At 68.1% G+C, this 56,067-nt stretch carries 52 protein-coding genes (2 of these 52 only partly in view); 27 read left to right on the top strand and 25 right to left on the bottom strand.

The features are described 5' to 3' along the window. Positions 1 to 420, bottom strand: partial view of an aldehyde dehydrogenase family protein gene (locus tag ACKTT0_RS20745; RefSeq protein ID WP_407851659.1) — the 5' end (the start) only. 1,029 nt of this gene lie to the left of the window's left edge; 420 of the gene's 1,449 nt are visible here — the first part of the coding sequence; its start codon is at positions 418 to 420; its stop codon lies beyond the left edge, outside the window. A gap of 304 nt (positions 421 to 724) precedes the next feature. Between ACKTT0_RS20745 and ACKTT0_RS20750 the strand changes: the two genes are divergently transcribed. Beyond that, positions 725 to 1,264, top strand: a complete 540-nt coding sequence (locus ACKTT0_RS20750) for a 2,4'-dihydroxyacetophenone dioxygenase family protein (protein ID WP_407851660.1) — start codon at positions 725 to 727, stop codon at positions 1,262 to 1,264. On the opposite strand, the gene ACKTT0_RS20755 is transcribed toward ACKTT0_RS20750, so the two are convergent. After that, positions 1,254 to 2,192, bottom strand: coding sequence for a LysR family transcriptional regulator (locus tag ACKTT0_RS20755; protein WP_407851661.1), 939 nt, complete (start codon positions 2,190 to 2,192; stop codon positions 1,254 to 1,256). The two genes, ACKTT0_RS20750 and ACKTT0_RS20755, sit on opposite strands and share 11 nt — an antisense overlap. A 131-nt stretch (positions 2,193 to 2,323) precedes the next feature. Between ACKTT0_RS20755 and ACKTT0_RS20760 the strand changes: the two genes are divergently transcribed. From ACKTT0_RS20760 to ACKTT0_RS20790, 7 genes are all read left to right on the top strand, one after another. After that, positions 2,324 to 3,289 carry a Bug family tripartite tricarboxylate transporter substrate binding protein gene (locus ACKTT0_RS20760; RefSeq protein WP_407851662.1) on the top strand — a complete coding sequence of 322 codons (966 nt, stop codon included), beginning with the start codon at positions 2,324 to 2,326 and terminating at the stop codon, positions 3,287 to 3,289. 35 nt (positions 3,290 to 3,324) lie between these two features. Continuing rightward, positions 3,325 to 4,257: an NAD(P)-dependent oxidoreductase gene (locus ACKTT0_RS20765; RefSeq protein ID WP_407851663.1), complete on the top strand. Its 933-nt coding sequence runs from the start codon at positions 3,325 to 3,327 to the stop codon at positions 4,255 to 4,257. Beyond that, positions 4,248 to 5,054 carry an SDR family NAD(P)-dependent oxidoreductase gene (locus tag ACKTT0_RS20770; protein WP_407851664.1) on the top strand — a complete coding sequence of 269 codons (807 nt, stop codon included), beginning with the start codon at positions 4,248 to 4,250 and terminating at the stop codon, positions 5,052 to 5,054. Before ACKTT0_RS20765 ends, ACKTT0_RS20770 begins: the two co-directional genes overlap by 10 nt. Before the next feature lie 49 nt (positions 5,055 to 5,103). Further along, positions 5,104 to 5,523 (top strand): carboxymuconolactone decarboxylase family protein, encoded by a 420-nt coding sequence (locus ACKTT0_RS20775; protein WP_407851665.1) that lies wholly within the window; start codon positions 5,104 to 5,106, stop codon positions 5,521 to 5,523. A gap of 98 nt (positions 5,524 to 5,621) precedes the next feature. Further along, entirely contained in the window at positions 5,622 to 6,626 is a 1,005-nt protein-coding gene (locus ACKTT0_RS20780) for a Bug family tripartite tricarboxylate transporter substrate binding protein (RefSeq protein ID WP_407851666.1), read from the top strand. A 93-nt stretch (positions 6,627 to 6,719) separates the two neighbouring features. Further along, positions 6,720 to 7,487, top strand: coding sequence for a BON domain-containing protein (locus ACKTT0_RS20785; RefSeq protein WP_407851667.1), 768 nt, complete (start codon positions 6,720 to 6,722; stop codon positions 7,485 to 7,487). 36 nt (positions 7,488 to 7,523) lie between these two features. Next, positions 7,524 to 8,240 (top strand): metallophosphoesterase, encoded by a 717-nt coding sequence (locus ACKTT0_RS20790; RefSeq protein ID WP_407851668.1) that lies wholly within the window; start codon positions 7,524 to 7,526, stop codon positions 8,238 to 8,240. A gap of 1 nt (position 8,241) precedes the next feature. Here the strand turns inward: ACKTT0_RS20790 and ACKTT0_RS20795 are convergent, their stop codons facing one another. From ACKTT0_RS20795 to ACKTT0_RS20805, 3 genes are all read right to left on the bottom strand, one after another. Beyond that, a complete protein-coding gene (locus ACKTT0_RS20795; RefSeq protein ID WP_407851669.1) occupies positions 8,242 to 9,558 on the bottom strand; it encodes a short-chain fatty acid transporter in 1,317 nt (438 codons plus the stop codon). Positions 9,559 to 9,668: 110 nt separating this feature from the next. Continuing rightward, the gene (locus ACKTT0_RS20800; RefSeq protein ID WP_407851670.1) at positions 9,669 to 10,721 is read right to left on the bottom strand and encodes an Ldh family oxidoreductase; all 1,053 of its coding nucleotides are present in this window, start codon (positions 10,719 to 10,721) and stop codon (positions 9,669 to 9,671) included. A gap of 10 nt (positions 10,722 to 10,731) precedes the next feature. Then, positions 10,732 to 12,225: a DASS family sodium-coupled anion symporter gene (locus ACKTT0_RS20805; protein WP_407851671.1), complete on the bottom strand. Its 1,494-nt coding sequence runs from the start codon at positions 12,223 to 12,225 to the stop codon at positions 10,732 to 10,734. Between the two features lie 495 nt (positions 12,226 to 12,720). Here ACKTT0_RS20805 and ACKTT0_RS20810 point away from each other — a divergent pair, with 495 nt between their 5' ends. After that, a complete protein-coding gene (locus tag ACKTT0_RS20810) occupies positions 12,721 to 14,331 on the top strand; it encodes a TerC family protein (RefSeq protein ID WP_407851672.1) in 1,611 nt (536 codons plus the stop codon). Between the two features lie 72 nt (positions 14,332 to 14,403). Here ACKTT0_RS20810 and loiP read toward each other — a convergent pair whose 3' ends face one another. The 3 genes from loiP to ACKTT0_RS20825 all read right to left on the bottom strand — a co-directional run bounded on the left by loiP (position 14,404) and on the right by ACKTT0_RS20825 (position 16,855). After that, positions 14,404 to 15,153, bottom strand: a complete 750-nt coding sequence (loiP, locus tag ACKTT0_RS20815) for a metalloprotease LoiP (protein ID WP_407852472.1) — start codon at positions 15,151 to 15,153, stop codon at positions 14,404 to 14,406. Positions 15,154 to 15,395: 242 nt separating this feature from the next. Further along, on the bottom strand, positions 15,396 to 16,229 hold the full coding sequence (locus ACKTT0_RS20820; RefSeq protein WP_407851673.1) for an IclR family transcriptional regulator: 834 nt from the start codon (positions 16,227 to 16,229) through the stop codon (positions 15,396 to 15,398). Next, positions 16,226 to 16,855 carry a flavin reductase family protein gene (locus tag ACKTT0_RS20825; RefSeq protein ID WP_407851674.1) on the bottom strand — a complete coding sequence of 210 codons (630 nt, stop codon included), beginning with the start codon at positions 16,853 to 16,855 and terminating at the stop codon, positions 16,226 to 16,228. Before ACKTT0_RS20825 ends, ACKTT0_RS20820 begins: the two co-directional genes overlap by 4 nt. Positions 16,856 to 17,209: 354 nt before the next feature. On the opposite strand from ACKTT0_RS20825, the gene ACKTT0_RS20830 reads away from it, so the two are divergent. The 6 genes from ACKTT0_RS20830 to ACKTT0_RS20855 are packed head-to-tail and all read left to right on the top strand — an operon-like array spanning position 17,210 to position 21,928. Beyond that, entirely contained in the window at positions 17,210 to 18,181 is a 972-nt protein-coding gene (locus tag ACKTT0_RS20830; RefSeq protein WP_407851675.1) for a Bug family tripartite tricarboxylate transporter substrate binding protein, read from the top strand. A gap of 14 nt (positions 18,182 to 18,195) precedes the next feature. After that, on the top strand, positions 18,196 to 18,606 hold the full coding sequence (locus ACKTT0_RS20835) for a RidA family protein (protein WP_407851676.1): 411 nt from the start codon (positions 18,196 to 18,198) through the stop codon (positions 18,604 to 18,606). Beyond that, entirely contained in the window at positions 18,603 to 19,475 is an 873-nt protein-coding gene (locus ACKTT0_RS20840; RefSeq protein WP_407851677.1) for an amidohydrolase family protein, read from the top strand. The genes ACKTT0_RS20835 and ACKTT0_RS20840 overlap by 4 nt, the downstream gene beginning before the upstream one ends. Continuing rightward, positions 19,472 to 20,329: a fumarylacetoacetate hydrolase family protein gene (locus ACKTT0_RS20845; protein ID WP_407851678.1), complete on the top strand. Its 858-nt coding sequence runs from the start codon at positions 19,472 to 19,474 to the stop codon at positions 20,327 to 20,329. The genes ACKTT0_RS20840 and ACKTT0_RS20845 overlap by 4 nt, the downstream gene beginning before the upstream one ends. A gap of 43 nt (positions 20,330 to 20,372) precedes the next feature. Continuing rightward, positions 20,373 to 21,155, top strand: coding sequence for a 2-oxo-hept-4-ene-1,7-dioate hydratase (gene hpaH / locus ACKTT0_RS20850; RefSeq protein WP_407851679.1), 783 nt, complete (start codon positions 20,373 to 20,375; stop codon positions 21,153 to 21,155). 11 nt (positions 21,156 to 21,166) lie between these two features. Continuing rightward, positions 21,167 to 21,928 carry an aldolase/citrate lyase family protein gene (locus ACKTT0_RS20855; RefSeq protein ID WP_407851680.1) on the top strand — a complete coding sequence of 254 codons (762 nt, stop codon included), beginning with the start codon at positions 21,167 to 21,169 and terminating at the stop codon, positions 21,926 to 21,928. 151 nt (positions 21,929 to 22,079) lie between these two features. Here the strand turns inward: ACKTT0_RS20855 and ACKTT0_RS20860 are convergent, their stop codons facing one another. Then, a complete protein-coding gene (locus tag ACKTT0_RS20860; RefSeq protein WP_407851681.1) occupies positions 22,080 to 23,054 on the bottom strand; it encodes a Bug family tripartite tricarboxylate transporter substrate binding protein in 975 nt (324 codons plus the stop codon). 126 nt (positions 23,055 to 23,180) lie between these two features. Between ACKTT0_RS20860 and ACKTT0_RS20865 the strand changes: the two genes are divergently transcribed. From ACKTT0_RS20865 to ACKTT0_RS20890, 6 genes are all read left to right on the top strand, one after another. Further along, entirely contained in the window at positions 23,181 to 24,125 is a 945-nt protein-coding gene (locus ACKTT0_RS20865) for a LysR family transcriptional regulator (RefSeq protein WP_094807255.1), read from the top strand. A 127-nt stretch (positions 24,126 to 24,252) separates the two neighbouring features. Beyond that, positions 24,253 to 26,325, top strand: a complete 2,073-nt coding sequence (locus ACKTT0_RS20870) for a hydantoinase/oxoprolinase family protein (RefSeq protein WP_407851682.1) — start codon at positions 24,253 to 24,255, stop codon at positions 26,323 to 26,325. An 11-nt stretch (positions 26,326 to 26,336) separates the two neighbouring features. Next, positions 26,337 to 28,073, top strand: a complete 1,737-nt coding sequence (locus ACKTT0_RS20875) for a hydantoinase B/oxoprolinase family protein (RefSeq protein WP_407851683.1) — start codon at positions 26,337 to 26,339, stop codon at positions 28,071 to 28,073. Further along, the gene (locus ACKTT0_RS20880) at positions 28,070 to 28,411 is read left to right on the top strand and encodes a (2Fe-2S)-binding protein (protein WP_094806794.1); all 342 of its coding nucleotides are present in this window, start codon (positions 28,070 to 28,072) and stop codon (positions 28,409 to 28,411) included. The genes ACKTT0_RS20875 and ACKTT0_RS20880 overlap by 4 nt, the downstream gene beginning before the upstream one ends. After that, a complete protein-coding gene (locus ACKTT0_RS20885; protein ID WP_407851684.1) occupies positions 28,402 to 29,799 on the top strand; it encodes an FAD/NAD(P)-dependent oxidoreductase in 1,398 nt (465 codons plus the stop codon). The genes ACKTT0_RS20880 and ACKTT0_RS20885 overlap by 10 nt, the downstream gene beginning before the upstream one ends. Next, positions 29,796 to 30,920, top strand: coding sequence for an NAD(P)/FAD-dependent oxidoreductase (locus tag ACKTT0_RS20890; protein ID WP_407851685.1), 1,125 nt, complete (start codon positions 29,796 to 29,798; stop codon positions 30,918 to 30,920). Before ACKTT0_RS20885 ends, ACKTT0_RS20890 begins: the two co-directional genes overlap by 4 nt. Before the next feature lie 57 nt (positions 30,921 to 30,977). Here the strand turns inward: ACKTT0_RS20890 and ACKTT0_RS20895 are convergent, their stop codons facing one another. Continuing rightward, on the bottom strand, positions 30,978 to 31,796 hold the full coding sequence (locus ACKTT0_RS20895) for an IclR family transcriptional regulator (RefSeq protein ID WP_407851686.1): 819 nt from the start codon (positions 31,794 to 31,796) through the stop codon (positions 30,978 to 30,980). A 148-nt stretch (positions 31,797 to 31,944) separates the two neighbouring features. Here ACKTT0_RS20895 and ACKTT0_RS20900 point away from each other — a divergent pair, with 148 nt between their 5' ends. The 6 genes from ACKTT0_RS20900 (at position 31,945) to pdxR (ending at position 39,968) form a co-directional block, all read left to right on the top strand. Next, positions 31,945 to 32,922: a Bug family tripartite tricarboxylate transporter substrate binding protein gene (locus ACKTT0_RS20900; protein ID WP_407851687.1), complete on the top strand. Its 978-nt coding sequence runs from the start codon at positions 31,945 to 31,947 to the stop codon at positions 32,920 to 32,922. A gap of 65 nt (positions 32,923 to 32,987) precedes the next feature. After that, complete coding sequence (locus ACKTT0_RS20905) at positions 32,988 to 35,324, top strand: cytochrome P450/oxidoreductase (protein ID WP_407851688.1); 2,337 nt, start codon at positions 32,988 to 32,990, stop codon at positions 35,322 to 35,324. Positions 35,325 to 35,592: 268 nt separating this feature from the next. Further along, a complete protein-coding gene (gene tauA / locus ACKTT0_RS20910) occupies positions 35,593 to 36,624 on the top strand; it encodes a taurine ABC transporter substrate-binding protein (RefSeq protein WP_407851689.1) in 1,032 nt (343 codons plus the stop codon). Between the two features lie 72 nt (positions 36,625 to 36,696). After that, positions 36,697 to 37,530, top strand: coding sequence for a taurine ABC transporter ATP-binding protein (locus ACKTT0_RS20915; protein WP_407851690.1), 834 nt, complete (start codon positions 36,697 to 36,699; stop codon positions 37,528 to 37,530). Beyond that, a complete protein-coding gene (locus ACKTT0_RS20920; RefSeq protein WP_407851691.1) occupies positions 37,523 to 38,356 on the top strand; it encodes an ABC transporter permease subunit in 834 nt (277 codons plus the stop codon). Before ACKTT0_RS20915 ends, ACKTT0_RS20920 begins: the two co-directional genes overlap by 8 nt. 124 nt (positions 38,357 to 38,480) lie before the next feature. Next, positions 38,481 to 39,968 (top strand): MocR-like pyridoxine biosynthesis transcription factor PdxR, encoded by a 1,488-nt coding sequence (pdxR, locus tag ACKTT0_RS20925; RefSeq protein ID WP_407851692.1) that lies wholly within the window; start codon positions 38,481 to 38,483, stop codon positions 39,966 to 39,968. Between the two features lie 10 nt (positions 39,969 to 39,978). Here pdxR and ACKTT0_RS20930 read toward each other — a convergent pair whose 3' ends face one another. The 15 genes from ACKTT0_RS20930 to xsc form a co-directional block, all read right to left on the bottom strand. Beyond that, entirely contained in the window at positions 39,979 to 41,400 is a 1,422-nt protein-coding gene (locus ACKTT0_RS20930; RefSeq protein ID WP_407851693.1) for an NAD(P)/FAD-dependent oxidoreductase, read from the bottom strand. Between the two features lie 30 nt (positions 41,401 to 41,430). Beyond that, positions 41,431 to 41,838 carry a nuclear transport factor 2 family protein gene (locus ACKTT0_RS20935; RefSeq protein ID WP_407851694.1) on the bottom strand — a complete coding sequence of 136 codons (408 nt, stop codon included), beginning with the start codon at positions 41,836 to 41,838 and terminating at the stop codon, positions 41,431 to 41,433. A 59-nt stretch (positions 41,839 to 41,897) separates the two neighbouring features. Further along, positions 41,898 to 42,890, bottom strand: coding sequence for a CobW family GTP-binding protein (locus tag ACKTT0_RS20940; protein ID WP_407851695.1), 993 nt, complete (start codon positions 42,888 to 42,890; stop codon positions 41,898 to 41,900). A 1-nt stretch (position 42,891) separates the two neighbouring features. After that, positions 42,892 to 44,547 carry an amidohydrolase gene (locus ACKTT0_RS20945; RefSeq protein ID WP_407851696.1) on the bottom strand — a complete coding sequence of 552 codons (1,656 nt, stop codon included), beginning with the start codon at positions 44,545 to 44,547 and terminating at the stop codon, positions 42,892 to 42,894. Continuing rightward, positions 44,544 to 45,614: an ABC transporter ATP-binding protein gene (locus ACKTT0_RS20950; RefSeq protein ID WP_407851697.1), complete on the bottom strand. Its 1,071-nt coding sequence runs from the start codon at positions 45,612 to 45,614 to the stop codon at positions 44,544 to 44,546. The genes ACKTT0_RS20945 and ACKTT0_RS20950 overlap by 4 nt, the downstream gene beginning before the upstream one ends. After that, entirely contained in the window at positions 45,611 to 46,606 is a 996-nt protein-coding gene (locus ACKTT0_RS20955) for an ABC transporter ATP-binding protein (RefSeq protein WP_407851698.1), read from the bottom strand. Before ACKTT0_RS20955 ends, ACKTT0_RS20950 begins: the two co-directional genes overlap by 4 nt. Then, positions 46,603 to 47,499 (bottom strand): ABC transporter permease, encoded by an 897-nt coding sequence (locus ACKTT0_RS20960; RefSeq protein WP_407851699.1) that lies wholly within the window; start codon positions 47,497 to 47,499, stop codon positions 46,603 to 46,605. Before ACKTT0_RS20960 ends, ACKTT0_RS20955 begins: the two co-directional genes overlap by 4 nt. After that, a complete protein-coding gene (locus tag ACKTT0_RS20965) occupies positions 47,496 to 48,464 on the bottom strand; it encodes an ABC transporter permease (protein ID WP_407851700.1) in 969 nt (322 codons plus the stop codon). Before ACKTT0_RS20965 ends, ACKTT0_RS20960 begins: the two co-directional genes overlap by 4 nt. A gap of 8 nt (positions 48,465 to 48,472) precedes the next feature. Beyond that, entirely contained in the window at positions 48,473 to 50,059 is a 1,587-nt protein-coding gene (locus ACKTT0_RS20970) for an ABC transporter substrate-binding protein (RefSeq protein WP_407851701.1), read from the bottom strand. A gap of 94 nt (positions 50,060 to 50,153) precedes the next feature. After that, complete coding sequence (locus tag ACKTT0_RS20975) at positions 50,154 to 51,773, bottom strand: GMC family oxidoreductase (protein WP_407851702.1); 1,620 nt, start codon at positions 51,771 to 51,773, stop codon at positions 50,154 to 50,156. Further along, positions 51,770 to 52,702, bottom strand: a complete 933-nt coding sequence (locus tag ACKTT0_RS20980) for a bifunctional enoyl-CoA hydratase/phosphate acetyltransferase (RefSeq protein WP_407851703.1) — start codon at positions 52,700 to 52,702, stop codon at positions 51,770 to 51,772. The genes ACKTT0_RS20975 and ACKTT0_RS20980 overlap by 4 nt, the downstream gene beginning before the upstream one ends. Positions 52,703 to 52,710: 8 nt before the next feature. After that, positions 52,711 to 54,024, bottom strand: a complete 1,314-nt coding sequence (locus tag ACKTT0_RS20985; protein WP_407851704.1) for a TRAP transporter large permease — start codon at positions 54,022 to 54,024, stop codon at positions 52,711 to 52,713. Next, on the bottom strand, positions 54,021 to 54,557 hold the full coding sequence (locus tag ACKTT0_RS20990) for a TRAP transporter small permease subunit (protein WP_407851705.1): 537 nt from the start codon (positions 54,555 to 54,557) through the stop codon (positions 54,021 to 54,023). Before ACKTT0_RS20990 ends, ACKTT0_RS20985 begins: the two co-directional genes overlap by 4 nt. A 60-nt stretch (positions 54,558 to 54,617) precedes the next feature. Next, positions 54,618 to 55,721 (bottom strand): TRAP transporter substrate-binding protein, encoded by a 1,104-nt coding sequence (locus ACKTT0_RS20995; protein ID WP_407851706.1) that lies wholly within the window; start codon positions 55,719 to 55,721, stop codon positions 54,618 to 54,620. Positions 55,722 to 55,932: 211 nt separating this feature from the next. Next, a protein-coding gene (xsc, locus tag ACKTT0_RS21000) for a sulfoacetaldehyde acetyltransferase (protein ID WP_407851707.1) crosses the window boundary here: on the bottom strand, positions 55,933 to 56,067 show its 3' portion. 1,674 nt of this gene lie beyond the right edge of the window; the window shows 135 of its 1,809 coding nt (coding positions 1,675-1,809); its start codon lies off the right edge, out of view; it ends in the stop codon at positions 55,933 to 55,935.

A 56,067-nucleotide genomic window follows, 5' to 3' on the forward strand; every position in this document is an offset into this window, starting at 1 on the left:
GTGGGCGCCGGGACTGGCCGCGAACGGGATCATGTCGCCGGTCAGGCGCACGCCTTCCTCGGCGGACAGCTCGAGCGTGATGCTGGCGCGGTCGATCTCGCCGTTCGCATCGGCCAGCGTGAAGCCGGCTTCCGCGACCATGGTGTCCACCAGGCGCTGCCGATGGCTGTCCAGCAACTGCGCGGCGCGGCGCAGCGTCCGCGCCCGGTCATAAGGTGGGGGCGCGCCGGCGTCGACGGCTGCGCGCGCCGCGCGGACCGCTTCGGCGACTTGGGCGGCGCTTGCCTGCGCGACTTCGGCGCAGGGCAGGCCGGTGTATTTGTCATGGACGGTGAAGCTCAGTTCGCTTTGGCGCCAGGCGCCGTCGATCAGGTTGCCGGTGTTGGGCGGGGCCGCGGCGGGCCGGTTGGAATGGGGCATGTCTGGAGATGATTAAAAAAACGTTTTTTCATATTCCGGACCATTTGAAGGTTTGTCAAGGCGTTGGCGAGAAGGAGCGCCGGGGATGGTCTGTAGCGTGAATAAATTTCATAGCAGGCAAATACAGGGCGCCACGGCCGGCAATCACGGGCTGCTGGCCGCGTTACCACATGGCGCTGTGAAATGCATTCATAGCTCGATGCCGCCGCATGGGGTTATGGCAATGCCACGTGCCGGATAAGCTGCCGTCCTTTGACACCCAGGATGCGGCCGCGGTCGCGTCGCGCACTTTCAAGGAACCCGCATGACTCACCCTCTGAATCGCCCCGACCTGCAAGCCGTCCCGTACGCCTTGCCGCAACCCCCGTACATGTCGGAAGACCTGGTGCTCCAGAATGTGCTGGGCGCGGCGCTGGAGGATGACGACTATTGGGTGCCGGCGACGGAGTCGGTGTCGTTCAAGCCGTTGTTGCTGTCGGTCAGCAGCGGCTATTACATCAATCTGCTGCGGGTGCGGCGCAGCGGCGTCCTGTCGCGCCATCGGCACAACGGGGCGGTGCATGCGCTGGTGCTCAAGGGCCGCTGGTATTACCTGGAGCACGACTGGGTCGCCGAGGCCGGGGCGTTCGCCTATGAGCCGCCGGGGGAGACGCATACGCTATTCGTCCCGCAGGACGTGGACGAAATGATCACCTGGTTCCATGTCCAGGGCGGTTATACCTACGTGGATCCGCAAGGCCGCGCGCTGGGGTACGAAGATGTCCATTCCAAGCTGGAGGCGGCGGCTCGCCATTACCGCCGGCTCGGCTTGCCGGACAGTTATCTCGAGCAGTTCATCCGCTAGGGCCCGCAGGCTCCGCGGGACAGGCGGCGGCCCGGCTGAGGATCGGTCCGTCGGAGAACTTGTCGTCGAGAAAATCCAGGAAGGCGCGCACCTTGGGGCTGAGGTACTTGCGGCTTTTGTACAGCACGAACAGCGGCTCCTGCCGCTGGGGCTGGAACCGCTGCAAGATGGGCACCAGGCGGCCCGCAGCCAGCGCGGCATGGATATGGAATTCGGCCAGGCGCACGACGCCCGCACCCTGCAGGGCCAGCTGCAGCAGCATGTCGCCCTGGTCGGCGCCCAGCGAGCCCGCCGCCTTGACGCCGCGCGGGACGGTCGTGAACGGCCAGTTGTTCCAGTGGGTGCGGTGCGTGAAGTTCAGGCAATTGTGGCGGACGAGATCATCCGGCGTGGCCGGCGTGCCATGCCGCCGCAGGTATTCCGGCGACGCGCAGACGATCCAGCGGCTGGCCAGCAGTCGCCGAGCGATCAGCGAGGAATCGGGCAGCGTGCCGCTGTGGATCGCCACGTCGATATTGTGCTCGACCATGTCCATGGGGTCGTTGTTGAGCAGGAATTCGACGCGCACGGCCGGGTTCGCCTCGAGGAACTCGGGAATGACAGGCGCCAGCTGGTACTTGGCGAAGGTGAATATGCAGTGCACCCGGATGGTGCCGCGGGTGCCTTCGACGTGATGCTGCAGGGCACCCTCGGCCTCGGCCAGCGCTTCCATGACGCGCAGTCCTTCGCGGTGCAGCGCGTGGCCGGCTTCTGTCAGGCGGACTTCACGCGCGGTCCGTTCGAACAGCAGGGTGCGCAGGCGCTCTTCCATGCGCGCGATCAACTTGCTGACGGCCGAAGGCGTCTTGGCCAGCCGCCGTGCTGCCGCCGAAAAGCTGCCTGTCTCGACGACGGCGATGAAGACTTCAAGATCGGCAAGCTGGTTCAAGAAACTGTCTCCTGTGAATATTTTTCATACCCCTGTGCCTCGCGTCCGCTATCCAAACCCCTGGCGCTACGTCATTATCTGGCCTCGCTACCGTACTTTGAAAAAACGTTTCGATCAATACAGGAGACATCATGAGCAAGCGCATGTTCGGCGCGCTGGCCCTTGGGCTGGCGCTGCTGGCCCCGGCCGCGCAGGCCTTTCCCGACAATCCGATCCGGATCGTGGTGCCGTTCAGCCCGGGCGGCGGCACGGACATCCTGGCGCGCCAGGTTGCCGAGGCGCTTGCCACATCCGAGCAGTGGAACGTCGTCGTCGAGAACCGTCCCGGCGGCAACGGGGCGGTTGCGCTGGGCGCGATTTCCCGGGCGCCGGCCGACGGCCACCAGATCATCCTGGCCCTGCGCGAGAACATCGTGATCGCGCCGCTGCTGAACAAGAGCGGCGGCGTGTTCGACCCGCTCAAGGATTTCACCCCGATCGTGCACGTCGCGGATGCCCCCATGGTGGTGGCGGCGGCGCCGAATTCGGCCTACAGCGGCATGAAACAGGCGCTCGAGGCGGCCAAGGCCAAGCCCGACACGCTGCGGTTCGGCACGTCCGGACAGGGCAGCATGTCGCACCTGCTGCTGGCCATGCTGGGCAAGCGCGCCGACGTGCGGATGATCCATGTGCCGTACAAGGGCTCGAACCCGGCCCTGACGGACCTGGTGGGCGGACATGTGGAACTCGTCGGGGGGTCGATCGCATCGGCCAAGTCGTTCATCGACGGGGGCCGTGTCAAGCCGCTCGCGGTGTCGTCGCTCGCGCGCGTCGCGGCGCTGCCGGATGTGCCGACGATTGCCGAGCTCGGCTACGACGGCTTCGATGTCGTCACGTGGTATGGCTTCTTCGGGCCTGCGGGCATGCCCGGGGACGTAGTGCGCAAGCTCAATGAAGCCACCAACAAGGTCTTGCGGAAGCCGGAAATGCAGCGAGTGCTGGCGGAGCAGGGCATGCAGACCAAGATCGGCTCGCCGGAGGATTTCGACCGCACTTTCCGCGCTGACTACATCCAGCTCTCTGAACAGATGCAAAGCCTGAACATGGCGGCGGAATGACGCCGGTACCGCAAGCTTCACGACGAGGAAACAGCATGTCGAACCAGGATAGCGCCGGATTCATCGGCCTGGGCGCCATGGGCTCGGCCGTCGCGCGCCGCCTGCTGCGCGCGGGCATCGAGCTGCATGTGTACGACCCGGATGACGCCCGCATGGCGGCCATGTGCAAGGAAGGAGCGGTCCCGCACGGCAGTCCGCGCGAGGTGGCCGATGCCGCGCCGGTGGTCTATGCCTGCCTGCCCAGCGCGCAGGTCAGCCGCGAGGCGGCGCTGGGCCCGGCCGGCGTCTGCGGCGGTGCCGCTTTGCGGGTGTACGCGGAGATGTCGACGATCGGCCGCGCGCCAGTGCGCGACATTGCGGCGGGGCTGGCCGGCAGCGGCGTGCAAGTGGTGGACGCGCCGGTCAGCGGCGGCCCGCGCGGGGCCAACGCCGGTTCCTTGTCCATCATGCTGGCGGGCGCGCCGCCAGCCCTGGCACGAGTGCGGCCGCATGCGCAGGCGATGGGCAAGAGCGTTTTCGAAGTCGGCGCCGAGCCCGGCCAGGCGCAGATGATGAAGCTGGTCAACAACCTGATCTCCGCCGCCAACATGGTTGCCGCGTACGAGGCCCTGGTGCTGGGCGCCAAGGCCGGGCTGGACCCGGACCTGATGGTGGAGATCATCAATGTGAGCACGGGGCGCAACAGCGCCACGCTGGACAAGGTGCCGCGCGCCATCCTGACCGGCACGTTCGACTATGGCGCGACGATCCGCACCATTCACAAGGATGTCTCGCTGGGATTGGCCGAGGCCGAGGCACTGCGCGTGCCAATGTGGCTGGGCCAGAGCGTGCGGCAGGCGTGGGAGTTCGCCATGACCCAGGGCGGGGAGGACCAGGATTTCACTGCTTTGATCCGCTACATGGAGGACTGGGCCGGCGCCCGGGTGCGCGGCCGGGCCGCCGATCACGGAGAAACGCAATGCGATTGAAGAACAAGGTGGCCGTGGTGATCGGCGCCGGCCAGAGCATGGGCGAGACGCTGGGCAACGGGCGGGCCACGGTGCTGAGGTTCGCGCAGGAAGGCGCCGCCGTGCTGGCGGTGGACCGGGACCTCGCCTCGGCCGAGGAAACCTGCGGGCAGGCCCGCGCCGCGGGTGGCGACGCCTGCGCGGCGTGGCAGGCCGACGTCACCCAGGAGGCGCAGATCGCCGCCGCGCTGGCCGAGGCCCGCCGGCGCTGGGGCCGCATCGACATCATGCACTACAACGTGGGTATCAGCGTCGCGGGTGGCGATGCCAGCCCGACCGAGATCACGGAAGCCGTCTTCGACCGCATTTGCGCGGTCAATTTGCGCGGCTGCGTGATGGCCGGCAAGCATGTGTTGCCCATCATGCGCGAGCAGGGCGGCGGCGCCATCATCAATATCGCCTCGGTATCGGCCTGGCAGCGCTACCCCTGGGTGGCGTACAAGGCCACCAAGGCCGGCATGATCGCCTACACCCAGCAGTTGGCGATCGAGAATGCCGCCCATGGCATTCGCGCCAACGTCATCTTGCCGGGGCTGCTGGATACGCCGATGGCGGTCGATACGCGCGCCGCGGCGTTCGGACGCGCGCGCGCGGACGTGGTCGCCGAGCGTAATGCCCGGGTGCCGCTGCGCGGCCGCATGGGCACCGCCTGGGACGTCGCCAACGCGGCGGTGTTCCTGGCTTCCGACGAAGCGGGTTTCATTACTGGCGTCGAACTGCCGGTCGACGGCGGGGCCCTGGTCAATATCGTGCGCTAGCGCGCGACGGCCGTCCCGCTGATTTCATCTTCAGGAGATCTATCAAAACATGGAAGCAGCACCATCTTTCGACCCAGTCAAGCCCGAGACCGTTGAGCTGGGGCATCGCAATCGCCGCGCCACACTGGGCGACGCCTATGTCGACCGTTCCATTGCGCGCGCTCGCGATGACGATTTCTTCGCGCCGCTGCAGGACGCCGTGACCGGCCTGGCCTGGGGCGCCATCTGGGGCCGGCCGGGCCTGAGCTTGAAAGAGCGCAGCCTCGTCACCGTCAGCGTGCTGATCGCCACCGGGCGGCGCCATGAACTGGCGCTACACATCAACGGGGCGCTCAACAACGGCTGGACCCGCGAGCAACTGCAGGAAATCCTGTTGCACGCCGCCTGCTATTGCGGCATGCCGGCGGCGGTGGATGGCTTCCGCATCGCCAAGGAAGTGCTCGACGAACGGGCGCAGGCGGCCGCCTAGCCCCCGCGCAGCGCCTCATCGAACCCTACACCAGATACGCGCGCCCCGGGCGCCGCGCGGCGGGGCCGCTCGTCCCGCGATAACAAAGGAGACAACTCATGAACCATCGCTTGCTCACCCGCCGGCACCTGGCCCGCGCCGGCCTGTCGGCCCTGGCCCTGTTCATGGCCGGGCCGGCCGGTGCCCAGGGCTTCCCCGTGCGCCCCTTGACCCTGCTGGTGCCATTCACCGCGGGGGGCGCAACCGACGTGCTGGCCCGCGCCGTGGCGGAGGAACTGGGCAAGGATCTCGGGCAGACCGTGGTGGTCGAGAACGTGCCGGGCGCCGGCGGTTCGGTGGGCCAGGCGAAAGCCGCCCGCGCGACCCCGGACGGCTACACCATGCTGCTCGGCAACGTCGGCACGCTGGCGGCCAACGCCTCGCTGTACCCAAACCTGCCATATGACGTGCTGCAGGACTTCACCGCGCTGGCCTCGGTGGGCGATGCTCCCCAGGTGCTGTCGGTGCGGGCCGGCCTTCCCGCCGACGACCTCGACAGTTTCGCCCAGTACGCCCGGGACCATGGCGCGCAGATGAACTTCGGCACTGCGGGCGTGGGCTCGGGGTCGTTTCTCGGCGGGGTGCTCCTGAATGCCGCGCTGGGTATCGAGGTTCCCGCCGTGCATTACCGCGGCGCCGCCCAGGCGACTGCCGACGTCATGGCCGGCCATATCGACTACACCGTGGAAAGCAGCAGCACGGCTGTCAGCTCGATTGCCTCCGGGAAGATCAAGGGCCTGGTGGTGATGCGCCCCGATCGCGTGGATGTGCTGCCCGGGGTGCCCGCCGCCCGCGAAACCGCCTATCCCGCCCTGCGCTACGACATCTGGAACATGATGCTGGTGCCGCGCGGCGTGCCGGCGCCGGTGGTGCGGCAACTGAACGAGGCAATCAATCGTGCGCTGGCGACGCCCGCGATCCAGCAGCGCTATGCCCGCATGGGCGTGGCGCTGCCCAGCGCCGCGCATCGTTCCACCGCGGGCGCCGCCGCGCTCCTGGCCGACGAGGTGGCGCGCTGGCGCGATTTGCTGGCCAAGGCTGGCGTCAAGCCTCAGGACTCGTAGCGGGGCGGCCAGGGCTGGCGACGGCACGGCATTTGCTGGCTGTTCCCTGAGTATGTCCGCACCAACACGCGGACCACCCGACAGGAGGCCAACATGCGCAATGATCCACCGCGGCACGGTCTGCGCCCGCCGTCCGCCGATCGCCGCGATACCGACCGCCAGTACGAATCCCCCCTGTCGGAAGGGGCACAGGTGCCGCACAGCAGTTGGGATAGCAGCGGCCACGAGGGCGAGGCGGGCAACGAGCCCGCGGGGGCTGGCGGCCATGGCATCGCCGGCGACCGCTGGCGCGGGCGTGCTGCCTATGGCCGGGGAGGCAGCCACGATGTCCCGCAGCCCGGCGGCGCGGGGCAGGGCGGCTATCATGGCCACGACGGGCCCGACAGCGGCGGCGCGCATGCGTTCCATCCCCAGCCGGCCGACAACAGCGGCGGCTATGAGGGCACCGGCTTCAACCGCGGCTATGGCATCGAGGCGCGCGGTTATCAGCGCAGCGAACATCATGAAGACATCGGCACCCAGTTCGGCGATATCGGCGATTTCGACGACCTGTATGGGGAAGGGCGCCATGGCGGCCTGGGGCACGGCAGGCGGCACAGCCTGCCGCGCGGCTACCGGCGCGCCGACGAGCGCGTGCTCGACGATGTCTGCGAACGGCTCAGCCGCAGCGGGCTGGACGTATCGGAAGTCTCCGTGCGGGTGGTCGGCGGCGAGGTGGTCCTGGAAGGCAGCGTCCCGGAGCGCGGCACCAAGTACGCCATCGAGAACATCGCGGACAGCTGCCTGGGCGTCACGGACGTCGACAATCGCCTGCGCGTGGCGCAGGACGGTCCCGCGCGGCCGCGCCCGCCGGGACGTTGAGCGCGGTTCCGTCGCCACGTCGCCGCGCCGCAGGCCATGAGCACGCCATTCGTCCGCATGCCGCCCAATAGCGCGGGCCGGGATCTTGCGGTGGGCGACATCCACGGGCATTTTGGCCGCTTGCAACGGGCCTTGGACCAGTTCGGCTTCGATCCGCGGCGCGACCGGCTGTTCTCGGTGGGCGACCTGATCGACCGTGGCGCAGAGTGCGAGGCGTGCCTCGATTGGCTGGCGCGACCCTGGTTCCACGCCGTACAGGGCAACCACGAGGATTACGCGATCCGGCATGTGCGCACTGGCAAGGTCGACACCGTGAATTGGCGGCACTACGGCGGCGGCTGGTTTCTCGACCTGCCGCCCGCCCGGCAGCAGATGTACGCGCAGACGCTGGCCGGACTGCCCGTGGCGATCGAGGTGCCCACTGCGGCAGGTCCGGTGGGCCTGGTGCACGCCGATTGCCCGGTGCGCGACTGGCGGCGGCTGGAGGCGGCGCTGCGCGAGCGCTACAAGCGCACCCGCTCGCATTGCCAATGGTCGCGCGAGCGGCTGGCGCGACAGGATGCGTCCGGCGTGGCCGGGGTGCGGGCGGTGGTGGCCGGGCATACGCCGGTGACGCGCCCCGTGGCGCTGGGCAATGTGCTCCACATCGATACCGGGGGCTGGGAGGCAGCGGGCTACTTCACGCTGCTGGACCTGGCCACGCTGCAGGCATGGCCGGAGCCGGTGAGCCGGCCGGTGCCGGCTCACCGCTGATTCAGGCCAGGCTGAGCCCGACTGCTATGACAATGCCCGACACGAACAGCTGGATCAGGCAGAACCCCATGATGTCCTTGGCTTTCAGGCCGGCAATGGCCAGCACCGGCAGGGCCCAGAACGGCTGCAGCATGTTGGTCCAGGCGTCGCCCCAGGCCACGGCCATGGCCACTCGGGGGATGTCGGCGCCCAGCGCCTGCGCCGAGGCGATGACGATCGGGCTCTGCACCGCCCATTGGCCGCCGCCGGAGGGAATGAAGATGTTGACGATGCCGGCGCTGATGAACGTCCACAGCGGCAGGGTGGCCGCGGTCGAGATCGATACGAACCACTCCGACAGGGACGCCGCCAGGCCGGAATCCATCATGATGGCCATGATGCCCGCGTAGAACGGGAACTGGATGACGATGCCGGCGCCGCCGCGGATCGCCTCGTCCAGGCTGGCCAGCAGGCGCCGCGGCGTACGGTGCAGCACGATGGCCAGGAACAGGAACGTGAAGTTGATGACGTTCAGGTTCAGGCCGGCGCCGCGGATCACGTAATAGTCGAACAGGTAGGCCAGGCCGGCGAAGCCGATCAGCATGGCCAGCACCGTGCTGTTCTCCAGGCGCGCGGCTGGGCGGCGATCGTCGCTGTCGGCGTGGTCGGGCTCGGCCGTGGCCAGTTTGGCGGGATCGACGTAGATGCTGTCTTTCTCGTCGGGCAGCATCAGGCGGTTGACCAGCGGCACCAGGATGAACAGGGCAACCACGATGGCCAGGTTGAAGGCCGCGAATATGGTGTCCGATGTCGGCACGATGCCGATCTGGCCGGCCGAGAAATGGCCTTCCGTGGCGATGGTCAGCGGAATCGAGCCGGCCAGGCCGCCGTGCCAGATGATGAAGCCCGAGTAGGCGCTGGCCACCAGCAGCCGGTAGTCGACGCGGATCTGGCGCGCGATCTCCTTGGCGAACAGGGCGCCCACCACCAGGCCGAAGCCCCAGTTGATCCAGCTGGCCGCCAGCGACACCACCGATACCAGCACAATGGCGCCGCCGGCGCTGCCGGACAGCCCGGCCAGGCGGGACAGCAGCTTCTTGACGAGGGGCGTGCTGGCCAGCATGTAGCCGGTCAACAGGACCAGCAGCATCTGCATGGCGAAGGTGAGCAGGCCCCAGAAGCCGTTGCCCCACCAGCGGATCACTTCCATGGGCGCGCGGCCCTCGAACACGATGGCCGCGGCCGCGGCGACCAGGGTCAGCAAGACGACAAAGATATAGGGATCGGGCAAGTAGCGCTCGACGAGCTTCACCGATCCGCGCGACAGTAGTTTGAACACACATCCTCCTCTGACTGTAGGCGCGCCGGGCATGGCCGGCGGACGGCGCGAATGCTAGCACGGCCGCATGTCGCGCCCCGGCGGGACGGGCCCGCCAGGGGGGGCCGGGGTCAGGCGGGCAGGGCGTCGGGCACGCCCAGCTCGCGCGCCAGCCTGGCCATGCCGTCCCAGATGGCGTCGTCGAACTGCAGGGAGTCGGCATTGCGCTGGCGGTTGCGCGCTTCGTACTCGCCCGGATACTCGACTCGCTCGACATCCGGCTGCGGCGGGCAGGCGTGCAAGTAGTCGATGAAGGCGCCCACTTCCTGGGTCCGCCAGTCGGTGTTGAAGTCGACCTGGGGATCCAGCAGGATGGCGAACATGTTGTTGGTGGCCACGCCATGGCGCGGGTGCTCGGGCTGGATGGTGCCGCCGCCCGACAGGACGCCGGCCAGCAGTTCCGCCACCAGGCCCATGGCGTAGCCCTTGTGCCCGCCGAAAGGCAGCAGGGCCCCGGGCGGGTCGGTAAACAGGGCGCCCGGGTCGGTGGTGGGCCGGCCAGCGGCATCGATCAGTGCGCCCGGCGGCGCCGGCTCGCCCCGGGCCGCCAGCACCCGCGCCTTGTTCACGGCGATCGAGCTGGTCGCCATGTCCACCAGCAGCGGCGGGCGGCCGCCCGGCAGCGGGCCGGCGAAACACAGCGGGTTGGTGGTGAGGCAGGCGCGCGCGCCGCCGAAGGGCGCCACGGTCGGCGCGCGGTTGATCACGTTGGTAAAGGCCAGCAGGATCAGCCCGCGGGCCGCCACCATTTCGCCGTAGTGTCCCATGCGCCCGAGGTGGTGGCTGTGGCGCAGGGTGACGATGCACTGCCCATGCGCGCGGGTGCGGTCGATGGCCTCTTCGATAACCTGCTTGCCGACATACTGGCCAAGCCCATGATGGCCGTCGAATGCCACCATGGCGCCACGGTCGCTGACCAGTTCGGGCCGGCCGTCGGCGCGCGCCAGGCCGTCGGCCAGCACGCGCCGGTAATTGGCCAGGATGGACAGGCCATGGCTGGTATAGCCGACCCGGTCGGATTCGACCAGATGCTGGGCCACGGCCTCGGCGATATCGTCGGGTACATCCATGGCGGTGAGGACGCGCTGGCCATACGCCAGCGCCTGCGCAAGCGATATCTTCATGTCCCGCTCCCTACAGCCAGCCCAGCCAGCGCCAGTAAGTCAGGCCCAGGCCCAGCATCAGCACGTAGCCGACCAGCGTAATCACGATGCCGACCTTGGCGAACTGCTTGGCCGTGAAGGTCTCGGTGCCCAGGCACACCATGTTCTGCGGCGCGTTGATCGGCAGGATGAAGCCGTAGCTGACTACGAAGCCCAGCAGCATGGTCATGCCCAGCCGGTTGAAATCGCCGGGCAGGGTGGCCAGCACGGAAATCAGGATGGGCAGCATGGCCGAAGTCAGCGCCGTGGCGCTGGCGAATCCCAGGTGGATCAGGATCAGGAACGCCGACAGCACCGCGAAGATCGCCAGCGGGCCCAGATGGTCGAGCCCGGTGCGGGCCACGACCTGGGTCCCCAGCCATTGGCCCGCCTGGGTCGTCAGCAGCGCCGTGCCCAGGCTGATGCCCACTCCGAACACGATGACCGTGCCCCAGGGGATGCGCGATTGCACGTCTTTCCATGTCATGACGCCGATGCGGGGCAGCATCAGCAGCACCAGCCCGAAATACGTGGTCGAGGTGGTGTCGAAGCGGTGCAGCTTGCCCTCGGTGGCCCAGCACAAGAGCAGCAGCAGGGAGACCGCCATCAGGCGTTTTTGCGGCGCGGTCATGGGGCCGAGTTCGCGCAGCGATTTTTCCACTGCTTCTTTGCCGCCCGCGATGTTGTCGCTTTCCGGGGGCAACATTTTCAGCACCAGGAAAACCAGCACGGCCGACATGATCAGGGCCCACGGTGTGCCCGCGACCAGCCAGTCCGCCCAGGTGACCCGTTGGCCCAGCATTTTTTCCATGAAGCCGACCGTCAGCAGGTTCTGCGCGGCCGCGGTCTGGATGCCGACGTTCCAGATGCTGGTGGCCTGCGCCACGATGATCATGATGCCGGCCGCGATATTGGAGCGCTTGTCGACCCCGAATGCCGCGATGACGCCCATCATGATGGGCACCACGGCGGCGCTGCGCGCGGTGGCGCTGGGCACGACCAGGCTGAGCACGATGGTGACGGCGATGCACCCGACCAGGATGCGGCGCGTGCTGGTGCCGATGCGCGCCAGCGTCACCAGGGCGATGCGCCGGTCCAGCCCGGTATAGGTCATCGCCGCGGCGATGAACAGGGCGCCGGCCACCAGGGCGAGGGCCGAGTTCGAGAAGCCGGCCAGCGCCATGCTGATCGCCGCCGATGTGCCGTACAGGACCGTCGGGTCCTTGATGGTGGGCGCCGTGCCAAGCAGGAAGGCCATCAGCGTGGTGATCATGATGGCGCTGGCCTCATATGACACCGCCTCGGTGATCCACACCACCACGGCGAAGACCAGGATGGCCAGCATGCGGTGGCCCGCGGGAGGGAGGTCGGCCGGGAGCGGCGCCAGCAGTACCACGATCAGCGCCAGGAAACCGGCCACCAGGCCGACAGGCATCTTGGCTTTCTGGGGAGGAACCGCCGCAGGGGCTGTTGCCGAGTTCGTCATGTCAATCTCCGGGCACGTACACTCAAGGGTGGGATAGGCCTGCAAAAAGCAAATATCGGAGTAAAAACAAGAACTTGATAAGTATTATTTAAGTATTTTATTTAAAGAAAAACATCAAATGAAATCGGCACGAAGCAAGCACGACAGGCGCAAATGCTTCCATTTATAGCAGGTGATGCAACCTTATGATTATTTATGGCAAATGCTGCAGGCAGGCATGTGCGTGTCATTTGATACATTTGCACGCAAATGGCGGCGGCAAGTAAGCGGGCCTGCTGGCCATGGCAAACCCACGAAGTGCGGTAATATTCAGGTTCTTGTAAGTTTGGAAGCCCACCGGGCCAGCGCCAAGCTGTGCGCCGCGCCCGGCATGCTCCTTTTTCATGTCCAGCGAACCTCTCAGTACCATCGCGCCGCGCATGACCGATGCCCGGCGCCGCCTTCTCAAGCCTGCTGCCGCCCGCGCGGCCCGCCGTCCCGCCTTCCGGACCGCCCATGCTATTTGACTGGATGGCCGACCCCACCGCCTGGCTGGGCCTGGCGACGCTGATCATTCTCGAAATCGTCCTGGGCATCGACAACCTGGTGTTCATCGCGATCCTGGCCGACAAGCTGCCGCCGGAACAGCGCAATCGCGCGCGCGTCATCGGCCTGACCCTGGCCATGCTGATGCGGCTGGGCCTGCTGGCCAGCATTGCCTGGGTGGTGACCCTGACCGAGCCGCTGTTCACCGTGCTGGGCGCCGAGATATCCGGGCGCGACCTGATCCTGATCTTCGGCGGTGTATTCCTGTTGTTCAAGGGCACCATGGAACTGCACGAGCGCGTCGAGGGCAGGGCGCATGGCGATACGGATGCCAGGCCGCAGCACGCGGTGTTCTGGCAGGTGATCCTGCAAATCGTCGTGCTGGATGCGGTGTTCTCGCTCGATTCGGTCATCACGGCGGTCGGCATGGTGCAGGAACTGAGCATCATGATGATCGCGGTAGTTGTCGCCATGGCAGTCATGATGCTCGCGAGCCGCCCGCTGATGGCGTTCGTCGGCCGTCATCCGACCGTGGTCATCCTGTGCCTGGGCCTGCTGCTGATGATCGGCTTCAGCCTGGTGGCCGAGGGCCTGGGCTTCCATGTCCCCAAAGGCTATCTGTACGCCGCCATAGGCTTTTCGATCGTCATCGAGCTGTGCAACCAACTGGCGCGCCGCAATCGCAGCCGACGCAGCCTCGGCCTGAGCGGGCGCCAGCGCACGGCCCGGGCCGTGCTGCGGCTGCTGCGCGGCAACCGGGGCGAGGCAGGCGGCGCGCGCAATCCGGTGGAAGAGGTCGCCGCCCTGGTCGATGGCGTCGACGAGCCCGTCTTCGCGCCGGAGGAAAGCAGCCTGATCGAACGCATCCTGGCCATGGGCAACCGCGATGTGCGTTCGATCATGGTGCCGCGCGGCGAAATGGTCTGGCTCGACGTCAAGGACGGCACCAGCGCGGTCATCAGGAAATTCGCTTCCGGCCATGCGCGCCTGCCCTTGTGCGATGGAGACGCCGCCAACGTGATTGGCGTGGTGCATTTCAAGGACCTGCTGCCCCGCCTGCAGGCGCCCGGCGCCATCGATCTCATCGAACTGGCGCGGCAGCCGCACTATGTCATGGAAACCACGCCCGTTTTCAAGGTGCTGGAGGTGCTGCGCCAGTCGCGCGAGCATATGCTGATCGTGGTCGATGAGCACGGCAGCGGAGAGGGCCTGGTGACCCCGCTGGACGTGTTGACAGCGGTGGGGGGCGAGCTTCCCGAGAGTGCCGACGACGCGGCAGCGGCGATGCCGGCCGGCGACGGCTCCTGGCTGCTGGACGCCAGCATGCCGATCGATGAGGCGCGCCTGTTCCTGTCCGGCGCCGCGCTGGGCGCGGACACGCCCGACGCCACGCTGGCCGGCGCGCTGTTGCGGGCCGAAGGGCGGCTGCCCGAGGTGGGCGAAGTCATCCAGTGGGGCGACTGGTCGTTCGAGATCACGCGGCGCGACGGGCTGCGGATCGGCCAGGTGCGGGCGCGGCAATGCCTTGCGGCCGAGGAAAGCGACCTGCGCGACGGCGGGCCGCTGCATACCGCGGCATGACGCCGCAGGCGGCCGCCGATGGCCGGCCCGGACAAGGCGGCGCCCGGCCGGAGCGGGCGCCGCGCGGTTGGCTTACTTGCCGGCGTCCAGGCGCTGCTGCATGCGCGCGGCGCGATCCGGCGAAGAGGGGTGCGAGCTGAACATGCTGCTCTGGCCGCCGTCGAGCTCGGCCAGCTTCTGGAAGGCCGTCACCAGGCCCTTGCGGTTCATCTTCTTCTGCGTCAGCAGGTCGAACGAATAGTCGTCGGCGGCGGTTTCCTGCGACTGCGAGAACTGTGCATTGATGAACTTCTCGGTCAGGTCGCCCAATTGCGAGGCGCTCAGCGAGGCGACCACGCTGTTGCCGGCCGCGCCGGCGGCCTGGCGGGCAGCGCTCACGGCGTAAGCGGTCTGCATGGCCTTCTTGGTGTGCCCCAGGGCCACGTGGCCCATTTCGTGGCCGATCACGCCGCGCAGCTCGTCGTCATTCATCAGGTCCATCAGGCCGCTGTAGACGCGCACGCAGCCGTTGCCCATGGCCCAGGCGTTGACGTCTTCCGTCAGGTAGACCTTGTAGTTGACCTTCTGGCCGTTCAGCGTCATGTTGCCGAAGCCGCGCATCAGCTTGGTCAGGCGCTTGCTGTACTTGTTGCCGGCCGGGGCGATCTTCGATTCCTGGTCGCTCTGCTTGCAGGCGGCGTCCGACAACTGGACGATATCGGCATCCGACAGATTGGCAGCCTTCGCCATGTCGGCGCCGGCCGACAGCAGGCCGTTGGCGTCCATCCCGCCCATGTTGCCGCAGCCGGCCAGGAACAGGCTGGCAGTCAGCGCGGTGCACATGAATTTCATCTTGTTGTTCATTCGAAGTCCTCTTTCGCTACGCGTCGTGTTTGAGACGGGTCCATTCCCGTGCGCCGGCCATCCGTGCTGGTTGGAAGACAGGCGCGCAGAACTGTAAAGACAAGTGACAGAAATTAGGTGTTATTGATTGTCTAACTGAAATCAAATGTTATGCCGCACGAGCCGCTGGCAGCGCGATCGGCGGCGGCGCGCCGGGCCGCCGGACCATGGGCGGCCCAGATTCACGACGGCCGCCGCGCCCGCACTTCGGCGTGGCGGCGCGCGATGGCTTGCGCGGCGACCCGCATCCGCTCCACCACCCGGGCGAAGTTCTCTTGTGCCAGCCGTTCGGCCATGGCGGTGACGGTGACAGCGCCGAGGGCCGACCCGGCACCGTCATCAGGATCGGGGATGGGAATCGCCACGGCGCTGGTGCCCGGCATCAAACCGGCGGGGGCATGCGCGATGCCGCTTGCGCGCGCCTTGTCGACCCGGCGCAGGATCTCGGCCGGGCTCTCGCCGAGCACGGCAAGGCGGGCCGCGTTCGCCGCGACGATGGCCGTGCTTTCTTCCTCGGGCAGGCAGGCAAGCAATGCCACGCCGGACACCCCCACCCCCAGCGGTCGCCGTACGCCAACCTCGATGGACAGGACTTGGATGGGGTGATGGCCGGTGCGCCGGCCTATGCATATGGAGTCGTGCCCGTGGCGTATGCTGAGGAACACGGTATCGCCCACCTGGTCCGCAAGTTCGGCGAGATAAGGGGCCGCCAGCGTGAGCAAGGGAAAGCGGCGGGTGCGGGCCAGTCCCAGCAGGCTGATTTCCGGGCCGATAAGGTAGCGCCGCGTCGCCGGGTCCTGCTCGATGGCGCCTTCCTGCAGCAGCGCCTTCAGCAGCCGGTGCACGGTGGGACGGTTGAGTCCGGACATGCGCACCAGGTCGATCAGGCGAACGCCGCGCTCTTGCCCACAGGCCACCAGGCGCAGGATGGCGACCGCCCGCCGCACGGTTTGCGCGCCGGCGGGCGTTTCGTCGGTCGTTGTCGCGAACGGCGGGCCTTCGTCGTCGGTGATCATTTGCCGTCCGTCATGATCGATTTCGGCGTCTGCCGTATCGCCCGCTTGGTGACGATGGGTCCCAGGGAGGCATAGTTGGGGCCGCCGATGCGGCACACCGGCCGCAATTGCTCCGTATCGATCTTGCCGTCGCGCGCCAGGCCGTCGCGGATATGGAATACCAGCACTTCGCCGACGAAGAATTCCGCGCCCGTCGCCCCGTAGGGCGTGACACTGTGGAAACGGCATTCCAGGCTGACGGGCGCGGCGGCCAGCCGAGGGGTCGCGATGGCGTCTCCCGCAATGACTTCCAGTCCCAGCAGCTCGGCCTCGCTGATCTCGGGCGGATGCTCTTCCGCGCTGGCGTGCATGGCGTCCAGCAGACTCTCGTCGCCGATGTTCACCACGAAATGTCCGTGATCCAGGATGTTGCGCGCCGTGTCCTTGCGCAGGCCGGCCTTGCGCCCGATGTTGACCCCGACCATGGGTGGGGTGTTCGAGACGAAGGTATAGCAGCTGAAGGGCGCCAGGTTCACCTGGCCGCCGGGCCCCAGGCTGCTGATCCAGGCAATGGGGCGCGGCACGACGATGCCGCTCATGAGCTTGTAGGTCTGTTCGGGCGTGAGTTCTGGCGCGGCGATACGCATGGCGGAAGTTGTCTCTCTGTGATCGGTATCCTGGGACATACGGCCTTTGGTGTCCAGTTATTGAACTATGAAAGGGAGAAGAGGGGGGCTTCTTCGCCATCCGGCCGGGCGCGACCGCGCACCGCGGCCGCTTGCAAAAACCCTGCGCGAAGTCGGGCAGCCGTGCATGGCGGACTCTTTTCCCAGTTTTACATTTTCGGCCTTGTTCCGCGTCGCCGCGCCGAGGCCAGAAGGCCATTCGCGCGTTAAGTCCGATATCTGGACTTTTTCTGCAAACGGCCGTTGTCGCCGACCGGGCAAGTTCCTAGAGTCGAGCCCTACAAGATCGTCAACCTGGCATCGGAGACAACCACCATGATTTACCGTTTCGCGGCCCGGGCGTGCGCCGCCATCGCCCTGGCCGGCCTGACCGCCACCGCTCACGCGGCCTGGCCGGACAAGCCCGTGCGCATCGTCGTGCCATATCCGCCCGGCGGCAATGTCGACGTCGCCGCCCGCTTGATCGCGCCGGGCCTGCAGGCCGCACTGGGCCAGCCTTTCATCGTTGAAAACAAGCCCGGCGCGGGCGGCATGATCGCCGGCGAACACGTGGCGCGCGCCGAGCCGGACGGCTACACCCTGTTCATGGCGGCCAACGGCCCCTTGCTCTTCAGCCCGCTGATTTTCAAGCGCGACGCCTACAAGTGGGACCGCGACTTCGCGCCCATCAGCGCAATCTCATACACGCCTCTGGTCCTGGAAGTGAAGCCGTCGCTGCCCGTGAAAACGATGGGCGAGCTGATCGAGCTGGCCAAGAAAGAGCCTGGCAAGCTGACCATGGCCTCGCCCGGCGCGGGCACCACCAATCACCTGGTCAGCGAACTGCTGCAGCGCATCACCGGCGCGCGCTGGACGACTGTCCAATACAAGGGCAACGCGCCGGCCAATACCGACTTGCTGGGCGGGCACGTCGATTTCCAGTTCGACCAGATCTCCGTCGCGTCGCCGTTCATCAAGGAGGGCCGGCTGCGCGCCTTGGCGGTGACCACCGCCAAGCGCGTGCCGATGCTGCCTGACGTGCCCACCTTCGCCGAGGCGGGCATCAAGGACATGGAGGCGTCGACATTCACCGGCCTGTTGGCGCCCAAGGGGACGCCGCCTGCGATCCTGGCGAAATTGAGCCAGGCATTGGACGGCATCCTGAAGCAGCCGGACATCGTCAAGCGCTTCAACGAGCTGGGTGCCGAGGCGCGAGGCAGCTCGCCCGAGGAATTCACGCGCTACCTTGCCGCCGAGGACGCCCGCTGGACGCCCATCATCGAACAGGCCCATATCACCGCCAAGTGACGCCAGGAAACTCCATGACCAGACGCAGTATCTACGCCGCAGGCTTCAGCCACAAGAATCCCATCCCCGCCGCCTGCCGCATCGGCAGCCTGCTTTATTCGGGCAGCATCCAGGGCACGGATCCCGCCACGGGCGCCTACGGCGAGACGCTGGCGCGCCAGTGCGAGCTGATGTTCGACCATGTGCGGCGCATTGTCGACGCGGGCGGGGGATCGCTCGCCGACATCATCAAGATGACGGTCTGGATGCGCGATCGCGACCAGCGTGCCGTCCTGAACGCCGCCTGGCTGCAAGCCTTCCCGGACGCGCAGAACCGTCCGGCGCGCCACACCATGAAGGCGGACCTGGATGGCGGCAAGCTCGTCGAATGCGACTTCATCGCGGTCATCGCGGAGCAAGAGGCGGCAGGGGAGGCAAGGGGATGACCCAGTATCAGCCTTTCCAGCCCCATCCCACCGCTCCCCGGATCCGGCTGCCCGCCGGGTCCTGCGACAGCCAGTTCCACGTATTCGGGCCGGCCGAACGCTATCCGGTGCGCCCCGGCGCCGCCTATGAAATGCCCGGCGCCACCATCGAAGTCGCCTTGAAGCTGCACCGGCTGCTGGGCATCGAGCGCGGGGTGATCGTGCAGGCGACCACCTACGGCGCCGACCATCAGGTCGTCCTGGACGGCCTGGCCGCCGCGGGCCCCAACTATCGCGGCTGCGCCAATGCGGCCGTGCTGGCCGAACGCGACGATGCCTATATCGCCAGGCTGCACGACGCCGGCGTACGCGGCGCACGCTATACCCGGCAGGGCCTGGGCATCAGCATGGAGCCGGCCGCCTACCGGCGCTCCATCGCGAGGCTGCGCGAACTGGGCTGGTACGCCAAGTTCCAGCCCGAACCCGACGGCATCATGGCGCAGGTATCGCAGTTCGAGGACCTGGACATTCCCGTGATCATCGACCACATGGGGCGCGCCGATCCCGCGGCGGGGGAGAGCGATCCCAGCCGTCGCAAGCTGCTGGAACTGCTCGAGCGTGGCAACTTCTGGGTGATGTTGTCGCTGTCGGAAAAGCTGTCCCGCATCGGCGAACCCTGGGACGACGTCGTGCCGCTCGCGCAGGCGTTGATCCAGGCGAACCCGGACCGCGTGATCTGGGGCAGCGACTGGCCGCATCCCGTCTCGGTCAAGGCCACGCCCGATGAAGGCCGCCTGGTGGACTTGCTGGCCCGCTACGCTGGCGACGCCGCGACGCTGAAGAAAATCATGGTCGACAACCCGGCCCGCCTGTTTGGATACGACAAATGAAACTGCTTTCCTTCGAATACCAGGGCCGCGAATGCTTCGGACTGTTGCGCGGCGCTGACGAGGTCGTCGATCTGAGCGGCCTGGGTTGCGCCAGCCTGCGCGCGGCGCTGGCCGCCCGGGCGCTGCCGGAACTGCGGCAGCGCGCAGCGGGAGGAGGGCAGGTCTTGCGCCTGGCCGACGTCCGCCTGCTGCCGCCGATCCCGGCGCCGGAAAAAATCATCTGCGTCGGCGTGAACTACGGCAATCGCAACGAGGAATACAAGGATGGCAGCGCGCCGCCCGCCTATCCCAGCGTCTTTCCGCGCTTCCCGGGGTCGTTCGTGGGCCACGGCCAGCCCTTGATACGCCCGCGCGTGTCGCGGCAGTTGGACTACGAAGGTGAAATCGCCCTGATCATCGGCAAGCGGGGCCGGCATATCCCGGCCGCGCAGGCCTGGGACCACATCGCCGGCCTGACGTGCGCCAACGAAGGGACGGTCCGCGATTGGGTGCGGCACGGGAAATTCAACGTGACGCAGGGCAAGAACTTCGACGGCAGCGGCGCCATGGGGCCCTGGATGGCGACGGCGGACGAGTTCGACCCCGCCGCGCCCCTGACCGTGACGACCCGCGTCAACGGCGAACAGCGGCAGCACGATACCACTGCCAACCTCATGTTCCCCTTCGCCGAACTGATCCGCTACATCTCCATCTGGACGACCCTGGAGCCGGGCGACGTCATTTCCACCGGCACGCCGGTGGGAGCGGGCGTGCGCTTCGATCCGCCGCGCTATCTGGAGCCGGGCGACCTGGTCGAAGTGGAGGTGCCAGGCATCGGCACGCTGGCCAACACGGTGGCGGACGAGCCCGCCTGAAGACCCGTCCTCTCATGAATCGCTGAACCACCAAGGATTCCCCATGCTCAACGAACAGGACCGCGCCCGCGCCGCCGAACTGCTCCTGGAGGCCGAGCGCACCGGCGTGCCGGCCCGGCAATTGGCCCAGACCTTCCCGGCAATGGAGATCGCCGACTCCTACGATATCCAGAAACGCATCATCGACCGGAAAATCGCCGAGGGCGCGCGGCTGCGCGGCCACAAGATCGGCCTGACGTCCAAGGCCATGCAGAGCACCGTGGGCATCGACGAGCCCGACTACGGCCATCTGCTCGACACGATGTTCTTCCAGGACGGGCAGGCCATTGCCACGGAAAAGCTGATCGTGCCGCGCGTGGAAGTCGAACTGGCCTTCGTGCTGGGCAAGCCCTTGCGTGGCCCGGATGTTTCGCTGTTCGACGTCCTCGACGCCACCGATTACGTGGTGCCCGCGCTGGAAATCATCGACGGCCGCAGCCAGTATCCGCGCACCATCGTCGACAACATCGCCGACAACGCGGCGTGCGCCGGCATCGTCCTGGGCGGCAGGCCGGTGCGGCCGATGGACATCGACCTGCGCTGGGTCGGCGCCATCCTGCTGAAGAACGGCGTCATCGAAGAATCCGGCGTGTCCGCGGCGGTGCTGGGGCACCCCGCGCTCGGCATCGCCTGGCTGGCCAACAAGCTGGCGCAGCACGATGCCGGGCTGGAGGCCGGGCACATCGTCCTGGCCGGCTCGTTCACCCGCACCGTCGCGGTCGGCCCCGGCGACACGCTGCACGCGGATTACGGCAAGCTGGGCGGCATCTCCGTCCATTTCTCCTGAGGAGCGCGGGCGTGGATATTCCCATCAATGGATTCAAGCGCGCGCTGCGCGAGCAGCGTCACCAGACCGGCTTGTGGGTGACGCTGGGGCAGGCCAACAGCGCGGAACTGGTGGCGGCCAGCGGCTTTGACTGGCTGTTGCTGGATACCGAGCACACCCCGGCGACGCTGCCCACGGTGATGGCCCAGCTGCAGGCGGTGGCCGCGTATCCCTCGCATCCGGTCGTGCGGCCGTCCTGGAACGACAAGGTGCAGATCAAGCAGTACCTGGACATCGGCGCGCAGACGCTGTTGCTGCCCTATGTGCAGAGCGCGGACGAGGCGCGCGGCGCTGTCGCGGGCATGCGCTACGCGCCGCGCGGCATGAGAGGCGTGGGCGGCACCGTGCGCGCCACCCGCTATGGCCGCGTAGCCGACTACATGCGGCGCTGCGAGGAGGAGCTGTGCCTGCTGGTCCAGGTAGAGACGGGCGAGGCACTGGAAAACCTCGATGCGATCCTGGCCGTCGATGGCGTCGACGGGGTCTTCATCGGGCCGGCCGATCTTTCCGCCAGCCTGGGCCATCCCGGCGAGCCGGGGCATCCCAGGATAGTGGGCGAGGTGGAACAAGCCATCGCGCGCGTGCGCGCCGCCGGCAAGGCTCCGGGCGTGCTGACCACCGATGAAGCCCTGGCGCGGCGCTACATGGCTGCCGGCAGCCTCTACACCGCGGTCGGCGTGGACGCCGCGATCCTGGCGCGCCATTGCGACCAGTTGGCGCAACGGTTTCGCTGAAATGCGCCGAAGCCGGCGTGCCGGACTTTGCAGGAGGCCGGGCACAAGGGCGAGGGCCGGACCAGATTGCCCGGTCGCTCAAATCCATTACTTTACATAATATACATTATGCGCATATTAAGTAGCCAGGCCGGCAGGCCTGGCCACCGCCTTACATCGGCTTCAAATCGATTTCCTTGGCGATCTTGCCGAAGGTCTGCAGGTCCGCCTTTACCCGCGCCGTGGTTTCCGCCGGCGTCGAGGCTTTCGGGATCATGCCCAGGTCCTGCAGGCGCCGCTGCATCTCCGGCTTGGCGAACGCCCGGGCGATGGTTTGCTGCACTTTTTCCACCACCGCGTCGGGCGTGCCGTGCGGCGCGGCCAGGCCGAACCAGGCCACGGCCGAAAAGCCCGGCAGCCCCGCCTCCGGCGCGGTCGGCACGTCCGGCAAGGCGGCCACGCGTTCGGGATTGGTCACGAACAGCGCCCGCACCTTGCCGGCCTGGATGAACGGCGTCTGCACCCCGGTGTTGTCGAGGACCGCGTTGATATGCCCGCCCAGCAGGTCCGTCATGGCCGGGCTGCTGCCCTTGTACGGCACCACGTTGACCTCGATGCCGGCGGCGCGCGCGAACATCAGCTGGGTCAGGTGCTGCTGCGTTCCCATGCCGGCATTGCCAAACGTGATGGCGCCGGGATGCTGGCGGCCGTAATCGATGAATTCCCGCAGGTTCTTGGCCGGGAACTGATTGTTGGTCACCACGACGAACGGCAGGTCCACCAGCACCGTGACCTGCTTGAAGTCTTCCAGCGGCTTGTAGCGCAGCTTGTAGACGTACGGATTGACGGCCATCGTGCCGCTGGCCGTCAGCACCAGCGTATAGCCGTCCGGTTCGGCCCGCGCCACGTGTTCGGTGCCCAGCACGCCGCCGGCGCCCGGCCGGGCTTCCACGATGGCCGGCTGGCCCAGTTCGCTCTGCAAGGCGTCGGCCGCATAGCGCGCCAGCATATCGGCGGTGCCGCCGGTCGCATAAGGCAGGATGATGGTGATCGGCTTGCTGGGATAGCTGTCGGCGGCCACCGCCGCCGAGGCGCTCATGACCGTCGCTACACACGCGGCGGCCAGTAACTTCAGGTTCTTTGCCATCGATGGATTCCCCGGGTATTTGTCACACTGCGCTAAAACCCGGACAAGATTAAGTGCTGGCGCGTTATATGACCAATCAACATTTATAATGGAATATCATCATTCCGGCTGATAATGGACGGCTTCATGCTAGGCGCCATCGACCTGAACCTGCTGCGCATCTTCGATGCCGTCATGACCGAACGCAACGTCACGCGGGCGGCGGCCGCGCTGCACATGACCCAGCCGGCGGTCAGCAACGCCATCAACCGCCTGCGGCTGACGTTGCAAGATCCCCTGTTCATCAAGGTGCAAGGCGGCGTGCTGCCGACCCAGCGCGCCGAGTTGCTGTGGCCGCCGATCCGTGATGCGCTGACCCGCATTGCCGATACCCTGGAACGCAGCGACTTCGACCCGGCCCGCTCCGAGGCGGTGTTCCGGCTGGCGATGTCGGACTACGTCGCCGACCAGGTGATCCGGCCGCTGTTCGTCGAACAGCAGACGGTGGCGCCGAATATCCGCATCCACCTGCACCCCTACTCGCTCGACAATGCCTCGGTGCTGCTGGAAAAAGGCGAGGTCGACATGGCGGCCGGCGTGTATTCGAATTTCGGCTCGTCGCTGCGCACCTTGCCGCTGGAAACCCTCACCTATGTGTGCGCCATGCGCAAGGGCCATCCCCTGCTGGCGCAGCCGCGCTTCACGCTGGACGACTTCCTGCGCGCCCGGCACTTGATGGTCAGCCTGCTGGGCACCCCTGCCCTGATCGACCACGAACTGGCCGCGCACGGCTACAAGCGCAACGTGGTGCTGACCATCAACCAGTTCGCCCTGGCCCCGCGCCTGCTGGCCGAGACCGACCTCATCTGCGTGGTCCCGGTCAACACGGTGCGCAACAGCCCCCACAGCCACCAGCTCGAGGCGGTCGAGGCGCCCTTCCCCTTCGCGCCGCGCACGGTCAACCTGGTCTGGCACGAGCGCTCGGACAATGTGCCGGCGCACCGCTGGCTGCGCGAGGAAATCCTGAAGGTCTGCAAGGCCCAGGGCATGGTGTTCGACCAGGCGCAGCCGGCCGAATCGCATGGCTACTGAGCCCTCATCATTCATTTGAATGATGATCACTAATGCAAAACTTTGATTGGATCGAATAATCGACGGCCGATAAGATTTCCGGGTCCTACATCCGGCGCCCCGCGCGCCCGTCTCCCGGAGATCCCGCGTGACCCAGACCGCACCAGCCCCCGCCCGGCGTTTTCGCGTCGGCTTTGACGTGGGCGGCACGTTCACTGATTTCACATTGCTGGCCGAACACACCGGCGCGCTGCATTACTTCAAAGTCCCTTCCACCCCGCACGATCCCGCCGAGGCGATCCAGGCCGGCCTGTCGCACTTGATGCGCGAACATGGCATCGCCGGGCCCGAGCTGGCGCACGTGGGCCACGGCACGACGGTGGCGACCAACATGGTGATCGAGCGGCGCGGCTCGCGGTGCGCGCTGGTGACCACGCGCGGCTTTCGCGACGTGCTGGAAATCGGCCGGCAAACGCGCCCGCACCTGTATGACTACAACGTCACCAAGCCGGCGCCGCTGGCGCCGCGCGCCTGGCGCTTCGAGATATCCGAGCGCATCGCGGCCGACGGTTCGGTGCTGGCGCCGCTCGACGAGGACGAGGTCGTCGCCGTGGCGCGCCAACTGGCGGCGGCGCAGGTGGAATCGGTGGCCATCTGCTTCATGCACAGCTACCGCAATGGCGCCCACGAGCGGCGGGCGCGCGACATCCTGGCCGAATACCTGCCCGGCGCGTACTTGAGCGTGTCCAGCGAGATCCTGCCGGAGTTCCGCGAGTACGAGCGCATGTCCACCACGGCGCTCAATGCCTATGTGGGCCCGCGCATGGCCGCCTACATGCGCAACCTGGTCGATTCGGTGCGCGGCATGGGCGTGAGCGCCCCGCCCGCCACCGTGCATTCCAATGGCGGCCTCATGTCGGTGGAATCGGTGCTGACCGCGCCGGTGCGGACCTGCGTGTCGGGGCCGGCGGCCGGGGTCATCGGCGCCGCCGAACTGGGCCGCGCGGCCGGCTTTCCCAATCTGATCACCTTCGACGTGGGCGGCACCAGCACCGATGTCTCGCTGGTCGCCGACTTGCAGCCGCTGTTCACCTCCAGCCGGCTGGTCGCGGATTATCCGGTCAAGACGCAGATGGTCGACGTGCACGTGATCGGCGCCGGCGGCGGCAGCATCGCCCGCATCGACGACGCCGGCGCGCTGAAGGTCGGGCCGCAGAGCGCCGGCGCCGTGCCGGGCCCCATCGCCTACAACCGCGGCGGCACGGTGGCGACCCTGACCGACGCGCACGTCGTGCTGGGCCGCCTCAACCCGGTCGCCTTGCTGGAAGGCCGCATGGCGGTCCACGCCGAGCAGGCCCGCGCGGCGTTGCAGGCGCAGATCGCCGGGCCGCTGGGGCTGAGCGTCGAAGAAGCCGCCTACGGCATCCTGCGCATCGCCAATTCCAACATGGCCCGCGCGGTCCGGGCCGTATCCACGGAGCGCGGCCACGACGTGCGCAAGTTCGCGCTGTGCGCCTTCGGCGGCGCCGGCGGCCTGCACGCGGCCGAACTGGCGCGCGATTGCGGCATCGGCAAGGTGCTGATCCCGCAGGAGCCCGGCACCATGTGCGCGCGCGGCATCCTGCTGTCCGACATCTCCATGGATTTCGTGCAGACGCTGATGGCGCATGCGCACGCCGACGGCTGGCTGGCGGTGCAGCAGTCGCTCGATACACTGGCGGACAAGGCGGGCGCCTGGCTCGCCGAGGAAGGCGTGCCAGGCGCGGCGCAGCGCCTGTCGGCCGTGATCGACGCGCGCTACCAGGGCCAGAACTTCGAGATCCCGGTGGCCCTGGACGGGATGCGCCTGATGCCGCTGGCGGATTTCATCGCCGCGTTCAGCGCGGCCCATATCCGCGAATACGGCTATGACGCCGCCGAACGCGCGATCGAGATCGTCAATTGCCGGGTGCGCGCGGTCGGCCTGGTGCCGCGCGCGCCGCTGGCCCGCGTGGCGGGCGGCCGGACGTTGGACGAGGCGCTCAAGGAACGGCGTCGCGTCTATTTCGAGGCCGCTGGCTGGCTCGATACCCCCGTCTATCGCCGCGCCCTGCTGCCGCCCGACACGCCTGTCGAAGGTCCGGCCGTGATCGAGGAAATGAGCTCGACCACGGTCGTCCTGCCCGGCCAGCAGGCGCGCGCCGATGAATACGGCAACCTGATCGTCAACCTCCACCCCTGAGACGCCTCGCCATGAGTATCCGACCGACCACCGCCCCCGGCGCGGACCCGTTCGACCCCATCGAGATGGAGGTCTTCAGCAACCGCCTGCTGTCCATCACCGAGGAAATGGGCAATACCCTGATCCGTTCGTCCTTCTCGAGCAACATCAAGGAGCGCAAGGACTGCTCGGTGGCGCTGTTCGACGCGGCCGGACGCCTGGTGGCGCAGGCCGCCCACGTGCCGGTGCACCTGGGCTCCCTGTCGGGCGGCATCGACGCCGTGCTGCGGCGCTACGGGACGGCCGGCATCCGTCCCGGCGACGTGTTCCTGTGCAACGACGCCTATCTGGCCGGCGGCACCCACGCGCCCGATATCACCGTGGTCTCGCCGATTTTCTGCGAGGGCGCGCTGCGCTTCTTCGCGGCCAATATCGGCCACCATACCGACGTGGGCGGCGCGGTGCCGGGCTCGACCTCGCACCACCTGAAAACGGTGTGGGAGGAAGGCATACGTCTGCCCGCCATGCGCATCGTGCGGCAGGGCGAGCTGGACCAGGACCTGCTGGAAATGATCGCCCACAACACGCGCGAGCCCGATAACCGGATGCACGACATCCGCGCGCAGATCGCCACCAACGACAAGGGCGCGCGGCTGGTGCTGGACCTGGTGCAGCAGTCCGGGCTGACGGCCGTGCTGTCGGCCATCGACGGCATCCTGCTGTACACCGAGCGGCGGTTGCGCAACCGCATCGCCCAGCTGCCCGCCGGCACCGTATCGTTCGTCGAGCGCATGGACGACGACGGCATGGGCGGCGATCCGGTCGCCATCCAGGCCAACGTGCACGCCCGCGACGGCCAGCTCTATGTGGATTTCACCGGCACCGGCAAACAGGCGCGCGGCGCGTTCAATCTGCCGGCCAGCGCCCTGAACGCCAGTGTGTACTTCGCGGTAAAAGCCATGCTGGACCCGGAGCTCATGCCCAACAATGGCCTGTTCCAGCCTATCAGCATCAGCGCGCCCGAAAACACCATCACCAACCCCAGCTTCCCGGCCGCCGTGGGCGCGCGGGTGACGACGGCGCAGCGCGTGGCCGGCACGGTGATCGGCGCGCTGGGCCAGTTGCTGCCGCCCGAGCGCGCCATGGCGTCGTGCAACGACGTGATGCCGTCCATGCTGTTCGCCGGCCCGCAGCGCGACGGCAAGGGCACCTTCGTGTACCTCGAGACCCTGGGCGGCGGCGCCGGCGGCCGCGCGCAGGGCGACGGCATGGACGGCATCCAGGTGCATGTGACCAACACCTCCAACCTGCCCGCCGAGGCCCTGGAGATCGAGTATCCCCTGCTGGTCGAGGAATATGCCCTGGTCGACGATAGCGGCGGCGCGGGGCGTTACCGCGGCGGCATGGGCATCGCGCGCCAGATCCGCTCGCTGCACGACCAGCTGACCTGCTCGATCCGCTGCGATGCCGCCCTGTTTGGCGCCGCCGGCCTGAACGGCGGGCTGCCGGGCGGCACCTCGCGGGTGGTGCAGAATCCCGGCCGCGCCGACCAACGGCGCCTGCCCAACAAGATATCCGGCCATGCGCTGCCGGCGGGCCAGTCGGTGCGGCTGGAGACGCCCGGCGGCGGCGGCTACGGCGCGCCGTCCGTGCGCGACCCGGCGGCGTTGCGCCGCGACCTGCTGGACGGCAAGGTGAGCCGGGCGGCGGCCGAACGCGACTACGGCAGCGAGCGCGTGGCGCAGGCCCTGGCAAAGGAACCGGCATGACCGGCGCCATCGGCGGCGCTACCGGTACGACGGCGTCCCGGCCGTTGCTGCGTCGTGTTGCCGTCCCGGCCGCGCCCGTCCTGCGCCTGAGCTGGAATGGCCAGCCGCTCGAAGCGCGCCAGGGCGATACCGTGCTGACCGCGCTGCTGCTGGCGGCCGGTCATTTGCGCGTCACGCTGGGCGAAGGCGCGCCGCGCGCCGGATTCTGCCTGATGGGCGCCTGCCAGGACTGCTGGGTGCAGACCGGCACGGGCCGGCGCCTGCGGGCCTGCACCACCCTGGCCGAAGACGGCATGGACCTGGTCAGCGCATTGCCGGGAGATCCGCCATGCCCATGACAGGCACCGCCGGCGGCGGCCGGGACACGCCCGGGATGGTGGTGGTGGGCGCCGGGCCGGCCGGCGTGCGGGCCGCGCACACCCTGCTGGCGCACGGCGTACGCCCGGTGGTCGTGGACGAAGCGCCGCTGCCCGGCGGGCAGATCTACCGCCAGGCGGCCGCGCCGCGCGCGGGCGCGCGCGAGCGCTACGGCTTCGAATGGAAACGCGCGGCGGCCATCCACGCCGCCGGCGCCGAACTGCGCCAACGCGCCGACTACCGCGCCGCCACCACGGTGTGGAACGCCGCGCCGGGCTGCCTGGACCTGGCGGGAGCGGCCGGCATCGAATCCCTGCCTTATGCCCGCCTGTTGCTGGCCACCGGGGCCACCGACCGGGTCCTGCCATTCGCGGGCTGGACCTTGCCCGGCGTGTACTCGCTGGGCGGGGCGCAGATCGCCCTCAAGAGCCAGCATTGCCTGGTGGGGCCGCGCATCGTCTTCGCCGGTACGGGCCCCCTGCTCTACCTGGTGGCCTACCAGTACGCGCGCGCCGGCGGGCAGGTACAGGCCGTGCTCGATTGCGCGGCCCCGGCCGGCCGGGCGCGCGCCCTGCCGGCCCTGCTGAATCAGCCCGCCACGCTGGCCAAGGGCGTGTATTACCTGGGCTGGCTGCGCGCCCACGGCGTGCCGGTGCATCGCGGCGCGCAGCTCGATGGCGCGCTGGGCACGGCCCGGGTCGAGGCGGTGCGCGCGCGGATCGGCGGCGCGGCGCGCACCCTGGCGTGCGATGCGCTGGCCGTCGGCCACGGCCTGCGGGCCGAAACCCAGCTTGCCGATCTGCTCGATTGCGCCTTCGATTTCGATGGGGCGCAGCGGGCCTGGCTGCCCCGGCGCGACGCCGATGGCCGCAGTTCGGTCCCGGGGGTTTATCTGGCGGGCGACGGCGCCGGCATCGGCGGCGCCCATCTGGCGGAAATCGCCGGCGAACGGGCCGCGCTCGCCATGCTGGCCGACAGCGGCGTGCCGGTCGATGCGGCGCGGCTGCGGCGGCTGGCCCGGCGCCAGGAACGGCTGGCGCGTTTCCGGCGCGGGCTGGACCAGGCATTCGCGCTGCCGGCCGCGGCCGGCGCCGGCTGCGACGATTCCGTGATGGTATGCCGCTGCGAAGAGGTGCGCGCCGGCGCCCTGCGTTCGGCCGCGCAGCAGTACGCGATCGACGACCTGAACCGCCTCAAGGCGCTGACGCGCATCGGCATGGGCTTGTGCCAGGGCCGCATGTGCCAGGCCGGCGCCGCCGAGCTGCTGGCCGATTGCCGCCGCATTCCGCTGGCGCAGGTCGGCCGGCTGCGCGGCCAGGCGCCCGTCAAGCCGCTGGATATGGCCAGCCTGGGCGAGGTGCGGCCATGAGCCTGGTGCACACCGAGGTGGCCATCATCGGGGCCGGGCTGGTGGGCGCCGCCACGGCGCTGGCGCTGCGGCGCGCCGGCGTCGCAGCGGTACTGGTCGAGCGCGGCTTGTGCGGGGCGCGCGCCAGCGGCGTGAATTTCGGCGGCGTGCGCCGCCAGGGCCGCTCGGTCGAGCAGTTGTACCTCGCGCAGCGGGCCCACGGCATCTGGGCGCGGCTGCCCGAGCTCATCGGCACCGACGCGGAATATGTGCGCTCGGGGCACCTGAAGCTGGCGCGTTCCCAGGCCGACCTGGAACGGCTGGCGGCCTACCGCGAGCAGGTGCGCGACTTCGACCTCGACTTGCAGATCATCGAGGGCGCGGCGCTGCGCCGCCGCTTCCCGGCGCTGGGGCCGGACGTCGCGGGGGGCTCGCTGTGCCCCGCGGACGGCCAGGCCAACCCGCGCCTGGTGGCGCCCGCCTATGCGCACGCCGCGCTGCGGCACGGCGCACGGCTGCTCGAGCATTGCGCCATCGCCGAGGCGGACGCGCGCGGGGACGACTTCCTGCTGTGCGCAAAAGACGGCCGCCGCATTCGGGCAGCGTGGGTGGTCAACGCGGCCGGCGCCTGGGGCGCCGAGGTGGCCAGCTGGTTTGGCGATGCCTTGCCCTTGCAGGTCAAGTATCCGACCATGCTGGTCACCGAGCCGCTGACGCCGCAGATCGGCGTATCGCTGGGCGTCGAAGGCGGCGGTTTCTATGCGCGGCAAGTGGCCCGGGGCAATGTGGTGATGGGCGGCGGCTACGGTGTCGGGCTGCCTGGCAACCGCAGCCGGCCGGGCCGCGCGGCGCTGGCCGGGCTGGGCGCTACGGCTCCCGCCATCCTGCCGGCGCTGGCGCGCGCCAGCGTCATCCGGTGCTGGTCGGGCATCGAAGGCTACTTCAGCGACAAGAATCCCGTCATCGGCTTGAGCCCAACAGTCCCGCGCCTGTTGCACGCTTTTGGCTTTTCCGGCGGCGGCTTCCAGATCGCCCCGGCGGTCGGCGAAGTGGTGGCGGAGATGATTATGGGGCGCAACACCTTGATGATGCCCGGGCGCTTCGCGCCGGCCCGGTGGGCGGGCGCGGCCGGCGCGCCCTGAGCTGGCCGCGGCGCGGACGGGGACGGTCCGGATGGCGCGCGACGGCAAGGGGCGGCGTCAACCAGGCGCCTGCCCCGCATCGTGTCCCAGCATGGCGCTTACCGCACGGGCCTCGGCCCGCACGGCGACGGCGGCGCGGCCGTCGACCGACGCGTCGAAGCCGCCCGTTGCGCCGAGCGCCGTCAGCACGGCGCAGGGCCGGCCGGTGTAGTCGAAGATCGGCGCGGCGACCGCGCTGATGCCTTTCAGATTGGTGTCGCGCACGCAGGCGCAGCCGGCCGCCCGGACTTCGCGGCGCAACGCGCCTATCGGGTCTGCGCGTTCCAACAGCGCGCGCTGGTCGGCGCTCGCGGCGTCGAGTTCGGCCCGTGCCTGCGCGCTGACCGTGGCCTCGTCCAGGGCCGCCAGGAACGCCCGCCCGGTGGCCGACCACAACAATGGCAGCACGGAACCCACGCGCACGTTCACCGTCACCGGCAGCCCCGGCTCTTCAAAACGCACAATAGTCGGCCCCTTGTTGCCCATGACCGCAATGAAGCAGGTGACCTCCAGTGTTTCGCGCAGCCGCACCAGGGCAGGCTCGGCCAGCCGGACCGGCTCGGCCTGCCGCATGGCGGCCACGCCCAGCAGCAGGGCCTGCAGTCCCAGGTAGTACTGCTGCGATCCCGCGTCCTGCTGCACCAGCCCTTCCTCGATCAGGCTTGCCAGGTAACGGTGCACCTTCGCGGGGCTTTCGGCCACGTGGGCGGCCAGCGCGGTCAGGCTGGCGCGTCCGCCCAGGCGCGCCAGGCCCTTGAGCACCGCCATGCCGGTCTCCGCGGCCTGCACCCGTTGCCGGCGCTGGCGCACAGGCGCCGGGACTGCTTCTCGAGCCATCTTGGATTTCGTGGTGGTCATACGCGCCTATCGGATCGACTCAGGGAAAGTACGCACAGCTTAGCGGGTTTATTCATTTACGCATAGCGTATATTATTTACGCAAACAACAAACGCGGCAGTGCCGCCCAACGACCTGGAGACAAGCAATGCATCTACTCAAGCCCCTCATCGCCCTGGGCCTGGCCGCCCTGCCCCTGCTGGCGCCGGCCGGCGCCGCGGCGCAGGACTATCCCGGCAAGCCGCTGCGCTGGATCGTGCCGTACGCGGCGGGCGGCGGCTCCGATTTCCTGGCCCGCACCATCGGCCAGGGACTGTCGGCCCGCATCGGCCAGCCGGTGGTGGTGGACAACAAGCCTGGCGGTAATACCGCCATCGGCGCCTCGGAAACCGCGCGCGCCGCGCCGGACGGCTACACCATGCTGTCGGCCGACAATGGCACGCTGGTGTTCAACCCGGTGCTGTACAAGCAGCTGTCCTACGATGCGGGCAAGGACCTGGCGCCCGTCACGCTGATGGGGCGTTTCCCGATGATCCTGGTCGTCGGCCCCGGCATGCAGGCCGGTAATGTGCAGGAATTCGTCGAGGCCGCCCGCAAGCAGTCGGCCGGGCTGGACTTCGCCTCGGCGGGCGCCGGCAGCCCGCACCATCTCGCCATGGAGCTGTTCAAGGTCGAGACCGGCCTGAAGATGGTGCATGTGCCTTACCGGGGCGCGGCGCCGGCGCTGGCCGACGTGGCGGCGGGCCAGGTGCCCGCCATGATGGTCGACCTGGCCGCCGGCGCGGGCTTCATCAAGGCGGGCAAGGTGCGGGCCCTGGCGGTCGCCAACCCGACCCGGTTGCCGCAACTGCCCGATGTCCCCACCTTCGCCGAGGCCGGCTACAAGAATGTCGAGGCGGCCGCGCTGGTAGGCCTGGTGGTGCCCGCCCGCACGCCGCCGGCGGTAGTCGATGCGCTCAACAAGCAGGTCGTCGCGGCCATCAATACGCCTGACGTCAACAAGCGGCTGGTCGATTTCGGCATTGAACCGGTGGGCGATACGCCGGCCGAATTCAGCGCGCTGCTGCAGCATGAGCGGACGCGCTGGCACAAGCTGATCAAGGACCTGGACATCAAGCTGGACTGAGCAACATCCGCCCTGCCCGCGCCGCGCCCGCGGCCAGGCAAGGCGCGTTTTACGCGGAGCTTCCCATGACCCCAACTTCCCCTGCCCGTTCCTCCGGCTGCCCCGTGGACCACTCGGCCCCCGCCGCCGCGGCAGGCTGCCCGGTAAGCCAGAGGGCGGCCGAGTTCGATCCGTTCGGCGACGGCTACCAGCAGGATCCGCCCGAATACGTGCGTTGGGCGCGCGAACAGGAACCGGTGTTCTACAGCCCGAAGCTGGGCTATTGGGTGGTGACGCGCTACGACGATATCAAGGCGATTTTCCGCGACAACATCACGTTCAGCCCGTCGATCGCCCTGGAGAAGATCACCCCGACCGGTCCGGAAGCGAATGCCGTGCTGGAGTCGTACGGCTACGCCATGAACCGCACCCTGGTCAACGAGGACGAGCCGGCCCACATGCCGCGGCGGCGCCTGCTGATGGACCCGTTCACGCCGGCCGAGCTCAAGCACCACGAACCCATGGTGCGACGGCTGACGCGCGAGTATGTCGACCGTTTCATCGACACGGGCAAGGCGGACCTGGTCGACCAGATATTGTGGGAAGTCCCGCTGACCGTGGCGCTGCATTTCCTGGGCGTGCCGGAAGAGGACATGGACATGCTGCGCAAGTATTCGATTGCGCACACCGTCAATACCTGGGGCCGCCCCAAGCCGGAAGAACAGGTGGCCGTGGCGCATGCGGTGGGCAATTTCTGGCAGTTCGCCGGCAAGGTGCTCGAGAAAATGCGCCGCGACCCGTCCGGCCCGGGCTGGATGCAATACGGCATCCGCAAGCAGCGGGAGCACCCGGACATCGTCACGGATTCCTATCTGCACTCCATGATGATGGCGGGCATCGTGGCCGCCCACGAGACCACCGCCAATGCCTCGGCCAATGCGATGAAGCTGCTGCTGCAGCATCCCCAGGCGTGGCGCGACATCTGCGAAGACCCGGCGCTGATCCCGAACGCCGTAGAGGAATGCCTGCGCCACAATGGCTCGGTGGCCGCGTGGCGGCGCCTGGCCACCCGGGACGTGGAGATCGCCGGGGTGAAGATTCCGGCCGGCGCCAAGCTGCTGATCGTGTCGTCGTCCGCCAACCACGATGAGCGGCATTTCGCCGATGCCGACCTGTTCGATATCCGCCGCGAAAACGCCAGCGACCAGCTGACCTTCGGCTATGGTTCGCACCAGTGCATGGGCAAGAACCTGGCGCGCATGGAAATGCAGGTCTTCCTGGAAGAGTTCACGCGCCGGCTGCCGCACATGAAGCTGTCCGAACAGCGCTTCACCTACGTGCCCAATACGTCGTTCCGCGGGCCGGAGCATCTCTGGGTGGAATGGGACCCGCGCCTGAACCCGGAGCGCCGGCGTCCCGGGCTGCTGCAGGCCCGTCAGCCAGTGCGCATCGGCGAACCTTCGGCACACGCCATCAGCCGCACGGTGGTGGTCGAGCAGGTCGCGCCGGCCGGCGACGGCATCGTCAGGCTGCGGCTGGCTTCGTGCGACGGCCGGCCCCTGCCCCGCTGGGCGCCCGGCGCGCACATCGATGTCGAATGCGGCGACACCGGCATCTCGCGCCAATATTCATTGTGCGGCGATCCCGCCGACACGCGCAGTTTCGAGATCGCGGTGCTGCATGAGCGCGCGGGCCGCGGCGGGTCGGCCTGGATCCACGCCCGCGTCAAGCCGGGCGACCGGCTGCGCATCCGTGGGCCGCGCAACCATTTCCGGCTCGATCCGGCCGCGCGCAAGGCCATTTTCATTGCCGGCGGCATTGGCATCACGCCCATCAGCGCGATGGCCCGCCACGCGCGCCAGGTCGGCATGGACTACGAATTGCATTACAGCGGCCGCTCGCGCGCCGGCATGGCGCTGCTGGATGAACTCGCTGCCCTGCATGGGGAACGGCTGCGGGCGTACGTATCGGCTGAAGGCAGCCGCAACGATTTCGCCGCCCTGCTGGCCCGGCCGGAGGCCGGCACGCAGGTCTATGCATGCGGCCCGCAGCGCATGCTGGACGCCTTGGCGGCCGCCTGCGCCGCCTGGCCGGAAGAGGCCCTGCGCGTCGAGCATTTCCATGCGGCCGCCACTGCGCTGGACCCGTCGAAGGAGCATGCCTTCGAAGCCGAGCTCAAGGATTCCGGCCTGGTCATCAACGTGGCCGCCGACCAGACGCTGCTGGCGGCGCTGCGCGCGGCCAATGTGGATGTGCAGAGCGATTGCGAGGAAGGCCTGTGCGGCTCGTGCGAAGTGCGGGTGCTGCAAGGCGCCATCGACCACCGCGACGTCGTGCTGACGCGGGCCGAACGCGAGGCGAACGGCAAGATGATGGCGTGCTGTTCGCGCGCGGCGGGCAAGCGGATCGTGCTGGAGCTGTAGATCGCGCAGGCGGCTTCCCGGCCGTCTGGCAGCGCCAGGGCGCGTATTTTTATTTCATTTAACATCAATTAGTTATGGCATGTTATTCATGTAGAATGGCGCCGCTTTTGCATGGCCGCCACGCCCGCTTGCGCGCATGTGTTGGTCCAATGCGCGCCGTTCAATTGGCTCTAGCGTTGCCACCATAACCATGCAAACTTGACTGCAGCCACGGCGCGGCAGTCTGGTAGCATCGGGGCGCAGCTTAATCCCTCCAGAGGAGCTCATTATGAAAGTGATACACCGCTTCATGCATTGCTGCACCCTGCTCGGCCTGCTGGCGTCGCTGGCCGCGACGCCAGCCCAGGCACAGACCAAACTGGTGGTTGGCTACCAATTGATTGTCGGCCCGTTCCTGTCGGCGATCGCCGACGGCAGCTTCGACAAGGCCCTGAAGGAAGCCGGCTATGAAGTCGACTGGCGCCAGTTCACCTCGGCCGGGGATATCTCCACTGCGCTGGCTTCCGGCAACGTACCGGTCGGGGTCCTGGGGTCCACTGGCATCACCGCCGCGGCCACGCGCGGTGTCGACATGGAGCTCTTCTGGATCCTGGACAACATCGGCAAATCCGAGGCGCTGGTGGCCCGCGAAGGCTCGGGCATCAACGGCCCGCAGGATCTCAAGGGCAAGCGGGTGGCCACGCCATTCGTGTCGACTTCGCATTTCCATCTCCTCGTGGGGCTGGAAAAGGTCTGGAAGATCAATCCGCGCGACCTGCGCATCCTGAACATGCAGCCGCCGCAAATCGTGGCGGCCTGGCAGCGCGGCGATATCGACGCGGCCTATGTCTGGCCTCCTGCGCTGGCGGAAATCCAGAAATCCGGCAAGACCATCGCCGATTCCGAGGAAATCGGCAAGGCCAGCGTGCCGACCTTCGACGGCCTGGTGGCCGACAAGGCGTGGGCGCAGAAGCATCCCAAGTTCATGGCTGCCTTCACGCAAGTGCTGGCCAAGGCATATGCCGACTACCGCGCCAACGGCGCCAACTGGACAGCCGACTCGCCGCAGGTGCAAGGCATGGTCAAGCTGATCGGCGGCAAGCCGGACGATGTGGCTGGCGCGCTCAAGCTGCTGGGCTTCCCCACGGCCCAGGAACAAGCCTCGCCCGAATGGCTGGGCGGCGGCAAGGAGTCCGGCGCGGCCCGCGCCTTCGCGGCCAGCGCGCAATTCCTGAAAGAGCAAAAGCAGATAGACAAGGCGCTGCAGGATTACAGCCCGCACGTAAACGCCAGCTACGCCCAGCAGGCCGCCAAGCAGTAAGGCGGTAGGCCCCGTCGCCAGGATGGCCCGCCGCGCATGGCGCGGGCTGTCCGCATTCCCGGAGATAAACGCATGACCGTGTCGCCGTCCGCCGCGCAGACCCTCAGGGTCGAGAACGTGGGTGTTACGTATCCTGGCCTGCATGACGGCGAACCTGTTGTTGCCCTGCAAGGCGTCGATCTTGCCATCGAGCCGGGCGAGTTCATCGTCGCGCTGGGCGCCTCGGGTTGCGGCAAGACTACGCTGCTCAGCCTGCTGGCGGGTTTCCTGTCGCCCACCGAGGGGCGCATCACCCTGGCCGGCGCGCCTATCGTCGGGCCGGGCGCGGACCGCGGCGTGGTGTTCCAGAAGCATGCCCTGCTGCCCTGGCTGAATGTGCTGGACAACACCGAATTCGGCCTCAAGCTGCAGGGTGTCCCGCGCGCCCGGCGCCGCGAGCGGGCCGCGCAGAATCTGGAGTTGGTGGGCCTGCAGGAATTCCATCAGCACATGATCTACCAGTTGTCGGGCGGCATGCAGCAACGCGTCGGCATCGCGCGGGCGCTGACCTGCGACCCGGCCATGTTGCTGATGGATGAGCCCATGGCCGCCCTGGACGCACTGACCCGCGAGACGATCCAGGAGCTTCTGCTGCGCATCTGGGAGCGGACCGGCAAGATGTTCTTTTTCATCACGCACAGTGTGGAAGAGGCGCTGTTCCTGGGGTCGCGCCTGATCGTCATGTCGCCGCGCCCAGGACGCATCACCCATACCTTCGCGCTGGATTTCAACCGGCGCTACCTGGAGCACGGCGATGGCCGCCGCATCAAATCCAGCCCCGAATTCATCGCCATGCGGGAAGAAGTCCTCGGCATCATCTACGGCGATGAGCGCGCCGCCGGGCCGGAAGGGAGCATGCATGCCTAAGCGGACTTTCGCTCTTGGGGCCAGGCCGGCGGCGCCGGGCAAAGTGTATGGCGCGCCAGGCGCCGGCAATAGCGGATGCATCAGCCTGGTCACCAGCGCGGTACTGATCGGACTGTGGTTCCTCGTGACCTCGATGGAATGGGTCAAGCCGCTGTTCCTGCCGTCGCCGCAGGCAGTCTACGCCAAGTTCATCGTCGCCATGACCGACGGCGTGGCTGGCTCGACGCTGGCCGAGCACGCGATTGCCAGCCTGTCGCGGGTATTCGGCGCCTTCTTCCTGGCCTGCGCCACCGCCATACCGGTGGGTATCCTGATGGGCGTGAACCGCTACGCGCGCGGCATCTTCGACCCTCCCATCGAGTTCTACCGGCCCCTGCCCCCGCTGGCGTACCTGCCGCTGGTGATCATCTGGTTCGGCATCGGCGAGTTTCCCAAGATCTTCCTGATCTACCTGGCGATCTTCGCGCCCATGGCCATCGCGGCGCGCGCCGGCGTGCGCTCGGTGTCGATCGAGCAGATCCACGCCGCCTACGCAATGGGCGGCACGCCCATGCAAGTCATCCTGCACGTCATCCTGAAGGCCGCCCTGCCCGAGATATTCACCGGCATGCGCATCGGCATCGGCGTCGGCTGGACCACCCTGGTAGCGGCCGAGATGGTCGCGGCCGACCGCGGCCTGGGCTTCATGGTGCTCAATGCCGCCCAGTTCCTGGCCAGCGACACGGTGATCATGGGCATCGTGGTGATTGGCATATTCGCATTCGCATTCGATCTGCTGGTGCGCTACCTGGAGCGCCTGGCGATTCCCTGGAAGGGGCGCACATAAGGCCGCGGCATGACGGGCTGGGCAATCCCGCATAGGCCGCCGGCCGATTCTCTTCTATGCTGAAGCGCACAATGACATGGTGCGCCTTTCCCTCCAGGAGCCCGCACCAGCAGCGGTGACGCTCATGCCTATTCTTTGGGAACGCCTGTTTCAGCGCGAAAGCGCCGGTCACCTGAGCTTGCAGGGGCGTGTCCGGCAAATGCTGGTGTCGGCCATCTTCAGCGGCCATCTGCCGCCGGGCGCCCCTGTGCCTTCCAGCCGCCACCTAGCGGACCAGCTGGGCATCGCCCGCAACACGGTGGTTTTCGCATACCAGGAACTGGTCAGCGAGGGCTACCTGGTTTCACGCGAGCGCAGCGGCCATTTTGTCAACGACAACGTCCTCAGTGGCCGGCTCGAGCCGCGGCCCGGATCGTCGCGCCAGGCAACGGTGAACTGGGACGAACGCCTGCGCTTCCATCCCAGCGAATTGCGGAACATCGTCAAGCCCCGCGAGTGGCAGGATGTGCCATTCCCCTTCATATATGGACAGTTCGACCAGGAGCTGTTCCCGACCGCGGAATGGCGCGAATGCTGCATCAAGGCGCTCTCGGTGCTGGACATCCGCAGTTGGGCCCCGGATCTCATCACCCATGACGATCCCGCCCTGATCGAGCAGATCCGCACTCAAGTCCTGCCGCGCCGGGGGGTATGGGCCGATGCGGACGAGATCGTCATCACGGTGGGCGCGCAGCACGCGCTGTATCTGCTGGCCGACCTGCTGGTCACGGCGGACACCGTGGTCGGGATGGAGGATCCCGGCTATCCGGATGCGCGCAACATCTTCGCCAGCCGCACCCGCAACCTGGTGCCGCTGCCTGTCGACGCCGAAGGGCTGTGCCTCGGAACGAATCTGCTCGATTGCGAGTACGTATTCGTCACTCCCAGCCATCAGTGCCCCACCACGTCGACCATGCCGCTGGCGCGCCGCCAGCAGTTGCTGCGCCTGGCCGCCGAGGCGGATTGCATGCTGATCGAGGACGACTTCGAAAGCGAGAACCGCTATGGGGAAACCCCCTTCCCCGCCCTCAAGAGCCTGGATCAGGACGGGCGCGTCATCTATGTCGGCAGCCTGGCGAAATCCTTCGCGCCCGGCCTGCGCATCGGCTACATCGTCGCCGCCCGGGAACTGGCGGTCGAGCTGCGCGCGTTGCGTCGCCTTATGCTGCGCCATCCCTCCGCTTATATCCAGCGGGCGTTCTCGCTTTTCATTTCGCTCGGCCACCACCATGCTTTGCTGCGCCGGCAATCGCAGGCCTACCAGTTGCGCGCGGCGGCGCTGGCCGACGCGCTGGCCCGCCATATGCCGGACTGGCTTGCCACCCCGATAACCGGAGGCTCGTCGTGCTGGTTGCAGGGGCCGGCCTGGCTCGATACCGGCCGCCTGGCGCAAGCGGCGCTGGACGAAGGCGTGGTGATCGAGCCCGGCGGCGTATTCTTCATGAACGAGGCCAGCGCGCCACGCAATACGGTGCGGCTGGGCTACACCTCGATTCGCATGGACCGCATCGAGCCCGGCATTGCGCGCCTGGCGCAGGTCGCGCAGCGCATGCGCCTGCGCGGCGCCGCCTGAACGCCATTCCTTAGAATATTTCGTCGCGCAAGTAGTACCAGCGATATAGCAGCGCCTGCCCCAGCCGCCTCCAGGGGGCGAAGGCATGCCCCGGCAGCGGCGTATCGTAGATGGGCAGGTCCCAGCGCACGCCGTCCTTGCCGATGATGCGCTGCGCAAGCCGCCGGCCGGCCTGGGCGGAGAACGATACGCCGTTGCCGCCGTATCCCAGCGCGTAGTACACCTGGTGGGCCGGGTCGGGTTGCGTGACACGCGGCATCATGTCGTGGCTCACGTCGACCCATCCCCACCAGGAGTAATCCACCTGCACGTCGCGCAGCATCGGGAACTTGCGCGCCAGCCCGTGCCGCAGCAGGTCCAGGTGGCGCGGCTGGACAGCGTCGGCTCCATGCACGGCGCTGCGGCTGCCGATCTGCATGCGTCCGTCGGGCAGTAGCCGGTAATAGAAGCGCAGCACCCTGGTGTCCGTGATGAACACCGTGCTGTGCAGGCCCGCCTCGCGCCGCTCGGCCTCGCTCAACGGCCGCGTGACCATCGAGTTCGACAACACTGGCATGATGCGGTTGTCCAGCAGCCGATGTATGCCTTGCGCCGTATACCCGCCGGTGGCAAACGCCACTCGCCGCGCCCGCACCGTGCCGCCCGGTGTGCGCAAGTGGTATCGGCCCTTGGCATATTCCCATCCAAGCACCGGACTGCAAGGATGGACGCGGGCGCCCAGGGCGCGCGCCTGGCGCAGGTAGCCGAACGCCAGCTTCAGCGGATGCACGCCGATGCCGTCGGGCTCCAGCAGGGCGCCGGCTGCTTCATGGTCGGCGGCGTAGCGCGCGTGCAATTCCTCGCGCGTGAGCATGCGCGCGTCATAGCCGAATACGTCGCGCAGGACGCGCGCCTCGTTTTTGAGAAAACTCAGTTTTTTCGGCCGATGCGCGGTATATAGATGGCCGCCCGGCTGGGCATCGCAGTCGATAGTCGCCACGAGGCTCTTCCAGTATTCGAAGCCATCGCGGATCTCGGCATCCAGCCGCAGCGCCATGTCCTTGCCCCAGCGCTGGATCCATTGCGAACGATACAGCCGGCCGGAAGCGTTCTGCCCCTGCCCGCCATTGCGGCTGGTGCAACCCCACACTGCCCGGTTGGCCTCCAGTACCGTTGCCGATATGCCGAAGTCGCGCGCCAGGGCCAGCGCGGCCGACAAGCCGGTGAACCCGGAGCCGACAATGACCACGTCGGCATCGGCGTCGCCGCTGACCGGCCCGTCGTCCGGCGGCGGCTCGCCGGCGGTGGCGACCCAGTATGTCGGGGCATAATCCTGGCCGCGTCCGGGCGGTTTGACCAGCGGGTCGTACAGGGGATCATATGGCGCCGCGCTGTGCTCGGCCACGCGCACGGCGCGCGCGCCGCCACTCGGGAAAATCGCTTGGGTATCCATGGCGAATCGGCGAACAAGCGTGATGGGCGCTTACCGGGTCTGCTCGCCGCCGGCCGCCGGGAGAGGCGGCCGTTGCTTGCGGAAGGCATTCTTGATGTGGATCTTGCCGTCCCGGAACGTGAACACGTCGACCATGTCGGCCTCGACGCGCGAACCGTCGGCCGCCGTGCCGGTGAACGTGGATTCGGATACGCCCCGGTCGCCAGCCACCCAATGGCGGCCATTGCGCCACTGGGCGTCGGGAAAGGCCTGCCAGGCGGCTTCGAAGGCGGTGCGCACCGCGGCCGTGCCGACATGGCGGGTGCCGTGCTGCTCGGGGCCCGCAACCGTTTCGAAAATGCAGTCGCCCGTCATGAAACCCATCAAGGCATCGATATCGTGGCGGTTCCACGCAGCAGCGAATTCGGCCAGTACCTGGGGCGTGATTGCATCGGACATGATAGCCAGTCTCCGTTTGGATACCCTTCGGGCCGGCCCGAAGGAAGACGGCTATCAGGTTAGAGCGCTCCGATGCGCTGGTGTAGAACCAGAGGCGGACATTCGTTTGCACCAGCGGCGGCGCGCAGCAAGCCGGTGATGCGGGCGCGGTCGACGCCGCGCGCGGCGATCAGCACCAGGCCTTCCGGCATGGGCGCCGCCGGCTGCACGCGCGCATAGCGCACCCGCCTTCCCGCGTACTGCACCAGCACCTGGCCGTGGCGATCGGTCCGGACCCATCCTTTGGCGCGCACGACGCTGCGCGGCATCTGCTTGAGCGCGCGCGTCAGCGCTTCTGCGACGAGCGGGCCGTCTGGCTGCCAGAACCAGCTCTCGAACGGATGATCGGCGGCATGGGAATGGGCATGGACCTCGGCGCGGCCGTCGTCCGGCGCCTGGCCAGCCTTGGGCGCCAGGATGGCCGGCGGGGTCATCGCCTGCAATGTGTCCAGTCCGGCGTCGGCCGACACGGCTGGCACGCCGGCAGCGCGTCGCGCCAGCCAATCGCGCGCCGCGGCTGTTCCGGACGGCCCCGCCAGGTCGGTCTTGCTCAGCACCAGGACGCCGGCGGCATCGAGCTGGCGCCCTACCGTATCCGCCAGCAGAGGGTCCTCCGCCTGTTCCTGGATCCGGGTCGCGTCGACCACCACCAGCACGCTTTCCAGTTCCAGCATTGGATCGGCCATGCCGACTTGCGCGATGGCGCCCGGGTCCGATACGCCGCTGGCTTCGATGACGATCCATTCAGGAGCCGGGTCGCGCGCCATGACTCGTATCAAGGCGTCGTCGAGCCCGGCGCCGATACTGCAGCACACACAGCCATTGGCCAGGCTGATGGTATCGCCGTCGCGGCTGGCGACCAGTGCGGCGTCGATGTTCACAGGGCCGAAGTCGTTCACCAGCACCGCCGTGCGGCGCGTGCTGGACGCCAGGATGCGGTTCAGCAGCGTGCTCTTGCCGGCCCCCAGGAACCCGCCGACCACCGTCAGGGCGATATGCCGCGATGTGGGCATTTCAGCTTCCCGGAGCCGCCAGCGGCAGGCCGCCCACCACGGTCTGCACGACGCCCGCGTCTTTCAGGCCTGCCGCGCCAAGCGTGCGCGGGTCCTCGCGCAGCACGCAGAAATCAGCGCGCTTGCCGATCTCGATCGAGCCGATTTCGTGGTCCAGGTGCAAGGTATAGGCGGCGCCCAGGGTGATGGCATGCAGCGCCGCGTCGACGCCGATCCGCTCGGATTCGCCCAGTACCCGGCCGCCGGCCGTGCGGCGGTTGGCCGCGCACCAGGCGGTGAACAAGGGGCCAAGCGGGGTAATGGGCGCGTCGGAATGGATGGCGTACGGCACGCCCAGTCGGGCGGCGGTGGCGCAGGCGTCCATGCGGTTGGCGCGGTCGGGGCCCATGGTCTGCGCATAGTGCGCGTCGCCCCAGTAGTAGATGTGATTGGCGAACAGGTTGGCGCACATGCCCAGCCGGGCCATGCGCCGGAACTGGGCGGCGTCGGCCATCTGGCAGTGCTGCAGGGTATGCCGGTGGTCGGCGCGCGGATGGCGCTGCAGGGCGCGCTCGACTGCGCGGATGGCCACTTCGGTGGCCTCGTCGCCGTTGGTGTGGATATGCAGCTGCACGCCCGCCGCGTGGTAGGCCATGACGGTCTCGTCCAGCACGTCGGGGGGCGTCACCCAGATGCCATTGGGCGCGCCGTTGTAGTAGCCCGGCCAGCGCAGCCGCGCGGTGAAGCCCTGGATGGAGCCGTCGACCACCAGCTTGACCATGCCCAGGCGCAGCTTGTCGTGGTTGCGCTGCTTGAGCTGCTCCAGCCGCCGCAGGCAGGCGGCGGGGTCGCCCGCGAAGGCCATGGCCGACGCGGCCGGGACAATCCGCACGGGATAATCCGCTTCCGCGCTGATCCGCGCCAGGGTATCGATGCCCTCTTCGTTCAATTCGTTGACCAGGTCGGTGGCCGTGGTGACGCCGGCCAGTTGCGCCACCTGCCCGAACAGCCGCAAGCCGCGCTCCGTCAAGCCGATGGTGCGGAACGGGTTGCCGATCAGGCGCATGACGGGGAACATGGCCGCGAACTCGCACAATTCCCCCGTCGGCTCGCCGTTGTCAAAGCGAGTGATGCCTTCGATGTCGGTGTCCCGGTCGATGCCCGCCCGCGCCAGCATGGCGCTGTTGACGTTCATCAGGTGCATGCTGGCGTGCATCACCACCACGGGACGCGTAGCCGATACGGTGTCGAGCTCGCGCACGGTCATGCGCCCGCTGTCGAAGTAGATGGGATCGAAGCCCCAGCCGACCAGCGCCTGGCCGTCCGGCAAGTCTGCCTCGGCCTCGCGCAGGCGGGCGCATACGGCCTCGAAACTGGTCAGCCCCTGCCACAGGCGGCCATCCGGCCCGCGCCGGTCGTAGTAGCCGACGTAGACGAAGGTCCACATGCCGCCCTCCGGCAAGTGGCAATGGCCCTCCACCAGGCCCGGCATGAGCACGTGGTCCGCGTAGCGTTCGTCCACGGTCGCGGCGCCCCAGCCTTGCAGGCTCTCGGCATCGCCCACGCCCAGGATGCGGCCGTCGCGCACGGCCACGTGGGTGGCCTCGGGCTGGGCCGGGTTCATGGTGAGGATGGCGCGGGCCCGGAAGATCGTGGTCGCGGACGATGGCGAGGTCATGCGGCGCTCCTTTGCGGTTGGGGTTCGGTGGAAGGCGTGGCGGCGCCCGGCGCCAGCGGCGGGCGCGCGACGCCTTCACGCACGTCGACCAGGTGACAGGCCACCAGGTGGCCGGCGGCGGTTTCGCGCAACGTAGGCGGCTCGGCGTGGCAGCGGGCCTGCGCCACCGGGCAGCGGCCGGCAAACCCGCAGCCCGGCGGCGGTTGCAGCGGGCTGGGAGGGTCCCCTGCCAGCCGGATGCGCTGGCGCGCCCGTTCGCGGCCGCCGTGCACGGTCGGCACCGCGGACATCAGCGCCACGCTGTACGGATGCAGCGGCCGGTTGAAGAAAGCCTGGCGCGGCGCGCGCTCGACGATGCGCCCGAGGTACATCACGGCGATGTCGTCGCAAATATGCTGCACCACCGCCATGTCATGCGAGATGAACAGGAACGACTGGCCCTGCTCGCGCTGGATGCGGCGCAGCAGATTGAGTATCTGCGCGCGGATGGCAATGTCCAGCGCCGATACCGGTTCGTCGCAGACGATCAAGTCCGGCGCGCTGGCCAGCGCCCGGGCGATATTCAGCCGCTGGCGCTGGCCCCCCGAGAACTGGTGCGGGAACAATTGGCGTTGTTCGGGGCGCAACCCTACCTGCGCGAAGAGTTCTGCCACGCGCGCCTCGCGTCCCGCGGGTTGGCCGACCTTGAGCAAGTCAAGCGGCGCCCGCACGATCTCGCCGGCGCGCTGGCGCGGGTTGAGCGAAGAATACGGGTCCTGGAAGATCAGCTGGAAGCGCCGCCGCAGCGCACGCAATGCGGCTCCCCGCGAGGCTGTCACGTCGACGCCGTCGAAATGGATCGACCCCGCCGTGGGTTCGACCAACCGCATGACCGACAGCGCGGTGGTGGTCTTGCCCGAGCCCGACTCGCCGACAATGGCCAGGGTGCGGCCGCGCTCCAGGTCGAACGACACGCCGTCCACCGCCCGCACCACGGCGGCGCCGGCGCGCCAATGGCCGCGCCCGACGGGAAAATGGACCTGCAGGTCGCGCACCGACAGCAGCGGGGTTGCGGTGGCTGCGCTCATGGTGTGGCTCCTTCGTGCAGCCAGCAGGCCGCGCGGTGCCGCGGCCCGGCCGCGAACATGGGCGGAAACTCCTGCGCGCAGCGCGGCATGGCCTGGGCGCAGCGGTCGTGGAACGGGCAGCCGGCGCCCCGCTCCCATACCGGCGGCACCATGCCAGGGATTTCCGGCAGGTCGGGCCGCGCGTCGCCGGGCGCGGGGTCCAGTTCGGGCAGGCAGGCGATCAGGCCGCGGGTGTATGGGTGCGCGGGCCGGGCCAGGATGTCGGCCACCGGGCCCTCCTCCGCCACCCTGCCGCCATACATCACGACCACGCGGTCGGCCATTTCCGCGACCGCGCCCATGTCGTGAGTGATCAGCAGCACCGCGGTGCCGCGCCGTTGCTGCTGCTCGCGCAGCAGATCGAAGATCTGGGCCTGCACGGTGACGTCGAGGGCGGTGGTCGGCTCGTCGGCGATCAGCACGTGCGGGTCGCAGGCCAGCGCGATGGCGATCATGACGCGCTGCCGCATGCCGCCCGACAGTTGGTGGGGGTACTCGTCGACGCGCCGTTCGGGCGCGGGGATGCCCACCGAGCGCAGCATCTCGATGGCCTTGGCGCGCGCCGCCGCCTTGTCGAGCTGCTGGTGCAGGCGCAGCGATTCGCCGATCTGGTCGCCGACGGTATAGACGGGGTTCAGCGCGGTCATCGGCTCCTGGAAGATCATCGAGATCTGGTTGCCGCGGATGCGCCGCAGCGCCGCCTCGTCGCAGGCCGCCAGGTCCGCGCCGCGCAGCGAGATCGAGCCGCCCTCGATGCGGCCGGCCGGCGGGACCAGCCGCATGATCGCCAGCGCGGTCATGCTCTTGCCGCAACCGGACTCGCCTACCAGGCACAACGTCTCGCCGGGCATCAGCGTAAAGCTGATCTCGTTGAGCACCGCGGCGCTGCGGCCGCGCGCATGGAACGCCACGCTCAGGCGCTCGACCTCGAGTACAGGCACGGCGGCGCTCATTCGCGGCCTCGCAGCGTCGGGTTGAGCGCGTCGTTCAGGCCGTCGCCGATCAGGCTGACGGCCAGCACCGTCAGGAAGATGGCCGCGCCGGGCAGCGTGACGGCCCACCACGCCGTCAGGATGTACGGACGATTGCTGCCTATCATCAGGCCCCAGCTCATGATGTTGGGGTCGCCCAGTCCCAGGAAGGACAGGCCCGCCTCGAACAGGATGGCGGTGCCGATCGCCAGCGTGGCGGACACGATGAGCGGCGCCATGGCGTTGGGCAGTATCACTTGCCAGATGATGCGCCCATTGCCGGCGCCGATGACCCGTTCGGCCAGCACGTATTCGCGCCGCTTCAGGCGCAGGAACTCGGCGCGCGCCAGGCGCGCGGTGCCGGTCCAGCTGACCACGCCGATGGCGATGGCGATGGTCGCCAGCGTGGGACTGAACAGGGTGACCAGCACCATGGCGAACAGCAGCGTGGGCAGCACCTGGAAGAACTCCGTGATGCGCATCAGCAGGTCGTCGACCCAGCCGCCGTAGTACCCGGCCAGCGCGCCGACCACGATGCCGATCAGCACGGACAGCACCGCCGCCACCACCCCCACCAGCAGCGTGGCCCGCCCGCCGTGCACCAGGCCCATCAGGACGTCGCGGCCCAGGTAGTCGCTGCCCAGCAGGGCGTATTCCGAGCCGGGCGGCTCCATGGGCGCCGCGGCGATCTCGAACGGGTCGCCCGGCATCAGCCAGGGTCCGGCCAATGTGATGGCCAGGATCAGCAGCAACAGCACCAGGCCGAATACCGCCGTGCGGTTGCGGAGGAACACGCGCAGGGCTTCGCGCGCCTGCCCGGGCGGCCGCGCGGCCGGCGCGACCGCCGCGGGCGACAGGATCTGGGCTCGGTTCATGTCGTCTTGATCCTCGGGTCGATGAGACGGTAGGCCAGGTCGGTGAGCTGGTTCATGACCACCACCAGCAGGGACGCGAACAGCAGGATGCCCAGCATGGTGGGATAGTCGCGCCGCAGCACCGAGTCGAACGCCAGGCGCCCGAGGCCCGGCCAGTTGAATACTGTCTCCACCAGGATGGCGCCGGCCAGCACGTTGCCGAACTGCAGCCCCAGCATGGTGACCACCGGCAGCACGCCGTTGCGCAACGCGTGCTTGTACAGCACGCGGCGCTCGGACAGGCCCTTGGCGCGGGCGGTGCGGATGTAGTCCGCCGACAGCGCGTCCATGACGCTGGCCCGCGCCAGCCGGCTGTACTGCGCCAGGTAGACGAACGCCAGCGTGAAGGCCGGCAGCACCAGGTGGTGCAGCACGTCCAGCACGCCCGCCCAGCCGGATTCGTCGGCGCCGGCCGAGCGCATGTCGGACACCGGGAAGATCGGCAGCACGGAGGCGAACAGGATGATCAGCACAATGCCCATCCAGAACACGGGCGCCGAGTAGCCGACGATGGACAGCAGCGTCACCGCCTGCGACAGCGGGCCGTTCGGCTTGCGCGCCGCCAGCGTGCCCAGGAAGGTCCCCACCAGGAAGGCGGCCAGCACGGCGGTAATGACCAGCAGCAGCGTGGCCGGCACGCGCTGCCAGATCAGGTCCGCCACCGGCAGGTTGAAGAAATACGAATAGCCCAGGTCGCCTTGCAGGACCTGGCCCAGGTAGATGCCGAGCTGCACCAGGAATGGCTTGTCCAGGCCATACTGCGCCCGCAGTTGCGCGCGCAGGTCCTCGCTCAAGCCGCCCATCGAGCCGGCGATGGTCTCTACCGGATCGCCGGGAGAGATATGGATCAACAGGAAATTCAGCGAGACCACGGCCAGCAGCAACACGACCGCATACACCAGGCGACGCAGCAAGAAGCGCAGCATGGGTCCTCCTACTGCGCGACCCAGGTTTCATCCAGCGGCGACAGCAGGCCCCAGATGCCGTCCGGCAAGGCGTGCACGCGCTTGGTGGCCAGGGTGTGGTACGGGATCACCGTCAGGAACATGATGGGCAGGTCGGTCATGACCAGCTTCTGGAATTCCGCGTACAGCGCCTTGCGCTTGGCGGCGTCGGTTTCGCGGCCGGCCTGCTCGAGCAGCTCGTCGACGCGGTCATTGCGGTATGACTGGGTATTGGTCCAGATAATGTCGCGGATGTTGCTCGACAGGTAGGTGCGGTGCACGCCGATCACCGGGTCGCCCCAGTTGAAGACGATGTCGGTGGTCATGTCGAAGTCGTGGCTGGCGATGCGCTTGGCCCAGGTCGGGAAGTCCGGGGATGCGCGCACTTGCACGGCGATGCCGATCTTCTTGAGCTGGCTGCGCAGGTATTCGGCGACGTTCTTGCCCTGTACGTCGCTGCCCGGCATGTAGTCTATGGTCAGCGACAGCCGGGTGCCATCGTCTTTTTCCTTGTAGCCGGCGTCTTCGAGCAATTGCGCCGCCTTCTTCAGGTCGAGCGGGTAGGCCGGCAGGTCGGCGCTGGCGAATGGGCTGGTGCCGATGATCGGGCCGTCGGCGGGCTTGGCGAAACCCGCGTTCAAGGCGCGCACGATGAATTTCTTGTCGGTCGCGTAGGCGATGGCCTGGCGCACGCGCGCATCGTCGAGCGGCTTGCGGGCAGTGTTGAAGGCCACCCAGCTCAGTGCCCCGATCCCCTCGTAGCCCCGGTCCGTCATGGTGATCGCCGGGTTGTCCTTGGCGCGGCGCAGGATGGTGGGGTCGGTCATGTACGGCAACACATCGATGTCGCCGCGCTCGAGTCCGATCAGCAAGTTGGTGGCATCGGGGTTGATCTTGATGACGATGCGGTCCAGGTACGGGCGCCCGGCCAGGAAGAATTTGTCGAAGCGCTCCAGCACGGCCTCCTGGCCCGGCTTGAACTCTTTCAGCTTGAAGGGACCCGAGCCGACCACTCCCGCCGAATTGAGACGATGGGACTTCAGGTCCTGGCCGTCGTCGTACACGTGCTTGGGCAGGATCGGCATCAGCGCCGGCGACATGGCCAGCAGGATCGCGGGGTGCGGCTGGCTCATGTGCACCACCGCCGTGTGCGGGTCGGGCGTGTCCACCTTCTCGACCGGCGCCAGCATGGTCTGGAACGGGTGGTTCTGCTTGATGGCCATGATCGAGAACGCCACGTCGGCGGACGTCACCGGCTTGCCGTCGTGGAACAGCGCGTCCTTGCGCAGGTGCAGCGTCAGGGTCTTGCCATCGTCGGACAGTTTCCAGGACTCGGCCAGGTACGGATGCGGCTTCCATTCGGCATCGAAGCGCACCGGGCTCGCGAACAGTTGCGTGCTCGGCATTGCGGTCGCGATGCCGGATTGCACGGCGCCGTTGAGATGGCGCGCCACCTGCGTCGAGCCGATGACCAGCGTCCCGCCTTTTGCCGGCGCTTCGGCCGCGCCTCCCCATGTTCCCCAGGCCAACGCGGCGGCTGTAGCCGCCGCGACCATTGCTTGCCGCATGCTGCGCATGGTCTTCCCCTTTCAAAGTGGTCTTTCCGGTTAGGGTATCGGCTCGACCCGGCTCAGCTTAGTACCAGTCCGCCAGACTCGTTTGGACCAACACTCAAGTTGCATCGGCGAGGATCAGGTCTGCCGCCTTTTCTGCAACCATGATAACCGGGATATTGGTATTGCCCGAGACCAACGTCGGCATGACCGAGCAGTCCACTACCCGCAGGCCCTGCACCCCATGCACCCGCAGGCGCGCATCCACCACCGCCAGCGGGTCTCCCTGCGGTCCCATGCGCGCCGTCCCGCTGGGATGGAAGATGGTGGCGCCATGCTCGCGGCAGAAATGCAGGATGTCTTCATCGCTGTCCGTCCCGGAGCCGGGCCGGTGCTCGCGCGCCAGCAGGTCGGCCAGCGGCCGGGCCGCGGCGAGGCGGCGCGCATAGCGTACCCCCGCCACCGCGGTGCGGCGATCGAGCTCGTCGGAAAGATAGTTCGGCTGTATGGCGGGCGGCTGGCGCGGATCGCTGCTGGTGATGCGCACCGTGCCGCGCGAGCGCGGCCGCAATTGGCAGACCGAAAGCGTGCAGCCCGGGAAGTCGTGCACCGCGCCGCCGGCCATGTCGGCCGACAGGGTCGCCACATGGAATTGCACATCGGGCCGCGTCGACTCCGCCAGGGCGCGCCCGAACAGCGCGCCCTGGTTGATGCCCACCGCCAGCGGGCCGGAGCGCGTCAATGCCCACTGCAGGCCGATGCGCACGCGGCCCCCCAGCGTGCGTAGCTGGTCGTTGGTGGTGATGGGCCGCGCCACCTGCCACATCAGGCGGAATTGCAGATGGTCCTGCAAGTTCGCGCCCACCCCCGGCGCATCCACGCGCACCGGAATACCGAGCCCGCCCAGCAGCCCGGCCGGGCCGATGCCCGACAGTTGCAACAATTGCGGCGACTGGATGGCGCCCGCGCACAGCAGCACTTCGCGCCGCGCGGCCAGGGTCTCGCGGCGCCCGCCAGCCAGCGTCTCCACTGCCGCGGCGCGGCTGCCCTGGAACACCACGCGGGCGGCGAGCACGCCGGTGCGGATATGCAGGTTGGCCCGCCCGCGCGCCGGCTTCAGGTAGGCGCGCGCCGCCGAACAGCGCAGCCCCCGATACGTGCTCAGCTGGTAGTAGCCCACGCCCTCGTTGTCGCCGGTATTGAAATCGTCGCGGCGCGGCAGGCCGAATGCGCCCTGGGCCGCTTCGATGAAGGCTTCGATCAAGGGGTGGCGCGCCCGGATCGAACTGGCATGCACGGGCCCCTCGGTGCCGCGCGTCGGCCCCGGCCCCAGGTCGTTGCACTCGAGCTTGCGAAAATAAGGCAAGCATTCCTCCCAGCTCCATCCGGGGTTGCCCTGCCCTGCCCATTCATCGTAATCCTGGCGCTGGCCGCGCACGTAGATCAGGCCGTTGATGCTGCTGCTGCCGCCCAGCGTGCGTCCGCGCGGCCAGTAGATGCGGCGTCCCAACATGCCCGGGTCCGGGTCGGTATAGAACCCCCAGTTCAACACGGGGTGGAACATGGTCTTGGCGTAGCCGATCGGCAGGTGGATCCAGGGGCTGCGGTCGGGCGGACCCGCCTCCAGCAGGCATACCGTGTGCCGCCCGTCGGCCGACAGGCGATTGGCCAGCACGCAGCCGGCCGATCCGGCGCCCACCACGATGTAGTCGTAAACCGCCATGGCGCGCCCGGTCATGCAGACCGCGCCGTCGCCAGCCACCGTCCGTACAGGGCCGCCACCGCGCAACTGTTGATGCGCGCGGCCGCCGAGTCGGCGCGGCTGGTCAGCAGCACCGGCACGCGCGTGCCCAGCACCAGCCCCGCCATCGAGGCCCCGGCCAGCCACGTCAATTCCTTGTAGATCATATTGCCGGCCTCGATATCGGGCACCAGGAGGATGTCGGCGTCGCCCGCCACGGCAGAGGTGATCCCCTTGAGTTGCGCCGCCTGGGCCGAGATCGCGTTGTCGAACGCCAGCGGCCCGTCGATCTGCCCACCTTCGATCTGTCTCCGGTCGGCCATTTTCGAGAGCGCGGCGGCATCCAGCGTGGCCGGCATGGCCGGGTTCACCGACTCGGTGGCACACAGCACCGCCACCTTCGGGCGCGCCACCCCGAGCGCGCGCGCCAGGTCAATGGCGTTCTGCGCGATGTCGGCTTTCTCGGCCAGGCCGGGCGCGATATTGACCGCGGCGTCGGTCACCAGGAACAGCTTGGGATACGCCGGCACCGCCATCACGAAGGCATGGCTGATGCGCCGCGCGGTGCGCAGGCCGGCATCGCGCGCCACCACGGCGGCCATGAAATGGTCCGTATGCAGGCTGCCCTTCATCAGCATGTCGACCTGCCCGTCGCGCGCCAGTGCGGCGGCGGCGCAGGCGGCGGCGCGCTCGTCGTTGCCCGTATCGTGGATCTCCATGTCCGCGGTCGCGCCGGCCAGCGCGGCGAGCAGCTCGCGCAGGCGGCCGGCCGGGCCGACCAGCACCGGTTCCATGTAGCCTTCGGCGCGCGCCTGCGCCGCGGCCTGCAGGCACTCGACTGTCATCGGATAGGCTACCGCGGTACGCGGCCGGCCGCATGACCGCGCCGCTTCGCGCACCGGGTCGAACAATGCTTCACCATTCATGTGCCGCCCTACTCCCTCAACAAAGTGGGCAGCCACAGCGCCAGCTGCGGGAACCACAGTACCAGCAGCAGGCCGGCTACTTGCAGACCCATGAACTGCAGCATGCCCAGGTAAATGTCCTTCAGGCTCCATTGCGGCGCGGCGCCTTTCAGGAAGTACGCCGACAGCGCCACCGGCGGCGACATCCACGCCGTCTGCAGGCAGACCGCCACCAGCGTGCAGAACCAGATCGGGTCGATGCCGAGCTGCCGCACCACCGGCAGGAAGATGGGCACCACGATCAGCACGATCGGCACCCATTCCAACGGCCATCCCAGCAGGAAAATCAGCGCCAGCATCAGCAGCAGGGTGAGCGTGGGCGACAATTGCAGCGCCGTGAGCAGGCCGGCCAGGTACTCGGCGCTGCCCAGGCGCGAGAACACCGCGCCAAAGTAATTTGAGGCCGCCACCAGCAGCAGGATCATGCAGGAGATCTCCAGCGTGGCGAACAGCGCACGCTTGAAGGACGGCCAGCTCATCTTGCGGTAGGCCAGCGTCAACAGCAGCGTGACGAAGGCCCCGCATGCGCCCGCGTCGGTCGGGGTGGCGATGCCGGCGAGGATCACGCCCAGCGTGGACAGGATCACCACCACCACCGGCGCCGACCCCAGCGCCAGCTCTTTCAGCGCATAGCCCAGCGGCCGGCGCAGCGGCGCGGGCAGCGGCGGCCCCAGCGCCGGGTTCAGATGGCTGCGTACCAGGGTGTACAGGATGAACAGCGCCGACAACAGCAGGCCCGGGACGACCGCGGCGGCGAACAGCTCGGTGGCGGGCACGCCCACCACCGGCCCCATCACGATCAGCATGACCGAGGGCGGAATCAATATGCCCAGCGTGCCGCCCGCCGTGATGGCGCCGGCGCTCATGCGGGCGTCGTAGCCGCTCTTGATCATGGTGGGCGCCGCCATCACGCCCAGCAGCGTCACTGACGAGCCGACGATGCCGGTGGCGGCGGCGAAGATCGTGGCTGTGATCAGCACCGCCAGATAGAGCGAACCGCGCACGCCGGCCAGCAGCAACTGCACGCCGCGGAACAGGCGCTGCGCCAGCCCGGATTGTTCCAGCAGGAAGCCCATGAACAGGAAGAACGGCACCGCCGCCAGGGTCGGGTCGCGCATGACCGAGAAGAACTGCAGCGTCATCAAATGCAGGGCCAGCTTGCCCAGCGCCAGCCAGCCCACTCCCAGGGCCACCGCAATCAAGGTGAATACGATGGGAAAGCCGGCAAAGATCGCGAGCACCAGCACCGCCAGCGAGGCCACTCCCAGCAGTTCCGGGCTCATGGCCACTCTCCCCGCGCGACGGCATGGATGCTCTTGAGCGTCTCCGACAGCCCTTGCAGCAGCAGCAAGGCAGTGGCCAGCGGAATGGCGGCCTTGAAGGGCCAGACGATCGGCATCCATGGGCTCGTGACGATGCGTTCATTGCGCTGGAAAGAAGCCCAGAAATAGTCCCAGCCGACGAACAGGAACAGGGTCAAGGCCGGAAAGAACAACAGCAGGTAGCAGGCCAGGTCGACCGCGCCCTGCACGCGCGGCGGCCATTGGTCATAGAACAGGTCGGTGCGGATATGAGCCTTGCGCAGCAGCGTGTAGGCGGATCCCAGCATGAAGAACGAGCCGTACAACATATACGTCATGTCATAGGCCCACACGGTGGGGGCATTGAAAAAGTAGCGACCGACGACCTCATAGACCAGCGACCCGACCATGGGCAGGATCATCCAGGCGACGATCCAGCCGGACCAGCGCGTGATGCGGTCCAGTATCCGCGTCACGCGCATGACGGCGCCGGCCAGCCGCGAGTCCTCTTGCATGCGCGCCTCCATTGTGCGGCGCCCGGCCGGCGAGGGCCCGGCGCGCCAGAGCTGTCCGCCCTAGGGGTTGTCCTTCATCGCGGCATGGCCCAGGCCCGCGTACAAGTCGAGGATCTTGGTCCAGTACGGCACCACGGTCTTGCCGAACTGGCGCTGCGAGTCCAGCACTTCCTTGAAGAAAGGGTCCTTGGCGGCATAGCGGTCCAGCACCGTATTGGTGGCCTTCACGAAGGCGGGATAGAAGTCCGGGGGGGTATCCCGCACCGTCACGTTCTGCGCCTTGAGCTTTTCCAGCGCGCGGGCATTGCGCGCCACATTGAAGGTGTAGGTCTCGCCGATGCTGGCCAGGGACGCCACCCGCACGATTTCCTTGAGGTCATCGGGCAGCTGCTTCCAGAAGGACCGGTTGATCAGCACCTCGCCCACGTCGGTCGACTGGTGCAGGCCCTGCAGGTAGTAGTTCTTCCAGATCGTCTGCAGGCCCAGGTTCACGTCGTCGGCCGGCCCGATCCATTCGGCTGCGTCAATGACGCCGCGCTGGGCGGCCGGCACGATCTCGCCGCCCGGCAGCGCCACCGCGGAGACGCCCATCTCCTTGAAGATCTCGCCCGTGATGCCCGGTGGGGAACGGTATTTCAGCCGCTGGAAGTCGGCCACGCTGCTGATCGGCGCCTTGAACCAACCCAGCGGGTCGGGCCCCATGGGCTGCAGCATGAAGACCTCGACGTCGGCCTTCAGGACGTCGTGATAGAAGCGATCGAGCAACTGGTTGCCGCCGCCCTCATACAGCCACGCCACATGGGATATCTGGTCCAGGCCGGTGCCCGCCCCGGCCATCGGGTTGCTGAACAGCCCGGCGGCCGGGTGCTTGCCCGACCAGTAGTGCGTCCAGGCATAGCCGCCCTCGACAATGCCCTTGTCCACCGCGTCGAGTATCTCGAACGCCGCCACCACCGCGCCGTCGGGCAGGATCTCGACCTTCAGCCGCTGGCCCGACATCTTCTCGATGCGCTGGCCCCAGCGCTGCATCAGCTCGAAATACATGCTGCTGTTGGGCACCGCGGTCTGGATCCGCATGACCTGCGGCGCCGCCTGCGCAGCGCCCGCGGCCGCCAGGGCGAGCGCGCCCAGCGCGCCGCCCAGCCATTTCTTCCAGTGCATCATGTCTGCGCCTCCTCCACGTCGAACGTGGTCTGGATTTATGGTTGTTGCATCGGCACGCCCGCCGGATCCTGCGGCCCGAACCGGCCTTGCAAGATGCCGGATCAGGCTACCGCCGCAACGCTTCGCGGACAATCGCGCCGCGGCTGAGATTCAGCCGGAAAATGCAGAAAATGGAACGGCAAGGCGCGAGACCGTTCCACTATCCGCAGAATCAGTTGCGCACTGGCTCGATCGGCAGCGGCACCTCGCCGGGCCGGAACGCTTCGTTCACATAGGACTTGTATTTGTCGAGCAAGCGCACCGGCTGCTTGAGCGCGTCGCGCCGGAACGGGTCGCCCAGCTCTTG

This window comes from Bordetella saccharivorans, assembly GCF_045862855.1.
Classification (GTDB): Bacteria; Pseudomonadota; Gammaproteobacteria; order Burkholderiales; family Burkholderiaceae_B; genus Bordetella_A; species Bordetella_A petrii_F.

Coding starts and splice junctions, on each gene's coding strand:
- ACKTT0_RS20985 (WP_407851704.1), bottom strand. CDS start 54,024: ATGAGCCCGGAACTGCTGGGAGTGGCCTCGCTGGCGGTGCTGGTGCTC.
- ACKTT0_RS20990 (WP_407851705.1), bottom strand. CDS start 54,557: ATGCAAGAGGACTCGCGGCTGGCCGGCGCCGTCATGCGCGTGACGCGG.
- ACKTT0_RS20995 (WP_407851706.1), bottom strand. CDS start 55,721: ATGATGCACTGGAAGAAATGGCTGGGCGGCGCGCTGGGCGCGCTCGCC.
- ACKTT0_RS20930 (WP_407851693.1), bottom strand. CDS start 41,400: ATGGATACCCAAGCGATTTTCCCGAGTGGCGGCGCGCGCGCCGTGCGC.
- ACKTT0_RS20835 (WP_407851676.1), top strand. CDS start 18,196: ATGACCAGACGCAGTATCTACGCCGCAGGCTTCAGCCACAAGAATCCC.
- ACKTT0_RS20950 (WP_407851697.1), bottom strand. CDS start 45,614: ATGAGCGCAGCCACCGCAACCCCGCTGCTGTCGGTGCGCGACCTGCAG.
- ACKTT0_RS20845 (WP_407851678.1), top strand. CDS start 19,472: ATGAAACTGCTTTCCTTCGAATACCAGGGCCGCGAATGCTTCGGACTG.
- ACKTT0_RS20975 (WP_407851702.1), bottom strand. CDS start 51,773: ATGACCGGGCGCGCCATGGCGGTTTACGACTACATCGTGGTGGGCGCC.
- ACKTT0_RS20920 (WP_407851691.1), top strand. CDS start 37,523: ATGCCTAAGCGGACTTTCGCTCTTGGGGCCAGGCCGGCGGCGCCGGGC.
- ACKTT0_RS20760 (WP_407851662.1), top strand. CDS start 2,324: ATGAGCAAGCGCATGTTCGGCGCGCTGGCCCTTGGGCTGGCGCTGCTG.
- ACKTT0_RS20980 (WP_407851703.1), bottom strand. CDS start 52,702: ATGAATGGTGAAGCATTGTTCGACCCGGTGCGCGAAGCGGCGCGGTCA.
- hpaH (WP_407851679.1), top strand. CDS start 20,373: ATGCTCAACGAACAGGACCGCGCCCGCGCCGCCGAACTGCTCCTGGAG.
- loiP (WP_407852472.1), bottom strand. CDS start 15,153: ATGTGCACCGCGCTGACTGCCAGCCTGTTCCTGGCCGGCTGCGGCAAC.
- ACKTT0_RS20880 (WP_094806794.1), top strand. CDS start 28,070: ATGACCGGCGCCATCGGCGGCGCTACCGGTACGACGGCGTCCCGGCCG.
- ACKTT0_RS20955 (WP_407851698.1), bottom strand. CDS start 46,606: ATGAGCGCCGCCGTGCCTGTACTCGAGGTCGAGCGCCTGAGCGTGGCG.
- ACKTT0_RS20750 (WP_407851660.1), top strand. CDS start 725: ATGACTCACCCTCTGAATCGCCCCGACCTGCAAGCCGTCCCGTACGCC.
- ACKTT0_RS20875 (WP_407851683.1), top strand. CDS start 26,337: ATGAGTATCCGACCGACCACCGCCCCCGGCGCGGACCCGTTCGACCCC.
- ACKTT0_RS20890 (WP_407851685.1), top strand. CDS start 29,796: ATGAGCCTGGTGCACACCGAGGTGGCCATCATCGGGGCCGGGCTGGTG.
- ACKTT0_RS20885 (WP_407851684.1), top strand. CDS start 28,402: ATGCCCATGACAGGCACCGCCGGCGGCGGCCGGGACACGCCCGGGATG.
- ACKTT0_RS20830 (WP_407851675.1), top strand. CDS start 17,210: ATGATTTACCGTTTCGCGGCCCGGGCGTGCGCCGCCATCGCCCTGGCC.
- ACKTT0_RS20935 (WP_407851694.1), bottom strand. CDS start 41,838: ATGTCCGATGCAATCACGCCCCAGGTACTGGCCGAATTCGCTGCTGCG.
- ACKTT0_RS20770 (WP_407851664.1), top strand. CDS start 4,248: ATGCGATTGAAGAACAAGGTGGCCGTGGTGATCGGCGCCGGCCAGAGC.
- ACKTT0_RS20820 (WP_407851673.1), bottom strand. CDS start 16,229: ATGATCACCGACGACGAAGGCCCGCCGTTCGCGACAACGACCGACGAA.
- ACKTT0_RS20970 (WP_407851701.1), bottom strand. CDS start 50,059: ATGCGCAGCATGCGGCAAGCAATGGTCGCGGCGGCTACAGCCGCCGCG.
- ACKTT0_RS20895 (WP_407851686.1), bottom strand. CDS start 31,796: ATGGCTCGAGAAGCAGTCCCGGCGCCTGTGCGCCAGCGCCGGCAACGG.
- ACKTT0_RS20785 (WP_407851667.1), top strand. CDS start 6,720: ATGCGCAATGATCCACCGCGGCACGGTCTGCGCCCGCCGTCCGCCGAT.
- ACKTT0_RS20805 (WP_407851671.1), bottom strand. CDS start 12,225: ATGACGAACTCGGCAACAGCCCCTGCGGCGGTTCCTCCCCAGAAAGCC.
- pdxR (WP_407851692.1), top strand. CDS start 38,481: ATGCCTATTCTTTGGGAACGCCTGTTTCAGCGCGAAAGCGCCGGTCAC.
- ACKTT0_RS20960 (WP_407851699.1), bottom strand. CDS start 47,499: ATGAACCGAGCCCAGATCCTGTCGCCCGCGGCGGTCGCGCCGGCCGCG.
- ACKTT0_RS20945 (WP_407851696.1), bottom strand. CDS start 44,547: ATGACCTCGCCATCGTCCGCGACCACGATCTTCCGGGCCCGCGCCATC.
- ACKTT0_RS20840 (WP_407851677.1), top strand. CDS start 18,603: ATGACCCAGTATCAGCCTTTCCAGCCCCATCCCACCGCTCCCCGGATC.
- ACKTT0_RS20775 (WP_407851665.1), top strand. CDS start 5,104: ATGGAAGCAGCACCATCTTTCGACCCAGTCAAGCCCGAGACCGTTGAG.
- ACKTT0_RS20825 (WP_407851674.1), bottom strand. CDS start 16,855: ATGCGTATCGCCGCGCCAGAACTCACGCCCGAACAGACCTACAAGCTC.
- ACKTT0_RS20905 (WP_407851688.1), top strand. CDS start 32,988: ATGACCCCAACTTCCCCTGCCCGTTCCTCCGGCTGCCCCGTGGACCAC.
- ACKTT0_RS20965 (WP_407851700.1), bottom strand. CDS start 48,464: ATGCTGCGCTTCTTGCTGCGTCGCCTGGTGTATGCGGTCGTGTTGCTG.
- ACKTT0_RS20900 (WP_407851687.1), top strand. CDS start 31,945: ATGCATCTACTCAAGCCCCTCATCGCCCTGGGCCTGGCCGCCCTGCCC.
- ACKTT0_RS20865 (WP_094807255.1), top strand. CDS start 23,181: ATGCTAGGCGCCATCGACCTGAACCTGCTGCGCATCTTCGATGCCGTC.
- ACKTT0_RS20810 (WP_407851672.1), top strand. CDS start 12,721: ATGCTATTTGACTGGATGGCCGACCCCACCGCCTGGCTGGGCCTGGCG.
- ACKTT0_RS20940 (WP_407851695.1), bottom strand. CDS start 42,890: ATGCCCACATCGCGGCATATCGCCCTGACGGTGGTCGGCGGGTTCCTG.
- tauA (WP_407851689.1), top strand. CDS start 35,593: ATGAAAGTGATACACCGCTTCATGCATTGCTGCACCCTGCTCGGCCTG.
- ACKTT0_RS20800 (WP_407851670.1), bottom strand. CDS start 10,721: ATGAAGATATCGCTTGCGCAGGCGCTGGCGTATGGCCAGCGCGTCCTC.
- ACKTT0_RS20790 (WP_407851668.1), top strand. CDS start 7,524: ATGAGCACGCCATTCGTCCGCATGCCGCCCAATAGCGCGGGCCGGGAT.
- ACKTT0_RS20765 (WP_407851663.1), top strand. CDS start 3,325: ATGTCGAACCAGGATAGCGCCGGATTCATCGGCCTGGGCGCCATGGGC.
- ACKTT0_RS20915 (WP_407851690.1), top strand. CDS start 36,697: ATGACCGTGTCGCCGTCCGCCGCGCAGACCCTCAGGGTCGAGAACGTG.
- ACKTT0_RS20780 (WP_407851666.1), top strand. CDS start 5,622: ATGAACCATCGCTTGCTCACCCGCCGGCACCTGGCCCGCGCCGGCCTG.
- ACKTT0_RS20860 (WP_407851681.1), bottom strand. CDS start 23,054: ATGGCAAAGAACCTGAAGTTACTGGCCGCCGCGTGTGTAGCGACGGTC.